This is a genomic window from Desulfitobacterium chlororespirans DSM 11544, assembly GCF_900143285.1.
GTDB classification, from domain to species: Bacteria; Bacillota; Desulfitobacteriia; order Desulfitobacteriales; family Desulfitobacteriaceae; genus Desulfitobacterium; species Desulfitobacterium chlororespirans.
Genome location: NZ_FRDN01000010.1, coordinates 230,687 through 272,765, shown reverse-complemented (window position 1 = coordinate 272,765; position 42,079 = coordinate 230,687). Strand labels below are relative to the sequence as shown.

Below are 42,079 nucleotides of genomic sequence, written 5' to 3'. Positions count from 1 at the left end.
TGCTGATTCATCCTGCTTTAACCACTCGCGGATAATTTCTTTATAGGGATCTAAAACGGGCGAGGGCTTTTCTTTAGTCAGTTGATAGTGAGGAATATGGGAATCATTGAGGGCTTTACGTATGGTCTGCCGGGCCACTTTCAAGTTACGGCTAATCTTTCGGATGGACCACCCTTCAACGAAATGCTTCTTTCTGATATACTCTTTATCGACCATCTCTAGCATGTCCTTCCCCCTGTACGATTGTTGTCTCAGCAACTCCAATCATACAGAATTAGGCTCTGGAGGTGGTCAACTTTTTGGTTAGCAAACCCTATTTTTGTGGTCAACATTTATGTTAGCACTACTAATCTGTCCCTTGATTACTTCCTCATTGAGTTGTACAGTTTTTGGTAACTTCATTCTAACAGGGGTCCGCAAACCATGACCTTTTTTTGCGCAATTTATCTTACCTTATCGCTTTAGAGATAACATGTTTTTGTTATAGACAGGATTCAAATCACGGGTATGATAGTCACGGACCACCATATCTTTTTTATATTGTCACAGGGAACATATGTTTGATATAATTGTATAAGAAAAAAGATATATACTAATCGATAATTTTGATCAACTACTTTCTTTGATACTGTAGTTTATTACTCTGAAGAAAAGGAAGGTGACCAAATGACCTTGGATAAAAAGTGGAAAGGTACAATTTATGCCGATGGTCAAGAAATAGCAGTCTTTTCTAGTGGAGATAATAATGATTACATTTCCCTTACGGATATTGCACGCTTTAAAAGCGATGAGCCGAACGATGTGATTCGGAACTGGATGCGTGGGAAAGATACTTTAGAATTTCTTGGACTTTGGGAACAACTAAACAATTCAGATTTTAAACCCGTCGAATTCGAAGGGTTTAAAATGCAGGCCGGTTCTAACGCTTTTACTATGTCTCCGCAAAAATGGATCAGCGGGACGAATGCCATTGGAATCATTTCACGTTCTGGTCGTTATGGCGGCACTTTTGCTCACAGAGACATCGCTTTTGAATTTGCTTCATGGATTTCAGCAGAGTTCAAGTTATATATTATTAAAGATTATCAACGACTTAAGTTAGATGAAAATAGTCGTCTTTCGTTGGGTTGGAATCTTAATCGCACCCTTGCGAAAATCAATTATCGTATTCATACGGATGCTATTAAGGAGAAGTTGATCCCGGCGGATATTTCACCTCAGCAGCAAAGTATCACCTATGCAAATGAAGCGGACGTATTGAATGTGGCTTTATTTGGTCAAACAGCGAAAGAATGGCGAACAGCCAATCCTGACACAAAAGGGAATATTCGGGATCAAGCTTCACTTCAACAGCTTATTATACTAGCGAATCTCGAAAGTCTAAATGCGGAATTCATTCGTCAAGATATACCGCAAAATGAGAGACTTTTACGTCTGAATATAAGTGCACAGCAGATGATGAGGTCACTTTTGCAAAGCGCAAGCATGAAAAAGTTGAATGCCTTAGGTACAGCTAAACTTCAGAAAGAGGATTGAGTTCTTACAATATTTGTAAAACTGGGGGTATCCTCGAAAAGTATGGAAGAGTTGAATTATAAGCTATTGCATCAGAACATAAAGAAAGCCTTGAGCGAAGAAGGAGCTGCCCTATTTATTGGTTTCGGTGTTTCCGCATGGAGGATTACCGAGTTGGAAGAAGCTTTTAGAGAGAAACAAGGGGCTCGTTATATAAGCCGGTAAAATAGCAACAAACAATTTAAAGGAGGGCTCGGCAATAGAACTTTCAAAGTGGCAAGCGCAAGCAATTGAACGGGGCATGAGGCGATCTCGAATGGAGGACAAAGCTGCGGAGAACTGTGCTAAGACCCCCCTAGTATCACCCGATGTACTCCAAACAAAAGATTTTGTCTTTTCACCTATCAGGCCCCTTGATCGTATTGGAGATAGCGGGGCACTATTTCTTGCTAAACTAAAAACCGATCGGAGGAAGCGATATCTTGTTAAACATGCCTTTTGCGATTGTGCTGCCAATGAATTTGTTTATACTAAACTTGCACAAGCAATGGATGTTAGAATGCCGGAAGCTAAACTATTCCAAATATCTGAGGGTGAAAAGCGAAATTATTTCAAGACCGAGTACGTATTAGCGACCAAGTATCTCGATTTGATTGATGAAAATCCGTCCTATCGAATCATACGTGAACAAGCACTCAACTGGCAGGATTATTTCCGATTTCGCGCAATGTATGATATGTTTCTAGAAGGAGACAGTTTTGAGGTGTTATTGGCTTCCGACAGATATATTTATCGGGTAGACACTACGGATGCTTTTCTCTATTCTGACCATATCCTTGCAAGGGCGGGAATAAACATAGTAATTGGTAATCATAACGTCAAAGACCAAATAAAAAACGAGATGCTTTTCCGATCGTATAATTCTTGCTGGGAGTACATGGATTTTGAAGAGACCTTGAAAACGCTGGTAACACGTTATGGCGACGAATGTATAAAGCCTTTTCTTGATTCATTTAAGCGTATACAAGACGTTCCAAAGGACTATATAGATAGTTTCCTCAATACACTCTGTTATTTTTATCCTGATTTTATCGGCGACTATTTCAAACTTTTTATTACTGCCTTGCAGCGGGAATCCTATAAATACCTGAGAACGAAAGAGTGATACTATCAACATACTTTAAAGGAGTTTTTTACTTTTCCTCCATTGGCGGGAAAGTAAAAAATCCTTTTGCGTATCTTTTTTTCTTGCTCACGAACAACAAGAAAGAGCGGGTAGTTCAATTTAGAGTATCATTCCATCGATGCTGTTGCTATCGTAGCTGATACCTAATCAAAGCCATCTTACATTTCTTCACATACTTTATGCAAGATTATGTGGTGTTTGTAATCCTGTTTTAATAGGCTAAACTGGTTATATCTAAGAATACAGTTCGACCGGATTGGAGTGACACAGAAGATGAAGTATGATTTTCACCGGCAACTGGAATGGATGGATTTTCAAAACCTGGCCCGTGATGCGATTCAAATCAGAGAAGGAATTCTATTTGAGTCATTCAAAGAGGGTAAGGATAGTGGAATTGACGGCCGCTTCTGTAGTGAGGAAGGAACTGTTATACTGCAGGCCAAGCGATATGGGGAATATAAGGCACTCAAGAAGAACCTTAAAGAAGAAGTGAAAAAAATAGAGAAACTGCAACCTAAACGATATATCTTAGTGGTGTCGATTACATTAAATAAAGAACAAAAAAGCGAATTAATTCAGCTCTTCCAAGGATACATCAAACAACCAGGCGATCTGGTTTCTAGTAATGACCTGAATAACTACCTGGGTCATCCACTGTATAAGGATGTCGTACGCAATTATCCCAAACTTTGGGCGGCTGGCGGCGCAGTTCTTCAGGAGTTAATACGTGGAGCAATTAACAGCAGTGTTGTGGAGGAATCAAGGCGGCAATTTGCCTTGGCCAAAGAAGCGCGAGAAACGTTTGTGGCTACTCGTATTTATCACGAGGCCATGAATATGGTGGAAAAACAAAACTGTGTGGTTATTTCCGGCCAGCCTGGAGCCGGAAAATCCACGTTGGCCCGGATAATGGCACTGTACTACATAGAGGTAATGCACTTTGATGAGTTTGTATGGACAACCTCATCAGTGGAAAAACTGATGAATCTGGATATACCGGAACGAAAACAAGTGTTTGTAGTAGATGACATCTGGGGTCAGGTATTCTATGCAGAAAAAAAGCATGACCAGGAAATGAGCTATCTGGAGCAATTGTTGTTACGTTTAAAAAGGGACAAGAACAAAATTCTCATCATTACTACGAGAGAATACATTTACCAGCAGGCAACAGTCAAATATTCTGTTATACGTTCCACAATAGAGCGCTATAAGTTGCTCTGCGATGTGGATATATATACAGATGCGGAAAAGGCAGGAATTCTGTTCAGCCATTTAAATAATGCTAATCTCGCCTCCAAGTATATTTGGCCTATTTACTTCCAAACAGAAAGAATTGTTAGGATACCAGACTATAACCCGCGGATTATTGATTTGTTTCTGCAGAACAATGATCCCTGGAACGATAGCCCGTATGAATTTGCACAGCGATTTATAGAAAATATAAGGAATCCTTTTGCTTTTTGGGAAGATATTTTCAATAGACTTACTGAGGAGGCAAGGTTGCTTGCGTTGATTGCCTTTATATCCCACGGAGAGATGGAGCCTATCGGAATGGAAGATTTGGAAAAGGCGTATTATCACTGTTTAGAACATATGAAACATCCCCCGAATAACATGAGGAACTATTTTGCCTGTATTTCGGAGTTAGAAAAAACTATTGTCCAGGTGGATACATATTACAGTAACAGTGATGAGAAGGTCGTGCGTTTCCGCACGCCTGCGGCGCAGGACTTTTTGCTGAAACACTTGAAAGAAAATATCGGTTACTATGGGCCGGTACTCTTGGATGGGCTTTGTTATTTAAATCAATTGATTTTCCTGATGGACGCCGACAAAATCTACCTTCCAGGCGAACTATATAAGAAAGCGCTTCATTTATTTATAGAACGCTTTGAGAAATGGGAATTTTCCTGGCCTTTTGAAGCAGATGAAAACTATAGTTTTGAAGGAGAAGAGGAGATAAAAGGCAGTGAGTTGTACCGGTGTGTACTTCTGCTGCAGCTGCACGAAAAGAGACCAAAACTTGAATCATTCGACTTTCTGGAGAGCACAATCAAGTGCTATCGTTCTATGCTCAAAAGTGATAAAGCGCTTGCCTATGCTGATATGATTGTGTACCCTGCCCTGGTGGGAGATTGTAAAACTATTGGCGTAGTTTTTGAAAACGAGGAGACTGTTGTTGAGGAGTATTTTCAGAGGTGTTTTCTGGCAACTCATTATTACTTTATGTGCAATTTTGGGGAAGAATTTACGGATGCAGTAAATTGTCTGCTGCAACAGAACATAAAATGGCTTCGGGCCAATCTTGAGAAAATCGTTTGGGAAACAATTGATTATTTTGAAGACTACGACATGTACACGCAACTAGATATTATGTTGGAAGTTCAAATAGCTTTTATATTTAAGTTTTTAGGGGTACGGTATACCCAAAGGTTTTACAAAGAGTTGGCAGATGGGCTAGAGCATCATATTGTTATGCCGGACTCATTACAGGAAAAATATAATAAAGAGTTGCAAACTTCATACTGGAACGAGAAGTGGGAGGAACGCGAAAAACAAGAGAGGGAAGAAGAAATACTGCTGCGCGAGGTGATAGACCAAGAGCGGGAGATGATTTTGGAAAAAGGCGGAGATTGGCTTGAAGAGAAACAACAGATTCAGACAGTCGTTAGGGGAGCTTTTTCTCCCGCTATAAAAAATCAACTACTGATAGTAATTGAAAACAGGGAACCTAGTTCCATCGCCTGTTTTTTAGAGAGTAAAAGTGGCATTGATCTTTTGGAAACCATATTGCGAACAGAAGACGAATTACCGCTGCCGGAAAGATATTTCTTGAACAGGCTGACAAAATTCTTTTTTGAAGAATGCTCTTATAAGCCCCGCGCAGTCTATGATGCTCTGTGGCGAATTGCTGAATGGGATAGTGGCAGCTCGCAGGAGCGGGATTTGTTTGAGAAAGAAATAGTGGAAATATTAAAAGAGGAAAACCACCTAAATATTCTGGAACATTTACAGCAGCATGGCATTATTAGAATGAGTGAGCACCGTGTTCATTTTGAAGAAGTGTTTCCGGCACATCTGCTACTTATCCATCAGATAATAAGCGCAACTGAGATAGGGGAAAAGGCTGCGTTATACAAAAACTTGCGTAAGGAAGAAGTATGGAACAATTTGGCTTTTATGTCGCTCGCTATACCGCTGTTAGCAGAGTTACATACAGAGAGTTTTCACCATTATTATCTTTGCCCTATTCTACAGGACTTCGAAAAAGAGACTATGGAAGAGCAAAAACAGCCTTTCCTTTTTTTCAGCGACTTGAGGTGGAATTTGATTTTTCTGAAGAAGATAGAACATCCCTTGGTTCATGCATAAACGCTCATGAATTGTTGACGGTGTTGGAGTGTATGGATTTGTTCTTTTATGATGAATTAATTCCAGAGGATTTCACTGAAAAGTTGGGCATACTCCCCGTTGTGAGAGGATTTGAGCGTAAAGAGGACAAATATTTACTTGAAATTGGTTTGTTAGAGGATCAATTTATAAAAGAATGGGGATTTGCAGATACATCTGTGTCTTTCTTTACACTTTTGGAGCAGATAAAAGAATATTTGGCATCTACTTCTTATAAAAGGAAGATTTCATTAGAAGCGCTTAATCTTTGATACACTAGGAATAATGTAAAGCATTATCGAAATCGGAGATTGGTACAGAGAGCCATTTAATATATGCAGCAATGGAGTTAAATACAAAGTTTAATAGTTTTTTAGAATCATGACAGTTAAGGGGATTTAGAAATATTTTAAACGGTTATGATAGTTTAGGTTGTAATCGAGTCAAAGGAGTTTACTTTCGGGGGGTATAATGAACCAGATACCGAAACAAATAGCTCGAGACATTAGTATTAACTTCACAGTTTGTAAGTCAATAAATGATGAAAGCCTTGAGATACATAAGTTGTATATCTCAAGGCTTTTTTGATTTGATGACTAACTGGCAATCTTAGCTTGTTTAGCCGATGACTATTTAAAGGTTATTTAAATTTTAAATTTCGCGACTTGGGTGAGAAGTTCTTGAGCCGCATTTTCTAATTGGCCGGAGGATTGAGCAATCGTTTCGATTGAAGCTAATTGCTCTTCTGAAGAGGCTGAGATTTCCTGCATACCAGCCGAGGCTTGTTCAACCACTGCGGAAATATTTGTGGATTGATGTGCAACTTCTTGTGTCTGACTATTAATTTCCCCTAAGGCTGCGGAAACTTCATAGGAGTTTTGCGCAAGCTCGGTAATTGAAGCAAAGATCTTCGCAAAGCTTTCTTTGGTATCTTCTGCCGAAGATTCCATAACAACAACGCTTTCTTTAGCCTGATTCATATTATTAACGGCTTCATTAACCTTGCCATTAATGCTATTGACAATATCTTCAATTCTCTTAGTGGAATTACTGGACTGCTCAGCAAGTTTGCGGATTTCTTCGGCTACGACGGCAAATCCTCGCCCGGCATCACCAGCGCGGGCTGCTTCAATCGAAGCATTTAAAGCAAGTAGATTGGTTTGTTCGGCGATACTGTTAATGGCGCCGATCATGTTGCGAATCTCATCGGCCATTGTAGCCAGTTGAAGTATCGATTGACCGACAGTGTCCGAATACTTGTTGTTTTCTTCTATTTTTTGACTTTGGCGTTCAAGAGCCTTTTGACCTTCTTTAGCAAGCTCTAAGGATTCTTTGGCCTTGTCTGCACCAACCTCTGTTTTTTGCGTAGCTTCGCCGACGATATGATTAACCGTAGCAATCGCATCTGTTGAACCCTGAATCATTAAAGCCTGATTGCTATTGCCCTGAGCTATTTCGTTTATCGTTGTAACGACTTGGGTTAAGCTCTCCGTGGTTTCCTCAGTTGTTGACGATAATTGCACGGAATGAGATGCTAAAGCCGAGGCAACCTCTTGAATGTTGACTACCAGTCCCCTTAAGTTGTGGGTCATTGTCTTAAGACTATGATAAAGTCGGCCTATTTCATCTTTTGACTTGATTTCAACCTCAAAGTCTGTCAAATCTCCGCTTGCAATTGTTTCGACAACAGAGGATAACTTGACGAGGGGCTCCGTAAATCGTTTGGCAAAGATAAAGCCGAATAAGCCGACAATAATGCTCACAGTAAAAAGCAAGCCGATTGAGATGTACAGGAGTTTATTAGCGGAAGCCATCGCCACCGAAACAGGGGTTTCCACAGCGATTAGCCAGCCCGCCTGTTCGTGCAAAGCATGGCTGACAATAACCTCTTCACCTTGAATATTTGCCCCTTGCATGGTCATGTCCTGTCCGGTAAAACCTGTTTGCACAAATTCTAAAGAGCTGAAATCTTCTTGGTTTTGAACATATTCGATATGGGGATGGGCTAATACTGTCCCTTGCCTGGAAAGCACATAGACGTTTGAACCGCCTTCTGAAAGCTCTGTGACAAAGTCACTGAGCTGAGCGAGTTGTATGTTCGCTTGAAGAACTCCGATAATGTTATTATTCATATCACGAACAGGTGTAGCGATAACGACAATCAATGCACCGGTAGCCTTCGCGACGATAATATCGGATACATACTCTTCAGTCCCGTTCATGGCCTGCTTAAAAAAATCTCGCTCAATGATGTTGGTTAAGGCATCATCATTACTTTTAACGACTTGTTGTCCTTCAGTATTATCAAGAGCAATAATAAGTTCGGGGTTGACTTTAACGGCATCCAGCAGAATATTTTTCGCATTAGGTAAATCAAAATTGCGGATGGCCGGTTGATTAGCGACCATATGTAGGGTATTGAAATTTTTATCTAGCATCCCGTTTATTTCAGCTTTAGCAATTGCTATTTTATCCTCACTTAGCTGATAGGTACTCTGTTGGGAATCTGAGATAAAAGAAGGTATGGATACGGCGGAAAAGATTAACAGTGGAATTAAACTAGTAGCTAAGAACATTAAAAATAATCGTGTCTTGAGTTTCAAACTAATTCCTCCCTATAATATCTTATGATTTTATTTAAATAGCTTACTTTTTTATAGATTTTCTAAGTATGCTAAACTAGCTCACCAAGGATAAAGTTTAGGCTGAAAAAACCAATAAAAAAAGCCGCATTCATTTAGCGACAGCAAAAAGAGGCGTTCGGTAGCTTGGCAGCCATCAGCTTGATCAGGAAGGCCCATAGCTTTGCGTCCTTAGTTTTCACTAAGTTTGCCTTTGTCGCAATATAATTAAAGATTATATTGGTATGTTGTATGAGGTATTACCTCAATCAATTCTACTACAAAGTATTACAATTTGAAAGGTAATTTAAAAATAAATCTATATTCGCAAATAGTAATAAAATTTTTGTGATTTTTTACCTATCAGAATGCCAGTGGGTGGCATCTTTTTTTATCTTTTAATTTTAGAGATGACACCGGCAGTTTTTGTTATGCTGTAGGGGCCGAAATTGAAGATGTTATGAGAAATATGAACTAGAGGTCTTTTGATGAATAATAAAAGCCTTAAGATACGCTCATCTGACGTAACTCAAGGCTTATTACTTATCTGCTCCTGAACATATCTGTGTGCTACTCCGCCCTAGCGGCAGGATCAAGCTCTATCTTAATTCGGCGTGAAAGTATGAAATTGAGAAAAGCGATAACGGCTGCGCCCATAAAGACGGCCTGATATCCAAAAGCTGCCCACAAAAGCCCGCCGAAAACGGGAATGACCATGGAGGCGACATGCTGCAGACTGACCCCCGTCGATAGCGTTGGGGTCACATCATCAAGATCGACGGCAATCTTCCGTAAATATGTCGACCGCGCCATTTCCACCGCAGACATGGAATTATCGATGACATAGCAGGCGGCGATAATCACCGCAGCGATGCCGACAGGGAAAATGTCGGCTGAGAACGCATAGCCAAGACAGATGGCGAACAACAAAGCGGCCTCCACCGTCAGAACGAATCGCTCCCCCCGGACGTCGATCAGGCGGCCAATTATTTTACGTGTGCCAATACTCACAAAGGCGACAATCATACCCAGGATAGCAAACATCTGAGGTTGCACATTAAACACCTTGATCAGGACCCATGGGGCAAACGTCAAAAAAATCTGCGCCCGCGCTCCGCTGACGCCGGCCAGGACATAATAGAGGGTGTAGCGTTTGCGAAAAACAAATTTGACTTTCCTGGCTTTCGGTTCGCCCTTCTTCATCAGCCCCACCGCCAAAGCAGCGAACACATAGAAAACAGCACCGATAATAAAGGCGATCTGATAGGTCATATTCAGAAAATGAAAGCTCAGGAAGACAAAAACGTAGGCGATAATACTGCCGAACAGACCGAAGGCGCTGATCGTTCCAAGCCTGGCGCCGAAAGACTCCAGTTTGGACAGGGACATGCCGATGGATGGCGTGACAGGCATGACCATATGTGTGCCGAGGCTGTACATCATCATCCAAATGATCATAACCGCGAAGGTGGGAGACAAAAGGCCCAGCCCCAGCATCCCCAATCCTGCCGCGGCCATGCCGAGCATGGCAATCCGCACATCCCCGGCAAAACTTAAAACCGCCAGAACCAGCATGATAAAGAAACCCGGCGCTTCCCGGGGCACCTCGAGGAAACCTCTGACACTCTCGGAAAGCATGAATATATCGTTTAAATAGTTGTTGAATATGGATGTATTAATACCTGCGCCGATCCCGGCGAACAATCCTGCCAGCAAAAACAGCTTAAAGTCCCGGTCACCATCACTATGTTTTTCTTCCATAATAAGCCGAACCTTTCAAAATCCTCTGACGCATTTCTCAAGCGCTTTAGCAAATAAACCGCAAAAGCATTATAGCATGGGAAAATAATGCTTTCAATGTGCAACCTAGGAAAGGAAGTGAAGGAATGTTCGACATAATGATTCTCCCAGGATGATTTTCACTTTGCTGTTATGAATCCCGATGTGGAAGGGCTCGTACAACGAATCGAAGAAAACGTTGGGCGGAGAATCAGTAAAAAGTGGACAATATTCCCGGAACAGTATCTTTATGAACTATTCTATGTTCAAGAACCTTGGAGAAATGTTATAGAGATTTTTTTCTCACAGCAGTGACAGCATAATGGTTGGAAACAGTTTTTGTCTTCTAAATAAAAGAATCAATAGTAAACAGAGTTATTAGTAGACTGCGGAAGTTTATTGTAATGGGGTAAATGTAATGGTAAAATATTGGTTATAAATTATACTATAAGAATATGTAAGGCTAAAACAAATGATTATGAAGTTTGGCTTTATCAATGATATTAATTAATGGAGGAACCGATGAATAACAAGCAGATTTTGGAATCATATATACCCTTAGTTCAGTTTTTTGGTAAAGTATGCGGAGGTAATTATGAAATCGTTCTCCATGATGCATCAAACCCTGATGAGTCTATTATTGCAATTGCCAACGAGCATATTAGTGGAAGAAAATTAGGCGGACCTATGACCGACCTTGCTCTGAAGCTTATTAAGGGAGAATATTATAAAGAACAAGATTACATTGTAAATCACGGCCGTACCAAGGATAATAAGATTCTAGTCTCTTCCACTTTTTTTATAAAAGGAAAAAATCGTGATTTAATTGGGCTACTGTGCATCAACAACAATGTTACCGAGTTAATGGCTTTTAAAAATTATCTGTCAACGGTTTTGAGCTGTTTTAATACTGATGAACCAGATGATCATCACAAAAAAAATCATGAAAATATCGATATTTCAATGGAGGATCTAATAAAAAATACAATTGACAGTGTTCTTGCCGATATAAACATCTCCCCGGAGAGAATGTCTCCGGAAGAAAAAATTCAAATTGTGCAAAATTTGAGCGAACAAGGGTTGTTTTTATTAAAAGGAGCCGTATCAGAGGTTGCGAAGCGGCTGAAAACATCAGAGCCTACGATATATAGGTATCTCAACAAAAAAGGATAATCCTAAAATCATGTATCCCCGCCTGTTAAGGTGGGGATTATTTTATTCTTATTTGTAAAGTCTGAATTACAGCATTCAAAAATTAATGTAATTTAGACTGATTCTTGGTATGAGGCTTGTTAATCCATGACTGAATAGGGGTGGAAATCTGATGTATGAAAAATAATAAAAAATTATTATCATAATACTAAATTATTATTGACAAAGTTTGTGATGAAATTTATTATATAAATAGTGAAAATATACTAAAAAGTAAATCATGGAAAGAGGTTTAAAATGAAGCAAGCCATTCAAACATCCAATGCACCCAAAGCAATCGGTCCCTATTCTCAAGCTGTTCATGCAGGCGATTTTCTCTATGTGTCCGGACAGATCCCTCTGGACAGCATGAGCGGTACTATTGTCGAGGGCGGCATTGAGGCACAGACCAGACAGGTGTTCGCTAATCTAAAAGCCATATTAAATGAGGCTGGCTGCGATTTTACAAATGTTGTAAAAGCAACAGTTTTACTGAGCAATATGGGAGATTTTGCGAAAGTCAACGAAATATACGCAGAATATTTCGTTGGCGATGTATTACCGGCACGGGCAGCGTATCAGGTAAGCGCCTTACCGAAGGATGCCTTGCTGGAAATTGAACTCATTGCGTATACTGCGGACAAGTAGTATAGAATTAAATGATTAAAGGAGGAAACAAAGTGGACATCAAGACCAAAATGGCAGATGGATTCAAAGATTTGCAGGGTGGCCTGTTTGCCACGGTATCCAAGGCGGATGTGGGTACGGCACTTAACGCACTCATTGAGCGGGGTGCTGCGCTGATGTGCTGGGCGGATCCTTTCTTTCCCGATCCCGTCATACCGGAGCACGTTAAAAAGGCAACACTGAAGGCAATTGACGTCGGCATGGGCAGCCATTACACAATGCCCATCGGTAACGGTGAACTTAAGAAAGAGATAGCCAAAAAACTTAAAGAATACAATAAAATGGAAGTCGATCCCGATAGGAATATCATTATAACCCCCGGTTCCGATTCTGGACTGCTTTTTGCCATGATGCCGTTTATTTGCCCGGGTGACGAGGTTATGGTTCACGACCCCAGCTATCCGAGCAACTTCCTGAATCCCAAGCTTTTAGGCGGAATCACCGTTCCTGTTCCGCTAAGGGCTGAAAATAATTATCAGATTGATATTGAAGAATTTGAGAAGCGGCTGACACCCAGAACCAAAATGGTGCTTTTGACCAACCCAAACAATCCTACTACCACTGTCTTTAGGCGTGAGTGCCTCGAAAAGTTGGCTAAGTTCGTTATCGACAATGACTTGATTTTAGTTGTCGATCAAGCTTTTGAGGACTCAGTTTTCGACGATATCGAATTTGTTTCAGCTGCTACACTTCCAGGCATGTGGGAGCGTACGGTCAGTGTGTTCTCCATCTCCAAAGGTATGTCACTCAGCGGATACCGAGTTGGCTATGTAGTAGCCGATGATAAAATTATGGACGTGATGTATGGCTGCGCTGTCAATATACTCGGCGCCACCAACACAGCTTCACAGATGGGTGCAATTGCAGCAATCAGTGATCGTAGTTTTGTTAAGGAGTATAATAAGATTTTTGATAAAAGAAGAAAAGTGGCTTATGAAGTGTTCAATTCGATTCCTGGCGTGTCTATGGCAATGCCGGAAAGTTCATTTTTATCCTGGGTAAACATTTCGAAGCTTGGTACTTCCGCAGAAATCAGCAAGTACATAATTGAGCACGCCAATGTCGTTGTCAATGAGGGTACCCCTTATGGTGCCAGCGGCGAGGGATATCTCAGAGTTGTTCATGGCTGCTACAAGGACGACAATGTACTGTATGATGCACTTGCCCGTATCAAAAAAGCCTTAACAAAGCTTGCTGAAGAAAAGGGTGTCCAATAATCCCATAAGATAGTTGATAAAGGAGGGATACAGGCATGGATAGTAAAGAACTGGAGTTCAGGGGCGGCCAAGCCATGGCTACCATTCCGATTGCGATATTTCTTGTGTTTTGTGCGCTGTTTTTTATGGTTTTCAGAGTATTCGATATGACCGCCCTTGCGATGTGTGCTTTCATCGCCATCATCATCGGTGGGGTTTTCGCCAAGAATTATCAACACTATTGGAATGCGGTAATCCTGGAGGGCATAGGGAGCCCGATGGCGGTGACTATTGCTGCTATTTTGCTGGTTATCAGTATGTTTGCCAAGTTGATGGCTAAGAGCGGCGTAGCGGAGGGGTTTGCCTGGCTGGCCAATACATTCGGTCTTCATGGCGGACTATTTACAGTATTTGCATTTGTGTCCTGTTGTGTTATAGCAGCCTCAACCGGAACGTCGATCGGTACGCTCTTTACTGGTTTTCCCGTATTTTTCTCCGCGGGCATATTATTGGGAGCTAACCCGGTTGTGCTCGCCAGTGCCATATTATCGGGTGCGATTTTTGGTGACAATATTGCCCCGATCTCCGATACTACAGTTGCCTCGGCTTCGACACAGAATTACTCCAGGCGTGAGGGGTCTGCAGAAATTTCGGGAGTTGTTTCGACAAGGTTTAGGTTTGCCTTGGCTGCGGCTATCCTGGCGGCTATACTCTTCTTTATTTTTGGCGGCGGCGGGCAAGTCCAAACCGGTGCTGAAGCTGCTTTGACCAGTATGAACCCCAAAGGGCTGATTATGCTGATTGCGGTTGTGATTTTGCTTGTTGTAGCGTTCAAAACCAGAGACATATTTAAGGCTATCCCGATCGGTATTGTGGTCGGTACAGTCGTAGGTTTGGTTTCCGGCGTGTTTACCTGGGACAGTGTCTTCAGTATCCAGGATGGGGCTATCGGCGGTTTCCTCTTTGAAGGATTTAGCGGCATGGTTAGCACGGTGTTGTTTGTTTTATCGCTCTTTGGTATCATGGGCATTCTGAAAGCCAGCAATACAATGGACAGGATTGCAGCATTTATCTGCGATAGTAAAATGGCGCAAAGCGTAAAGGGAGCCGAGTTTTCCATAGCGGCTGGGACTATTGTTGCCACAGCGCTGGTGGGTGGGGTGACAAGTGCCTCTATCTTGACCTTTGGCCCGGTTGCCAATGAAATTGGCAAGAGAAAACATCTCCACCCATTTCGCCGGGCAGTTCTGGTTGATTGTTTTTCAATGACCATTGGAGCTATTATCCCATTTCTTAGCGCATTCATCTTCATTTCGTCTTCCGTAATAAACTCGCTGCGAAGCGAATATCAATTCATTCCAACTATCAGTCCGGTAGATATAGCATTAACATCTTTTTATCCTTTATGTTTATTCGTTGTACTCATCTATGCGGTAATAACCGGTTGGGGTCGCAAATTTGAGGGACCTAACGGCAGCGAGGTCAAAACCCTTGAGAATTAGTTAAGGAAATTTGCAGCACAGTAAAGGAATATTTTGATGCAGAGGATGTAGATGCTCTAAGGAAAATCTGAGCGTCTGCATCCTTGTTTAAAACAGAAGTAATGCAGCATCAGTAGAAGTGTAGCCCTGATATCAAAAATGAATGATGGGGGAATAGGCAATGGCAATTGTATATACTTTAGGCCGTGGACTCTATGTGAACATGACAAACCGGTGTACCTGCAATTGCACCTTCTGTCTCCGCAACAAGACGGATCATATAGGCAGCGCCGGACGTCTATTATGGGATGCTTGACTTTGCAAGAGAGGTTAAAAAATATGTACCCCATGTTGTCCTGTCAATTGTGGACGTATTACCGGAGAGCGAGATCGAAGCCTGCCGGAAGATTGCGGACCAAATGGGGACGGAATTTAGGATCAGGCATTATCAATAAATTTATAGTGCCATAAAAAGATATCGTGGTTGTGACCCTGCAAATGGAATCGACATTCTTTCTTATAGTGGAGGATGTTTCTGAAACTAGTAAACTTTATTTTTCTATTGGTGTTAAAAATATTTATCTGAACAGGTTGTCTACATAAAAAACAATTTGATCTTTCCCGCTGGCAGGTTGGGCGCGGACTGATTGAATCTGATTTTGCCGCTAAAGCCATCGTCACCAAGAAACCTGTATTTTCTGAGATCGGTGCAGATCAATATGGTATTCCTGTTTATACATCAGTGTTTCCTCTTTTCGACAGCGAAAAGACTACCGAAGTGGTTGTTGCCTTCGGTGTAGACATCCCGAAAGGAATTGCCGGTCGTCTCCGAGGCATGTCCGTTAATCTTGGAGATGAGTTGGCCGAAATAACGGCGGCAATTCAGGAATTGGCAGCTTCGGCAGCGCAAATATCTATCAACGAGCAGGGATCCTACATTAAGCGAATGAGATGCCCGGATAATAATCTTCGGGCTCTTTCTATGCCCGAAACCCGCAGGGGGTGACGGGGAGTAGGGCGTTGTGCAGTAACCACTGTAATAGTTTGTCCATAACATATAGAGTATAGGGGTGCATGCATCATCAGGTGATCGATTACGCTACTCTCTCGCATCCCACCACCCACTGCCCCCCAAATATAATGTCCCAAAACCGCGAGATTTTCTCGGCCCAGTTATGCTACAATCAACCTTTAGAAGACGTGATAAACAGATAAAGAAGGAGGGCCAAAATGTATTATTCAACAACCTATCTATCACCCATATGCACAATTACCCTTGCCTGTGACGGGGACAACCTTATCGGCTTATGGATGGAGGGTCAAAGATTTCATGGCGGTACCATACCTGAAAGCATGATCGAAAAGAATGATATGCCGATCTTTGACGCTGCCAAAGCATGGCTGGACAGATATTTTGCAGGTGAGAGGCCTGCCATATCCGAATTGTCCCTGGCCCCCATAGGCGGCGAATTTCGTCAAGGGGTATGGGATATTTTATGCGCAATACCCTATGGCCAGGTGATCACCTATGGCGATATTGCCAAAAAGATGGCTGAGAAAATGAACAAAAAGTGTATGTCCAGCCAAGCAGTAGGCGGAGCCGTGGGTCATAACCCCATATCTATTATCATCCCCTGTCATCGGGTAGTCGGTGCTAAGGGTAACTTGACAGGTTTTGGCGGAGGCATCAGCAGGAAAATCCAGCTGCTTGAACACGAAGGGGTGGATATGTCCCGGATGTTTGTGCCTAAAAAAGGTAACGCACTCTAAATAGCAAGGAGTAAGCCGGCAATGATATTGGTTTTATTTGAAGTGACAATAAAAAACGAATATAGGGATGATTATCTTGCCTTAGCCGCCCATCTTAAAAACGAACTTGTCAAAAGTGAAGGATTTATACGCGCAGAGCGTTTTTCCAGTCTTGTCAATGAAGGAAAGCTGCTTAGCTTATCTGTTTGGGAAAACGAAGAATCAGTGAATAAATGGCGCAATCTAACAGAGCACCGCATGAGCCAACGACAGGGTCATGATGCCATGTTTGCCAGATATACCATCACCGTTGCCTCCCAACTGCGCAGTTACAGTAATATAGAGCGGTCGGCAGCACCGGAAGATTCCAACAGTTTCTTTGGTCATTCAAATTGAAACTTGAGGTGAAAAAATGATGAAGCAATATAAATTATTGGACGAAAACGGAAATCTATATTTAAGTTCGGAACCGGGTCAATTGGGAGGTTATCGCAGAAAGAAAATTTATGGTCGCTTGGATTGCCAAAGCGCCAATAGAGCAATAGCGAAAGGTGGATATGTCCGACATCGCGTGTTTTTCAAAGAAGAAGCAACCGCTATTAAGGCCGGTTACAGGCCATGCGCTAAATGTATGCCGGAAAAATATGCAGAATGGAAAGTGAGTCAAGGGTAGTAGCCTATCTTTGCACAAGGGCATAAAATGTTCTTGTTATATTTAGAATATTCAGATAGTTGATTGACACTAACGCTATTCAGCATTATGATGATAATGTCATGGCTTTACTAATGCTAATCTGAATATCGCCAACTAAAATTCAAGTAATACTGGGAAAGGAGGAAGAGCAGACTTGAACCGAAAGGGTGGAACCACATGGATTCATCAGCCGGAGGGGGAGTAAGCGGTTGAAAAGACCCCACTTAAAATTAGGCACTAAAATCGCCATGCTCTCATTTCTGCTGGTTCTTTTATCCGTTTTTCTGGCGGGCGTGATCATCGTCAATCGAATTTCCGATAAGATGGAGCAGGAAATCGGCTATAGAGCCATGGCCATTGCCCGAACGGTTGCCCAGTTAAGTGAGGTGCAGGAAAATCTCAGCCAGTTTGAGGGCTCGAAAGTGATTCAACCCCTTGCCGAGCGGATTCGTCTGGCCACAGGAGTTGAATATATCGTTATTTTTGATATGGAAAAAATAAGATATTCTCATCCTTACTTAGATCGCCTCGGCACCGTCTTTAACGATGGCGACGAGGAACTCGCTTTACAAAGAAAGGAATATCTCTCCCAGGCCGTGGGTGTTGTCGGTCCGTCAATCCGTGCTTTCGTCCCTGTCCTGGCTGATGAGGGAACCCGTCAGGTAGGCGTCGTTGCCGTCGGCATTCTTGTCCCTACCATCCGGGAAATTGTCAGTGCCATCAGGGTTGAACTCTATTCTTCGATTTTAATCGGATTAGCGCTGGGAGGACTGGGGTCCTTTTATTTAGCCAGCAACATCAAGAAGAATATGTTTTCCCTTGAGCCCAGCGAGATCGCACGGATGCTGGAAGAAAGAGTGGCAATTTTCCAGGCTATGGATGATGGGGTCGTAGCCCTGGATATGGAGAACCGCATTACAGTCATCAATGAAAAAGCCTGCCGGATTGCCGGAACTTCTGAAAAAGCGGTGGGGTGCCCTTTACAAGAGTTTCCCGCTTTTACTCCCTTAAGCGATTTCTTAGAGACCCATGATCCTGCGGAGAGCACAGAGCTTATCCTCAATAACACCTGGGTGCTCGTGGATTTTTTACCGATCAGGGTCAAGGAGCGGGTGGTTGGACGGGTCATCACCCTCAAAGAGAAGACAGAAGTGCGGAAAATGGCGGAGGAGTTAACCGGAGTAAAAACCTTTATTGAAGCCTTGCGGGTGCAGAATCATGAATCCCTGAATACCTTGCATACCATCGCCGGCTTGATTCAGTTAGACAAAGCCGATCAAGCCATGGAGTATATCTATAGAGTGACCGAGGAGCAGCAGGAGGTGACGAGATTCTTAAGCAGCAAGATCATGTACCCCAATGTAGCGGGGTTGCTCTTGGGAAAATATAATCGGGGCAAAGAGCTGAAAGTCGATGTTTTATTTGATGCGGATTCCCGTTTAAGTGAGTTGCCGGAGGGCTTTGACAGCAATACCCTGACGATTATTCTGGGAAATCTGCTGGAGAATGCCATGGAAGCGGCGGTGGGCAGTAAAATAAGTGAAGTGCACTGTCGGATTAAGCATGAACACCATCAACTCATCTTGAGTGTGGAAGATACCGGGCCGGGGATTTCCTTGGCCAATCAAGCCCAAATGTATCAGTGGGGATTTTCAACCAAAGGGAATGGCAATAGGGGAATTGGCTTATCGCTGGTTAAGCAGACTGTCGATCTGCTGGGGGGAACTATAGAGATAGAGACGGGGAAATGGGGTACGCGTTTCGGGGTTCGGATTCCCTTGTCCGGGATTCGCTCCTGAGTGCGCCGAAGTCTTTAGGGGAGGCTCAATAGGAGGCGATCATTGATGAAGCTGATTGACTTGATCCTGGTTGAAGACGATCCGATGGTCATGGAAGTAAATGAAGGGTTTATTAAAAAAGTTGGCGGGTTCCGGGTTTGCGGTAAAGCCAGAACCGGCAAAAAAGCCATCGAAATCATTCAGGATGTGCGACCGTGCTTAGTGATTCTGGATATCTATCTGCCGGACCTCAACGGCATCGAACTCCTCAAAGAGATTCGCCAGCTGGGCATCCCTACCGATATCATCCTGATTACGGCGGCTCAGGACGTGGCAACGGTCCAGGCCGGGCTGCGCTTCGGGGTGGTGGATTACATTATCAAACCTTTCAAGTATGAACGAATTCAGACGGCGCTCAACAATTACTACTCCTATGCCGAGCAGCTGCAAAACCGCTGGGAAATCAATCAGGAGGATTTGGATCGTTTGATCAAAATTCATCCTCATCAGGAGACCCTTGTCAACAGAAGCCGGGAAGAGCTGCCCAAAGGATTGCGGGAAATCACCCTGCAACAAGTTTATAATTTCCTTAAAGAAACCCCCATCGGCTTATCGGCGGAGGAAGTGGCGGAAGGGGTTGGGCTGGCGCGGGTTACGGCCCGCCGGTATCTGGAATACCTTGAAAAAATAAACCATGTCTTATTGGAAACTCAATATGGGACGGTGGGCAGGCCCATCAACAAATATAGAATTGTACTTTAGGGTGCAATTTTTCTCATTTTACAGACCAAAAAGACCATAAATATCAAAAGGACCAAAAGGTTGAGAATTTTCAGAAAATATAATAAATTTACACTATTAAAAATACAAATAAATCAATTGAGGTACAGGGCATGGCTAGAAATAACTGGCTCTTCATACTGGGCATGAGCATGATCGTGCTTTTATTATCCGGATGTGGGACCCGGGTCATTGACGGTCAGCAGGTGGACAAAAAAGATAAAATCATCATCAAATTCTCTCACGTCGTTGAAGAAAATACCCCCAAAGGGCTGGCCGCCATACGTTTTGCCAACCTGGTCAGGGAACGTTCCAAAGGCATCATCGAAGTACAGGTCTTTCCCAATTCTCAATTATTCAAAGACGGTGAAGAATTTGAGGCCTTAAGCAGGGGAGATGTGCAGATGATCGCTCCCACCACCTCAAAAATCGCCCAGCTACTGCCCCAATGGCAAATCTGGGATCTTCCCTATCTGTTTGATGATCTGGACAGCGTCCATCAAATCATGGATGGACCCTTGGGCAAAACCCTGCTGGCTCAATTGCAGCAGAAAAATATGAAAGGTCTGGCCATGTGGGATAACGGCTTCAAACACTTGACCAATAACGATCATCCTATCACTAAACCCGGTGATTTACAAGGATTAACCTTTCGCATCATGTCCCAGGGCATCCTGGAAGAACAATTTCATTCCTTTGGCGCCGACACCCTCTACCTGCCCTTCAATGATGTCTATCAATCTCTGGAGGAAGGACGGGCTCAAGGGCAGGAAAACACCATCTCCAATATTTACACCAAGAACTTCGATCAGGTACAGAGTTATTTAACCCTCAGCCAACACGGGTTTATGGGATATACAGTCATCGTCAATGAAGAATTCTGGAGTCAGCTGCCGGACCAGGCCCGGGAACTCCTGGAGGAGACCATGACGGAAGTGACGCTGTGGGAAAGGGATATCGCCCAAAAGCTCAATGAGGAACAATTAAGGGAACTGCAAAAGCGCAATCAAATCAAGATCTACACCCTGGACAGTGAAGAGAAAAGGATTTGGCAAGAGGACTTTGCTTTGGTTTATGCAAAATTTGCCCAAAAAAGCGGCACCGGCTTTCTTAATGACGTAAAAGAATTTATGGAGAAATAGCCCGCGGAATTGGCGGGGATGCCGGGATTTAAAGAAGTGGGAACTGGGCTGAAATGCATACCATCCCAGAGCTTAAGGAAAGGGGGTGAACCTTCTGGCGTTGAGGGGTTGAGGTTTGTAAATAAGCTGAGATGAGGAGAGGGTTAAATGAAAAAAATAAGTTGGCGACCACTAACCGTTTTTGTCTTAATGATGGGACTTCTGGTTACCCTGGTTGGCTGTGGCGGTCAAAGCACCGCAGCATCGGCAGATGTGATTAAAGTAGGAATCATTCTGCCCTTAACCGGAAGTGAGGCTACTTTCGGCAATATGGAAAAGAACGCTTTTGAAATGGCCTATGAAGAACTCAAAGCCGCCGGCAAAACAACCATCGGCGGTAAATCCATTCAGCTTCTCTTTGAAGATGATCAAGGCAAACAGGATGTGGCCAAGTCGGCAACAGAAAAACTGGTCAACCAGGATAAAGTCGCCATGCTGAGCGGCGCCTACAGCAGTGCCTCCACCAACGTGATTGCCGGTGCTGCCCAATCCATGAACATCCCCATATTAGTCACCACGGGATCGGCGGATGACATTACCAAAAAGGGCTGGGAATGGGTTTTCCGGGGAACTGCCGCTCCAGCCAGCAAATACACCGTTGCTCTTTGGGAGATGCTTGATCAGGTCATCAAGCCCAAGACAGCTGCGATTGTTTACGAAAGCACGGATTTTGGTAAATCCTCAGCCACCGGCTTCCGGGCCGAAGCTGAAAAAAGAGGGATAGAAATCGTTTATGATCAACCTTATGAAGCCGGAGCCATCGATTTTAAGCCCATGCTTGCCAAGGTTAAGAACACGAATCCCGATATGGTGTTTGCAGTCTCCTATCTGATGGACGCCTCCATGATCGTCAAACAATCCAAAGAACTGGATTTCAATACGAAATTACTGGTGGGGGGCGGGGCCGGCTATACCCTGCCCGAATTCAAGGAAAATGCCGGTGAAGCCTCGGAATACATTGCCTCCAGTACCCTGTGGGTACCCAGTGTCACTTGGCCGGGAGCAAAGGAATTCTTTGATAACTATGTCAAGAAATTTGGCAAAGAGCCTGATTACCATGGCGCCCAGGCCTATGCAACCATGCACATCATTGTGGATGCCTTGAACAGAGCCCAGGAGCTCAACAATACAGGCATTCAAAAAGCTCTTAAAGAGACAGAGCTAACCACTATCATGGGCCCCATCAAGTTTGAAGACTGGGAAGGCTATACCAATCAGAGCAAACCCTACACTTATGTGGTGCAATGGCAGCAGGGCAAATTAGAAGTTATCTGGCCGGAAGCGGTTAAATCAGCTCCCCATGTCTATCCGGTTCCTAACTGGGGAGAGCGGTAATATTCCCTGACTCCAGACAGTAGCGGCACCAAGAGAAGAAGTCCGTCTTCTTCTCTTGGCACCCTTGGTCCAACCTAGTACTTTGTGACACTTAAAGCTTGCCTTGCCCGGCGAGGAAAATTTTCGGAGGACAAGGCGGAGGAATGAGCCATACCAGTCGTATGGCGATTGACGACAACGCAGTCATATGGAAATTTAACCGCCGGAAAGGTAAGGATTTAGGTGTTACAGAGTACTAGAGTATCGCGCATTGAATTGGGGGAAGTAATCATGGTTTTATTCGGCCAATCCGTGGTCTCCGGTATCCTGCTTGGGTCTATGTACGCTTTGATTGCCCTGGGCATGACGTTGATTATGGGAGTTATGAAGATCATTAACCTTGCTCATGGCGCCATCGTCATGGTAGGAATGTATGTTACCTATGTCTGTTTTCATCAATTCGGCCTTGATCCTTATCTGGGGATGTTCGCAGCCATGATCGTGGCCTTTCTGCTGGGCTGTGTCATCCAGAAATATATGATCAACGTTCTGGTGAAGGTTGAATCCATCCTTCCTCAGAATCAGGTGTTGCTGACCATCGGCATCATGCTGGTCCTGACTGAAATCGCCCGGCTTATCTTTAAATCCGACTATCGGTCCATCGCCACCGGTTACTCATCCCAAACCGTTTTTATCGCCGATATGTCCATCAGTGTCCCCATGCTCATCGGCTTCTTTATCGCCATAGCGTTTACCACACTTCTCCATCTGTTTTTGACCAAAACAGACTTGGGCAAGTCCATCAGAGCCACGGCTCAGGACCGGGACGCAGCCGTCTACATGGGGGTCAACTCTTCCCAGATCACAGTCATCACCTTTGGCATCGGTTCGGCCCTGGCCGCCGCAGGAGGGTCCTTGCTGCTGCCGATCTTTTATCTCTATCCGGATGTGGGGCAGCTGTTTAATGCCAAATCCTTTATCATCACCATTCTGGGGGGCATGGGCAGTACCATGGGCGCCATCGTCGGAGCCATCATTCTCGGTACTGCGGAATCACTGGGAGCGACTTATATTTCCATGGGATACAAAGACTTAGTGGGTTTGATCATGTTTATTCTGGTGCTGTTATTTTTGCCGGGCGGCCTAAAAAGCTTTATCAGGAGGTGAGCGGGATATGAAAAACAAAAACCTGTTATTTACAATGATCGCACTGATCGCAGCGCTGGCTGTTCCCCTGCTTATTAAAGCCCCTTACCAATTGCATATGGTGATTCTCATCCTGATTTGGGCGACGATTGGCACAGCCTGGAACCTGCTCGGCGGCTACGGCGGCCAGGTCTCCTTCGGCCACGCGGCATTTTTCGGGATAGGTGCCTATTCAGCAGGCATGCTGAACCTCTATCTGGAGATTTCCCCTTGGTGGGGGCTTTTGCTGGGTCCTATCGCAGCGACCCTCATCGCTTATCCCATCGGCCTGATTTGTTTCCGGCTGAGAGGGCCCTACTTTGCTCTGGCCATGCTGGCCCTGGGTGAAATCTTCAGGATCCTGTTTACCAACCTGTCGGTAACTCAAGGTGCCCAAGGGATTTTGATTATGCCGGAAATCACTTCCAAGGTCTTCTATTATTATATCGGGTTAGGAATTCTGGCCCTGACCCTGCTCACCACGTACAAGATTGTCAACTCAAAAATAGGCTATTATCTGGTTTCCATACGGGAAGATCAGGATGCGGCAACCTCTCTGGGCATTCCCACCACCACCTATAAAATCATTGCCTTGCTGCCCAGCGCCTTCTATACAGGGCTGGCTGGGGCCTTTTATATGAATTATGTGGCCTTTGTCGATCCGAAAATTGCCTTTAATTTGGTCAATGTCTCAATTATGATCATTCTGGTTGTGATGCTGGGGGGGCCTGCAACAACCTGGGGCCCCACGATCGGCGCAGCAATTTATATAATTTTGGGGGAAGTATTCCGCGCAACCCTTGGTGCGGCTAATGTTCTGGTCTTTGGACTGCTGGTGTGCGTCATCATTATGTTCATGCCCAATGGGATCATCGGCACGCTCACCAACCTGGGGCGACTGCTGAAGCAAAAGAAAGGCTGGCCGGGAGGGACAAAGCATGAGTCTGTTTGAAGCCAAAAATATTGTCAAGCGCTTTGGCGGCGTAGCTGCCGTTAATGATCTGAGTTTCACGGTGGAAAAGGGCGAGATCTTAGGAATTATTGGCCCCAATGGTTCAGGAAAGACAACCGTTTTTAATCTGATCAGCTGTTTTTTCCCCCTTACTTCAGGGGAAATACACTTCAAAGGAAAACGCATTGATCAGGTACCGGCTCATGATATATGCAACCTGGGCATCGGGAGAACCTTTCAAGTGGTAAAACCTTTAAAACGGATGACCGTGCTGGAAAACGTTACGGTAGGGGCGTTTCTGCGCACCAACAGCATGGCCAAAGCCAAGCATAAAGCTGAGGAGATCGTGGATTTCTGTGGACTGAGCCAGTTTAAAGACTATGAAGCGAAAAGTTTGCCCCTGGCTCTGCGCAAAAGGCTGGAAATCGCCAGGGCACTGGCCACGGAACCGGAATTGCTCATGCTTGATGAAACCTGCGCCGGGCTGAATCCCAGAGAGTCGGAAGAAGCCATCGCCATCATCAAAAGGATCCGTGATTCGGGAATGACCATTATCATTGTCGAGCACATCATGAAAGTCATGATGGGTATCTCCGACCGCATCTTGGCCATCAATTTCGGCAGCCAAATCACGATCGGCAAACCCCAGGAGGTAGCGGGACATCCTGAGGTAATTAAAGCATATTTAGGTGATGATCATGCTTAAAGTGAAAAACCTTAATGCATCCTACAAAGATCTGCAGGTTTTATGGGATATTTCCTTTGAAGTCAGGCAAGGAGAGCTGGTGGTCCTGCTGGGCGCCAACGGAGCCGGCAAAACAACCATTTTAAACACCATCTCAGGAATTGTCACCAATAGGAGCGGAGTCGTGGAGTTTCTCGGCACCGACATTGCCAAATTGCCTGGCTATAAGATCGCCTCCCAGGGAATTATCCATGTCCCCGAAGGGCGGCGCCTTTTCCCGGAAATGACGGTCAAAGAGAACTTGGAAATGGGTTCCCTGCTGCCCAAGGCCAAAGCCAAACGCAAAGAGACTATCAAAAAGGTCTTTGACTTATTCCCCATTTTGCTGGAGAAGCAGCATCAGGAAGCGGGCAATCTCAGTGGCGGTCAGCAGCAGATGCTGGCCATCGGCAGAGGGCTGATGGCCTTGCCCAATCTGCTTATTCTCGATGAACCCTCCCTGGGGCTCTCACCGGTACTGGTCGGCCAGATTTTCGATATCATCAAAGATATCAATCAGCAGGGGGTCACGGTACTGCTGGTAGAGCAGAACGTGGCCAAAACCCTGAGCATGTGCGACCGGGCCTATGTTTTGGAAAACGGCAGAGTGATTATGGAAGGACAGGGCCAGGAACTGTTGAACAATGAGCATATCAAAGAAGCCTACTTAGGAATATAGCAGGGCTGGTTAAAAGGCTTGATATTTAGGCGGGAACCCGATTTGCCATACAAATCGGGTTCCCGCCTCTTTTTTACACCAAGATCAGGGACACATAGGATACTGTATTTTTGCCGTTGTTATAGGGGATTCCGGCGGCCTTGACCAGGGCCATGACATCAATTCCGTTTGACTCAATCGAGGCCACGGCTTTGGCGGGGAACCGGCATTTTTCCCCGTCGAGGATGGAACATTGCGGGCAATAGGTACAGGCGCCGGCGTTAAAGGGCAGGATCTCTTTCAGGGCAGGGTTCTTTTCCATACCTTCAACCATCTGTCGGAATATCCTGGTATGTTCTGCCTTGCCCTCCTGCATTCCTTCCCAGTCAAAAGAATCTTCCAATTGATGAACAGTCTGGAACAAGAGGCCCCGCTTATAGCCTGCGAACCGTTTCTGCAATTCGGCAACCGGCCCCACTGTGGGCGGACACATCCAGTTCCGGTTATAGCAGCCGCAGGAGTTTTGCTCGCATAATTTCCTGACATTTTCGCTGAAGCTGATCATGTCAGTGTCAATGATGGTTGCCCTGGTTGCCCCTAAGGCCAGAACTTCTTCGATCAGATTATCGAAAACCTTCTCCATAGCCTGGACTCCTCCTTTCCCAAAGAACCAGTGAATTTGGCGTTAAAACCGAGGAAGCGGCTGCTTCACTCGGTTTTAATATGACTCAACCTATTCTTAATATAATAAAAAACGCAGGGAGATATCAATACTTACAATGATCCTGGAAGGTTTCCCACATGGCGATAAAGTTTTCGATGGGAACATCATCCTGCACATTGTGGACCGTTGAAAACACAAATCCACCGTCTCTGGCAAAGCTATCGATGTTTCTTTTGGTCTCTTCCCTGACCTGCTCCGGTGTCCCGTTGGGAAGAGTCGCCTGTGTATTGATGCCTCCACCCCAGAAGGTAATATCCTGACCGTATGTTTTCTTCAGATGTTCCGGACTCATATTGGCGGCAGAGATCTGTACCGGGTTCAGGCAATCAAAACCGGCCTCGATAATATCCGGGATGGACGCCTCCACCGAGCCGCAGGAATGCAAGGTCATATAACCGGCCCCCTTAGCCTTAAGGTAGTCGTTTAATTTCTTATGATAAGGGAGGATCATATTCTTGATGAGTTTTGGGGAAATAAATGTTCCCCGCTGAGTGCCGAAATCATCCGCTTCACTGCAGACATCAACCAGTCCGCCATAAACTTCGAAGATGTTATCATAGTACTCCATTTTTTTCTCCAGCAGTTTATCCATAAACAGTGTGCAGCGTTCCGGCTCAGTAAGCAGCATAGCAAACCAATTTTCAAAGCCCCACATTAACGGCCCTTGCTGGAGGAAGCCATTGCCGAACTGTTCCGAGATCGTAGTCGCAAACCCTGCCCTGCGATAGTCTTCCAGCTGCCGGCGATCGGCGGTCGGAAATTTTTCTGGTACCGGCCAGATGAATTTTTGATCATCTTCCTCATCCTCGGAGTCCTGCAGAACACCTCCGACCAGGTCATAATAGAGACCCTGATGCTTAGGCATCCTGTAGCGGGTACCCCAATTATTGGTGTAATAGTAGCTGTCGGCGTCTTCCCATTTCCTGGCGTAAGGATTTTCAACCTGGGGGATAGGATGAAGTATGGCGGAACGCACATCGCATTTCAAAAGATCCAATACCTGATCCGATGCTGAGACAAGTTGGTAGGGGATATGATTCATAACAAGCTCTTCTTTGATACCAAAATAATCCAAAAGCTTGACGTAGAAATATTTTGTAAATTTGCATGAACATCCGGCCCCGAGATCAAGAGGAATCCGGTCCGGCTCCTTATGGCTCAAAGCGGTTAATAATCGTTCACGACTGTTCATCTTTCCTGCCTCCTTAATGATTCACATTATGCTCCAGCAGCCAGCTCTTTGGCGATGGACGCGGCAGTTGCTGCATCGGCAGCAAAAGCGTCGGCGCCAACCTCATCGGCAATCTCCTGAGATATAGGGGCACCGCCCACCATGATCTTAACTTGGTTTCTCAAGCCGGATTCATTAATCGCGTTGATGGTTTTTTCCAGAGAGGGCATCGTTGTTGTCAGGAGAGCAGAGAGACCAACCAGGTGGCAATCAGGATTCACCTTAATTGCTTCGACAAACCTTTCCGGAGCGACGTCAACGCCCAGATCAATGACCTTGAATCCCGCACTTTCGATCATCATCGCAACAAGGTTTTTACCGATATCGTGCAAGTCCCCTTCAACTGTGCCAATGATGAATGTACCGGATGAAGAAGCCTGGCCGCTGGTCAGAAACGGTTTTAAAAGCTCCACACCTTCTTTCATAGCTCGGGCGGCAACCAACATTTCCGGGACAAATAACTCACCGTTTTTAAATTTATCCCCGACAATGCTCATGGCATCAATCATACCTTTGTTCAAAATGTCAACGGCTTGATGACCTTCCTGTAATGCCTCTTCGATGAGGCCCCGGATAAGTTTTTTCTTTCCGGTTTCAACTGCACTTTGGATTGCGGCGATCTTAGACATTGCATGAACCTCCTCATTGCTGTTTTTTAAACTTTAATTTTTTAAGGGACCAATAAGACCTTCCTTGAAAGCTGAGATATAATCCAGACAGTATTCGTCCTTTTCCAATAAGGCGTTTGCGGCATAGATCAGGCCTAACAAATCCCTGTTGGTAGGGTCGATGATGGCGCTGTCCATACCCGCCCCCATAGCTAAGACCAGAAAGGCCTGGTTGATCAGCCTGCGTGCAGGCAAGCCGAAGGAAATATTGCTCAGACCGCTTGTGACATGAACGGCCGGATACTGTTTCTTTATTTCCCTGGCACATTCCCCAAATACAGTCAGCGTGGTTTCCTGGGTGGATAGAGTTTCTACTAAGGGATCTATATAGAGGCGGGAAGGATCGATCTTAAATTCTTGGGCCTTCTTCATAATTTTGGCGAAGACTTCCAAACGTTTTTCCACGGAATGAGGAATTCCTTTGTCGTCACAAAGAAGTGCGATGCATTGCCACTCTGTCCCGGCAATGAGAGGAAACAGCACATCGATTTTCTCTCCTTCCATAGATACGGAGTTGACGATACCGGGCCTTTGACAGAAGGGCAATACAGCAGCAATGGAATGAGGGCTCGGACTATCCACACAGATAGGAAGATCGGTAGCCCTCTGTACCCGATCGATTAACCATTTCAATACGTCAACCTCGATTTTTTCCGGAACCGATGCGCACACATCAAGATAATTCGCACCGGCCTCCGCCTGTTTCACGGCGCAGTCGGCAATGGCGGCTTCATTCCTTGCTTGAATGGCCTTGGCCATTGCTGGAATGGATCCATTAATTTTTTCGCCAATAATAATCATAAATGTTCAGTACCCCCTATTTAGCTCATTGAAGGTTTTGCTTCTTAAAGCCACCTAAATGTGTTGCAATTATCATGCCAATAAAAAATGTAGGGATTTGCTATTAATTTTCCGGCAGATGATGACAAAAGGAATCAGAGTTGACGGCATAATTTCGACAGATGCTAACAGCAACTGTTTTCAGAAGGCCTTGTGCCGATTCTAACCGTGGTCAGAAGATTCAATATTTCATCACCTGAAGCAGGGGCATTGCAGGGGGACGTTTGGAATTATAGACATATAGACAATCACTAAGCTATAATCTTAATATTGGGACAATTAAGAATGTAAGCAACCGCAATTCGTCCGACATAGAAAACACTTATTGTCTAGTTGTTTTTTGGCAGGAGGGATCACTATGGACGGTAATGATATCGCCATCGGATTTGGAGTTGAAGTTTTTGACTCCATATACAACGGTGTAGTGGCGATTGATCGGAAAGGTGTCATAAAGCTGTTCAATGAAGCGGCAGCCAAGATCATGGGCGTCTCAAAGGAAGAAACCATCGGGCGGAGAGTGGAAGAAGTAATTCCCAATACCAGTCTTCTGGAGATATTAAAAACAGGCAAAGCCGAAAATAACCAGAAGATGCATTTAGGAAACAGCGAAGTCATCTCCAATCGCGGCCCTATCTTTAAAGAGGGGATCATCGTGGGAGCTATCGGGGTTTTTCAGGATATATCCGATTTCGAAGCCTTGTCCCTGGAGTTGGATAATGTTAAAGAAATTAACAATGATCTGGATGCCATCATTGAATCCGTGGCCGACGGAATCGTCGTAGGAAGCTCCGATGGAGTTATCTTAAGGGCGAATAGCGCTTATCTGCAGATCACCGGTATCCAGGAAAAAGAATTTGTGGGCAAAAACGTACGGGAACTCATCAACCAAGGATATATGAATAAATCCGTAACAGAGATGGTTTTCAGAACCAAATCGCGGGTCAATGTCGTGGACATCCGCAGTGGCAAAGAGCTTCTGATGACAGGAGCGCCGGTATTTAATGAGGAGAAAGAAGTCACCAGGGTCGTGACGATTGTCAGAGATATCTCTGAACTTACCGAACTTAAGGGCAAGCTGGAACAGGCTGAAGATGCTAAAAACCGTTATTTAAAAGAGTTGGAGCATTTCCGCTCCCAGAATTCCTTTAAGAAAATAATCACCAAAAATAACCATATGCAAAAAAAGCTTGATACCGCCTATCATGTGGCTCGTGTGGATTCCACTGTCCTGATTCTCGGGGAATCCGGGGTAGGGAAAGAACTGATTGCCCAATTGATTCACAGGGCGAGTCACCGCTCTGAGAAACCTTTTATTAAAATCAACTGCGGGGCTATACCTGCAAATCTTCTGGAGTCGGAGTTTTTTGGTTATGAAGCCGGTTCCTTCACAGGAGCGCTCAAGGAAGGCAAAAAAGGGCTGTTCGAGCTTGCGGATGGCGGAACCTTGTTCCTTGATGAGGTAGGAGAGCTGCCTCAGGAGCACCAGGTTAAAGTCCTGCGCGCAATTCAGGAAAAAGAAATCCTCCGGATCGGAGGGAAAAAAACGATTAAACTGGATATCCGAATTATTGCAGCAACCAACCGTGACCTGGAAGAGATGGTCCAGAAGAAGACCTTCAGAGAAGATCTTTATTACAGGTTAAATGTTGTCCCGATGACGATACCTCCGCTGCGAAAACGCAAAGAGGACGTGATCCCGATAGCCCTGGAGCTGTTGGCGAGATATAATACGGCATACGGTTATCAGAAATGGGTTCATCCCGAAGTGATGGATTGCCTGCTGAATTACGATTGGCCGGGAAACATCAGAGAGCTTGAAAATACCATAGAGAGACTGGTGGTTACCAGCATGGATGACTGCATTACCAAGGACTCCCTTGCGGAAATCAAGTCGATAGATCTTAACCCCGCAAAAAATCAATTGACATCCCTCAAAGCCTTTCTGGAAAAAGAAGAAAGCCGCATGCTGGAAGAGGCATACCGCATGATGGGAAGCACGAGGAAGGCTGCCGCAATGCTGGGGATCAGCCAATCCAACATGGTCAAAAAGATGAAAAAATATGGCATTGAAGTACAAAACTAATCATATTTTCTTAACCAAAAGATACCTCTGAGCTAAGCTTGGGGGTATTGTTATTATTGGCTGGCGCCGATTGTTTTTGAATCACGTGAGTATAATTGGAATCACAAATGAAACTGTGCTCATAGCTTATTTTTTATAAAAATTGTCCGCGGCTGAAGGGAAATCAAAGATTCAAAAAAGAATCAAACTGCCTGAGAAAACCCCGAATATTCAAACATTTCCTAATTGGCACAAAAGTTGCTATAGCTATACCGTGTTGTTTCGATTCAATGATGTGCTCGCAACTGTTATGAAGATGGAGAGAAAGGCAGGGTCGAAGGGTATTATGGCACTCATAAACTCAACGTAAGACGTGGAAGTCTTAATCTCGGCTGGAAAGACATAAAGGCACAAAGACACAAACTTCTTGCATAGCAATGGGAAGGGAGCGGAATTATATGTCCATATCAAGTCAATACAGCATCCCCCAGAGGATGGAAAGATTACCGCTGACATCGTATCAGAGAAAAATATTCTACATTATTGCCACTGCCTGGTTCTTTGATTCAATGGACCTTGGCATGCTGACCTTTGTTCTGGGATCCATTAAGACGGATTTAGGGCTGACAACGGTTCAGGCCGGACTTCTTTCCAGTTTCAGCTTCCTCGGCATGTTCTTTGGCGCTATGAGCGCCGGGATGGCTGCCGACAAGTTCGGCAGAAAGATCGTCTTCCAGACCAGTATGATCATTTGGGGAGCGGCAAGTATCGCCTGTGCTTTTACCCATACCGTCGAACAGCTGGCGCTGGCCCGCTTTTTCCTCGGTCTGGGTATGGGAATGGAATTTCCCATCGGCCAGTCTCTGGTATCAGAATTTATACCTGCCAAGAACCGCGGACGTTATATTGCGCTCTTAGAAGGGTTCTGGCCCATAGGCTTCATTTTTGCCGGGATTTTATCCTATTTCCTCCTTCCCATAGGCGGCTGGCGTCTGGTCTTCCTCTGTGAAGGGATACCCGCGATCTTTGTTTTAGTAATCCGCCGAATTGTTCCGGAATCCCCCCGCTGGTTAGCCGATACCAATCAGGATGATCAAGCCGATAAAGTGATGACAGAGTTTGAGAAAAATGTTGAGAAAGCTTACGGAAAAGAGCTTCCGCCGCCTGTTAAAGATGATAACCTGGTCATCAGCAAGCATGAAAAGAAGTTTTCCTTCTTCCAGCTTTGGGCGCCCGGTTATAAAAAACGCACCATCATGGTCTGGCTGCTGTGGTTCTTTGCGCTGCTCGGATATTATGGTCTGACAACCTGGTTAAGCGCATTTCTGCAGGACGCGGGATATTCGGTTACCAAATCCGTATTCTACACGATTCTCATCTCCCTCGCAGGGATACCCGGGTTCTTCAGTGCGGCTTACTTTATTGAGAAAAATGGCCGTAAGCCAACCCTGATTGCCGTATTGATCGGGTGTGCGGTTTTTGCCTATCTCTATGGCACCGCCTCAAACCTTCAGACCTTGATCGGTTTCGGACTCGGCATGCAGTTTTTCCTCTTTGCCATGTGGTCCTCCTTGTATGCTTATACACCTGAACTCTATCCCACCCGGGCCAGAGCTACCGGTACCGGTTTCGCTTCCTCCGTCGGACGCTTTGGTTCCTTGCTGGGGCCCTACATCGTGGCGGTTGTATTGCCGACCTTAGGCAATTCCGGGGTCTTCGCCCTCGGAGCGGCATGCTTTGTTGCCGCCGCGCTGTCAGTGGCCATCCTTGGTGAAGAAACAAAGGGCAGAGTGCTTGAAGAAATTTCGGCCTGAAATTGCGGTAAAATTCATTTGCATAATAGACCCTCCGGTTTTGCCGGTGGGTCTATTATTTCACTACCAGAAAGTATAAAAGCCTCTATCGGTAGATAGTATAAGTGCAACCAGCGACTTCGCCTTTTGTGAAGTGTGAATATATGGAGCTCGGCGAAGCCGGGTTTTCTTTAATCCGGCAGGAAAAGGGATAGGACTGGAGAAGGGAAAAAGGCGGGTGGTCCTCTAAAAACGGGTATTGACGTTGTTGGGATTGGTTTCCTTGTCTTTATATGGTAAAATTCCAGGTATGTATAATAGTGATTAAGGGAGGAGATAAAAATTGGCTAATCGTCAGGTTCAGACCTCATCGCGATGGGTGGTATTAGCACTTTCTTTTTTTATGATGATCGGGTTCGCCTTGTCTTTGCAAGCCCTGCCGCCCCTCTTCGAGCAAATTATGAAAGAGGTATCCTTTTCTAACTCCCAGGCAGGGATTTTAATGGGCGCTTATGCCATTCCCGGAATTTTTCTTCCTTTTATCGTGGCTTATTTAGCCAGCCGTTTTGACATGAAAAAGTTGATCATAGCCGCGCTAGCGATTATGATGGCAGGATTGATAGCCTTTTCTACAGCAGGCTCTTTTCCGCTCCTGGTCGTGTATAGATTGGTGGCGGGAATAGGGGCGACGGTGCTGGTCGTCCTGGCGCCTCTCTTAATCACCATGTTTTTTGACCAAAAGAATATTGGCATTGCCATGGGTATTTTTAATATCGCTGTTCCCTTAGGGACGGTCATAGCGGCCAATCTTTTTGGCTCTTTGGGACAGCTCCTTAGCTGGAGAATGGTCTTGTTTGGTGTTGCCGCTTTTTTGGGAGTCGTTCTCCTTTTGGTGATCTTTGCCCTCTCCTTACCTCAAAAAGACGGCGGCGCAGCTGCCAAGGGCTTAAGCAAAGAACCGGCGCCCAAATTCAGAGGCAGCCGGAGTCTTTGGCTGCTTGCCGGAATTTGGGTTTTAGCTAATTTTCAACTTTTGGCTTATGTTACCTTTGGTCCCCAATTCTACCAGTCCTTCGGTTTAGCGAACCAAAAGGCCGGATTTTTGACAAGCTTGATCATGCTGGCCTCCATTTTTCTGGCCCCGGTGATCGGGGTGGCTTTCGATAAAACCGGCCGGAAAAAGCCTTATTTGCTTATCGGGAGCGCCATGATCCTCCTTGCTTTTGTTTTACTGGCCTTTCGTTTCCCTGGTTTGCCCCTATGGGCAGTTGCTTTGGGCATAGGCTTTGCCCCCCTGCCTGTTTTCGTATTTGCTCATCTCCCGGAGACTGTTAAACCCCACGAAGTGGGCATGGGGATGGGGATGCTGACCATTGCTTCCAACTTAGGCACCACCATGGGACCCTCCGCCCTGGGCTCAATCCTCGATCGGACAGGCGGCAATTTCACCGTTTCCTTGATGGTTTTGGCTGCGGTGTCGATCGTAATTATCGCTTTTTCCCTGGGATTAAAACCCGGGAGCTCAAGAAGTGAAAGTTAGCATCCCTCAGAATCAGTTTAGGAGCGGAGAAAAACATAGAAATTCGAAGGATTTTCCATGATAAAAGAGAATACTAAATAGTCAGATTCTTTGTCCGGTTATCTATCTGTTTACGGGGTGTGATCTTAAAACATTGAAGAAAGATTATTGGGAGGTATTCACTTCATGGAATCCATTTTTTTCGTAGCTCTAACCCCCGGTATGGCCCAGATTGCTGAGGAAGCAAGGCAAGCATTAAATTTATCTTTTCCCATAGAAGTTGTCAGCTTTGATCAGGGCAAAGAGGTTATCAAAGCCAACCCTCAAATTGATGTGATGATCAGCCGGGGGCTGATGGTCGATTTGCTGCGCGAAAATACCGATAAACCAATCGTTGGGCTGACCATGACCATCGATGAGATGCTGGAAGCGGTTCAGCGGCTCGTTGCCGAAGGGGCGACGAAAATAGGCGTGGTAGCCCATCGGGGATTTTTGGCTATGGGAAGTTCAGACTTCAGGTTGGGCGATTTAACGATTCATATCAGACCATGGAACACTCTGGGGGATATACCGATGATCCTGGAGAGGCTGCAGCAAATCGGTGTTCAAGCCATAGCCGGAGATAAAGGAGGATACACTGCCGCCGAGGAGCGGGGGTTCGTAGTGGGGTTGTTGGAATCGGGGCCCCTTGCGGTGAGAAGATCTATAGACGAGGCTTTGAAAATAGCCCAGGCCCAGGAACGGGAGCGGGAAAAAGAACGGGAAAAAGCACACCGCTTTGAGCAGGTGTTAGCTGAGCTGTATTCCGGTTTAGAACAGTCCGCCTCCTTCGTTGAGGAGCTGGCCGCCTCTTCAGAGGAGCTTGCCGCCTCAAGTCAGGAATCATCCGCCATTGCCCAAACAACCACCCAGGAGATGGAGGGCATCACAGAAATATTGGATGTCCTGCGCAGGGTTGCCCAGCAGACCAACCTCTTGGGACTGAATGCCGCCATTGAAGCAGCCCGTGCCGGGGAACACGGCCGGGGATTCTCAGTGGTTGCCGAAGAAGTGCGCAAGCTGGCTGATGAAAGCAACCGCTCGGCAAAGAATATTGAACAGATGCTGACCAGATTCCATGAGTCCGTGGTTCAGGTCCAGAATAATGTGGAAGCCAGCAGTGAGATTACCCAGGAACAAGCCAAGTCTACCCAAGTCTTGTCTCAGAATTTAGAAATGCTCAAAGGCATAGGAGATAAACTAAGAGTTATGGCCTGAAAACTTCAGTTATCCGGCCCAGCTTCCAACCGACGGCCGCTGACCGCATGCCGATAAAGTCGGCATACAGCCCGCCCTCGGCCATCAGCTGTTCATGGTTGCCCCGCTGGACGATCCTGCCCTGATCCAGCACCAGAATCTGTTGAGCATTGCGCACGGTTTTCAGCCGGTGAGCGATCATAATGATGGTCTTGTTTTTGGTCATTTCGGCGATAGCCTCCTGCAACCCGCTTTCATTTTCCGGATCCACATTGGCGGTGGCTTCATCGAGAATGACGATGGGGGCATCCTTTAAAATGGCCCGGGCGATGGAAATCCGTTGACGCTCCCCTCCCGAAAGAGTGGCGCCCCCCTCACCGACCATAGTGTCATATCCTTCCGGCAGCATCATGATAAAGCCGTCGCAGCGGGCCCTTTTGGCCGCTTCCCGCACCTCCTCCAGAGTCACGTCAGGCTTTCCGAAACGGATATTGTTAAGAATGGTGTCGTTGAACAAATAGACCTTTTGAAAGACCATACTGAAATTGGCCAGCAGACTATCCAGGGTATAATCCCGCACATCCCTGCCCCCCAAAGTGATGGAACCGCTGTCCACATCCCAGAAGCGGGTGATGAGATGGCATAAGGTGGTTTTTCCTCCTCCTGAAGGACCGATGATCGCCGTGGTGGTTCCGGCAGGAATGCGGAAAGAAACATCATCCAGGATCTTCTTCTTGTCATAAGAAAAGCTTACCTTGCTGCCCTCAATAGCATAATGCTGAGGACGGATATCCTTGCCCAGCTCATCCATCACCGGGGTATGATGAATTTCCTCCACCCGGTCGATGGATATGTCGATAGCGCGCAGCAAAGCGGACATGCTGCCGGCTGTTTCCAGCTGACTGTAAATAATAAAGGCGGAGATCAGCATCAGCAGGCAGGTGGTGAGGGTCATGCTGCCGGTCAGGTAAAAAGCGAGGGCGGCGATCACCACCAGGACACTGAATAATTTAAGGATCAGGCTTTGCAGGAACATATAAGGAATGAAGGCAATCTCCAGGCCCACATTATTTTTTTCGCATTCAGCGATGGCCTGATCAAGGGTATGGCCGGCTGCTTGGGCCAGATTAAAGGCCCGCACCACACTGATGCCCTGCACATATTCCAGCACTGCACCGACCAGGGCAGACTGGGCCGCAACCCGGGCCGGGGAGATAGCCCGGGATTTTTTCTGCATCAGTCCATTGGCCCCCATGAACACCAGGATGCCGGCCAGGATGATCAGACCGATGCGCCAATCGAAAAAGAGCAGCATCAGAGTGATGATGGCGGCATGGACATAGCCGTGAATGATCTTATCCATGACCCGGGGGGCGATATCCTGTACGTCCTCCATGGTGTTGGTAACGGCGGCGGTGATGGCCCCCAGACTGTGGTCATTGAAATAGCCCATGGGCATGTATTTCAGGCGATCGCCGATTTCCGTCCGTTTGTCGGCGCACATCATGAAGCTGCCCTCAGCTTGGGCCATGGTGGCTCGCTGCCGGGTAAGAATAGCCCCCAGCATACTGAGGAACATGATCGCGAAGGAGGTCCAGGCTGTTTCGGCGGTCATAGTTCCTTCCACGATCCCTTGTAAGACCACCGCCAGGGCCAGAATCTGCAGGGCCTGAAAGATGGAATTGATCAAGGCCAGAGCAATGCCTTTTTGCATCAGCTTCCCGCGCTTGCCGGCAAAAGCAAAAAATTTACGGATGGTACCAATCATCTTATTTCCTCCTTACGCAACGTCTTTGGCACTGATGTGGGCCCGCCATAGATCCTGATATAATGGGCTGCTTTCCAGCAGTTGATCATGGGTGCCCAGGACAGCTACCCGGCCCTTCTCAATCAGGGCAATCTGATCGGAATCCGTGATGGTGGAGAGCCGGTGGGCGATGACGATGAGGGTTCTGCCCACCACCAGCTTGGCCACGGCATCCTGGATGACAGATTCGTTCTCCGGGTCGGTATAGGCTGTGGCCTCATCCAGAATAACGATGGGGGCATTTTTGAGCATGGCCCGGGCAATGGTGATCCGCTGGCGTTCACCTCCGGAGAGATGTCCGCCGGCCCCTCCGGCCACAGTGTGGTACCCGTCGGCCAGATCCATAATAAAGTCATGGCAGCCGGCGGCTTTTGCCGCCTCCCGCACCTCCTCATCACTGGCGGATGGACGGCCAAGGCGGATATTTTCCAGGATGCTCTGATCAAAGAGGAAATTATCCTGGGCTACATAAGCGATCTTATCCATAAGTTGAGGGGCAGGAATGTTCCTGACATCCACGCCGCCGATGGAGATGGTTCCGTCCTTGACATCCCAGAAAGAGGCGATGAGCTTGGCTATGGTGGATTTGCCGCTGCCGGAGGGTCCCACCAGAGCGGTTACAGACCCGGCGGGAATGGCCAGATCAACTCCGTGCAGGATCTCCGTTTCCCCATAACCGAAAGTAACGCCTTTGAGCGCGATGTCCGTACCGTCCAGCCGGGCAAGAACCGTTGGCCGCATTTGCTCCGGTTCATCGAGGATGTCGCCGATTTCCCCGACAATAACCTTGATTTTGGCAAGATCATCGGTGTAATACATCGCGGAAAGCAGCGGCGCCATAATGCCCAGAGCCAGAATCATGATCGTGATGAAATCGGCCCCGGAAAGAGAGCCGTTCATGTAAAAAACACAGCCCAAAGGCAGGACCCCGATGAGCACGGCGGGCCAGATGCCGATGCCCATGGAAAAATACAGCTGGACGTCCCGCATCCAATCCAGTCCATAGGTAGCGTTCTTATGGACGGCATCGGCGAATTTCTTATAGGAAGTAGCCGATTGCCCAAAAGCTTTGATCACTTCAATGCCATTGATATATTCCACAGCTGTGGCGTTCATATGCCGGCCCACGCCAACATACTCCCCAAAGCGCTTTTCATAGTCTTTCATCATGCCCATGTAGCAGAACCCGCCAATGGGCAGAGTGATCAATGAGATCAGGGCCATGCGCCAGTCCAGGACGAACAGGTAACCCACAATAGCCAGGGGGACCAGCAGATTGGAGGTCATCTCCGGCAGCACATGGGCCAGAGTCGGTTCAATACTGTCCACTTTTTCCACCATGCTGTTTTTGAACTTTCCTGAGGGAGTATCCAGGACATAGCCCATGGGAACCCGGGTCAGCTTTTGAGCGATACGCCGCCGCACTTCAGAAATCACCGCAAAAGTAGCCTTGTGGGATAAACTCGTGGAGAGATTATGAAACACAGCCTTGCCCAGAAAACCGATGGCCGCCACGGCGCACCAGCCTAAATACCAATTAAAATCACTCCCTCCCTCAATCAGTCCCCAAATCATTTGGGATACCGCAAAATAGGGGACCATGCTGCAAGCGACCCCCAGTATGGCCAGCAGCACCGACAGGACGTACTCTTTCCTGTGGGGACCCGCGTACTCCTTGAGGCGGGCCACTGCTCCCGGTGTGTTAGTTTGATCCATGGTAATCTCCTCCTCTTTAAATTACAGTTAGCTTGTTTAAATTATAGTTAGCTTACGCTAACTTATAGGGAAAATTTTTTGGGGCTAGACAAGCCCCAAAAGGTTTTTCCAGCCGGCGCTGAAAAAATCAGTAAGCCTTCCGATATATTCCCGGGCCTCTTCTTTAGGCATATCGTGGGCGACAACTTCAAAGAAACCGGTCAGATAAGCGCTGGCCAGCATATGATTGAGATCATCCGGGATATGGGGGACCTGCCGCCCCATGTTCTCCATACGGGAAAGGAAGATATAGGAGCTCTGCACCTCCACTTCAGCCATACGATGGACATAATTTTCATAAGATGTTCCTTCAGCATGGCAAATAAGCAGTTTAAAGGCATCATAATGCTCATAAATGTAATCAAAGCACTCCCATACCCGCGGCTCGATCTGCTGAGTCATCTCCGCAAGCTGCTGCTCCGGCGGCAGCGCCTCGAACTCCTGATGAGCGCGCAGATAGATATCATAGAGGGTTTCCGCCGCTTCCCGAACCAGCGCGTCAAACAAAGCGTCTTTATCGGAGTAATATCCATATAAGGCGCCGGTGGTTACGCCGCAGGCTTTGGCGATGGAGCGCAGGGAAGAGTTCTGAAAGCCCAGGCGCAGAAATTCCTCTTGGGCGGCCTGCAGAATCCGCTGCTGAGTCGTCTGTTCCATGTCAACCATGTTCTAACCTCCAAATTAATATAACATCGTTATATAACGATGTTATATTAACATTTCCGAACCAGGAAGTCAACGGATTGGCTGACAAGTTTTGTGCTTATTTTTTAAGATTTACACTTACTTTTTAAGATGATAGGGCACCGTTGTCACCACCACATTTCTTCTATGGAGCAAAGCCGTGCGGATCAATAAACTGGATTGATTGTGAAGAATATGATGCCAGCCCTTTTTAGGGATGAATTCCGGGATGAGAACAGTAATCTGATAATTGGCTTCCGCCGTCCGCCGTTCAACAGAATCAATAAACTTAGTCAGTGGCTGAATAATGCTCCTGCGCAGGGAATACAGACTGACCAGACGAACACCGGTCTGCCAGTTTTCCCATTTCTCTTCCAGTTTAGTTTGGTCCTCTTTATTAAACGAGACATGGACGGCGATGATCTGTTGTGGGCATAAAGATTGAGCATAGCTGAGGGAGTTCTCCACAACCCGGGTGATCCCGGCAATGGGGATGATAATAATATTTCCCTGAATCGGCAGCGCCTTTTCTCCTGTCGAAATGCGCAGTTCTTCCGCTATTTCATCGTAATGCCTGCGGATTTTTCTGAACATAGAGATCATCAGAGGAATGAAGATGACAATGGGCCAAATCTGCGGGAATTTTGTTAAAAAGAAAATCAAAGTCACACTGAAACTGATGAGAGCGCCTGTGGCATTAATGATCAGCTTGGGCAGCCAACCTTTCGGCCTCTCTTTAAACCATTTCACGATCATGCCGGTCTGGGACAAAGTAAAAGGAATGAAGACACCGACTGCGTAAAGAGGGATGAGTTGCTCGGTGCGTCCTTTAAATGCAATGATCAAAAGAATGGATAAGAAACCGAGGCTTATGATGCCGTTGGAGTAACCAAGGCGGTCGCCGCGCATGGTGAATATTCTGGGTATAAACTTATCTTTGGCAAGATTAACCGCCAAAAGGGGAAAGGCTGAGTAACCGGTGTTGGCGGCCAGAATCAGGATAAGGGCGGTTGTTCCTTGAATAAAATAATAGAGGTAATTGCGCCCGAAGACATCTTCAGCGATCTGAGAGACCACGGTGACCTCTTCACTGGGAGCAATTCCATAGAAATACCCTAAGAGCACAATGCTGGAAAAGAGGATTCCCAGCAATCCCCCCATGGCCATCAGGGTTTTGGCGGCATTACTCGGGGCGGGTTCCTTAAAATTCGGTATGGCATTGGAGATGGCCTCCACTCCGGTTAAGGCCGAACTTCCTGAGGCGAAGGCTTTCATCAACAAAAAAAGGCTTAATCCTGCGACAGGTGTACCGATAGGTGCAGACAATTCAGGTGAGATCTGGCCCGTCAAAATCTTGTATCCCCCTGCTCCGATCAAGATCAATAAGGCAACAACAAATAAATAGACCGGATAAGCCAATATAGAAGCAGATTCTGTTACCCCTCTTAAATTAAGAATGGTCAGGAGAACAACAAAGAAAACCGCCATGGTCACATGATGGGCGTGCAGGGCAGGAAAGGCCGAAGTCAGGGCGTCCGTGCCTGCGGAGACACTGACAGCTACTGTTAAAATATAGTCGACCAATAAAGAGCCTCCGGCTATTAATCCCGGAGTGACCCCCAAATTATTTTTAGAAACCATATAAGCTCCGCCGCCGTGAGGATAGGCGAAAATAATTTGCCGGTAAGATAAGATCAAA

35 protein-coding genes, 1 pseudogene and 1 riboswitch (1 of these 37 only partly in view) are annotated in these 42,079 nt (G+C 46.0%); of the genes and pseudogenes, 25 read left to right on the top strand and 11 right to left on the bottom strand.

Going from position 1 to position 42,079, the window contains the following annotated elements; all coding sequences use genetic code 11:
- Positions 1-225 (bottom strand): annotated as a pseudogene (locus BUA14_RS17120) (IS21 family transposase); the annotation flags it as partial.
- 441 nt (positions 226-666) lie between these two features.
- Here BUA14_RS17120 and BUA14_RS17115 point away from each other — a divergent pair.
- The 5 genes from BUA14_RS17115 (at position 667) to BUA14_RS17100 (ending at position 6,363) form a co-directional block, all read left to right on the top strand.
- A complete protein-coding gene (locus BUA14_RS17115; RefSeq protein WP_072773726.1) occupies positions 667-1,536 on the top strand; it encodes a KilA-N domain-containing protein in 870 nt (289 codons plus the stop codon).
- 42 nt (positions 1,537-1,578) lie between these two features.
- Entirely contained in the window at positions 1,579-1,740 is a 162-nt protein-coding gene (locus BUA14_RS28020) for a hypothetical protein (protein ID WP_178371722.1), read from the top strand.
- Positions 1,741-1,831: 91 nt separating this feature from the next.
- Positions 1,832-2,680, top strand: a complete 849-nt coding sequence (locus tag BUA14_RS17110) for a hypothetical protein (RefSeq protein WP_072773725.1) — start codon at positions 1,832-1,834, stop codon at positions 2,678-2,680.
- 294 nt (positions 2,681-2,974) lie between these two features.
- Positions 2,975-6,073 (top strand): ATP-binding protein, encoded by a 3,099-nt coding sequence (locus BUA14_RS17105; RefSeq protein ID WP_072773724.1) that lies wholly within the window; start codon positions 2,975-2,977, stop codon positions 6,071-6,073.
- A 38-nt stretch (positions 6,074-6,111) separates the two neighbouring features.
- The gene (locus BUA14_RS17100) at positions 6,112-6,363 is read left to right on the top strand and encodes a hypothetical protein (RefSeq protein ID WP_072773723.1); all 252 of its coding nucleotides are present in this window, start codon (positions 6,112-6,114) and stop codon (positions 6,361-6,363) included.
- A gap of 372 nt (positions 6,364-6,735) precedes the next feature.
- On the opposite strand, the gene BUA14_RS17095 is transcribed toward BUA14_RS17100, so the two are convergent.
- On the bottom strand, positions 6,736-8,694 hold the full coding sequence (locus BUA14_RS17095; RefSeq protein WP_072773722.1) for a methyl-accepting chemotaxis protein: 1,959 nt from the start codon (positions 8,692-8,694) through the stop codon (positions 6,736-6,738).
- 156 nt (positions 8,695-8,850) lie between these two features.
- Positions 8,851-8,935: riboswitch (cyclic di-GMP riboswitch) on the bottom strand.
- A gap of 347 nt (positions 8,936-9,282) precedes the next feature.
- Complete coding sequence (locus tag BUA14_RS17090; RefSeq protein WP_072773721.1) at positions 9,283-10,473, bottom strand: MFS transporter; 1,191 nt, start codon at positions 10,471-10,473, stop codon at positions 9,283-9,285.
- A gap of 540 nt (positions 10,474-11,013) precedes the next feature.
- Here BUA14_RS17090 and BUA14_RS17085 point away from each other — a divergent pair.
- The 16 genes from BUA14_RS17085 to BUA14_RS17010 all read left to right on the top strand — a co-directional run bounded on the left by BUA14_RS17085 (position 11,014) and on the right by BUA14_RS17010 (position 26,082).
- Complete coding sequence (locus BUA14_RS17085) at positions 11,014-11,664, top strand: helix-turn-helix transcriptional regulator (protein ID WP_242954678.1); 651 nt, start codon at positions 11,014-11,016, stop codon at positions 11,662-11,664.
- Between the two features lie 276 nt (positions 11,665-11,940).
- Complete coding sequence (locus tag BUA14_RS17080) at positions 11,941-12,330, top strand: RidA family protein (protein WP_072773719.1); 390 nt, start codon at positions 11,941-11,943, stop codon at positions 12,328-12,330.
- A 32-nt stretch (positions 12,331-12,362) separates the two neighbouring features.
- Positions 12,363-13,586 carry a pyridoxal phosphate-dependent aminotransferase gene (locus BUA14_RS17075; RefSeq protein WP_072773718.1) on the top strand — a complete coding sequence of 408 codons (1,224 nt, stop codon included), beginning with the start codon at positions 12,363-12,365 and terminating at the stop codon, positions 13,584-13,586.
- A gap of 35 nt (positions 13,587-13,621) precedes the next feature.
- The gene (locus tag BUA14_RS17070) at positions 13,622-15,067 is read left to right on the top strand and encodes a Na+/H+ antiporter NhaC family protein (RefSeq protein WP_072773717.1); all 1,446 of its coding nucleotides are present in this window, start codon (positions 13,622-13,624) and stop codon (positions 15,065-15,067) included.
- A 160-nt stretch (positions 15,068-15,227) separates the two neighbouring features.
- Complete coding sequence (locus tag BUA14_RS28770; RefSeq protein ID WP_282433379.1) at positions 15,228-15,362, top strand: hypothetical protein; 135 nt, start codon at positions 15,228-15,230, stop codon at positions 15,360-15,362.
- Between the two features lie 914 nt (positions 15,363-16,276).
- Positions 16,277-16,816 (top strand): methylated-DNA--[protein]-cysteine S-methyltransferase, encoded by a 540-nt coding sequence (locus BUA14_RS17060; protein WP_072773715.1) that lies wholly within the window; start codon positions 16,277-16,279, stop codon positions 16,814-16,816.
- Between the two features lie 21 nt (positions 16,817-16,837).
- On the top strand, positions 16,838-17,191 hold the full coding sequence (locus BUA14_RS17055) for an antibiotic biosynthesis monooxygenase family protein (RefSeq protein ID WP_072773714.1): 354 nt from the start codon (positions 16,838-16,840) through the stop codon (positions 17,189-17,191).
- Between the two features lie 16 nt (positions 17,192-17,207).
- Positions 17,208-17,468 (top strand): Ada metal-binding domain-containing protein, encoded by a 261-nt coding sequence (locus tag BUA14_RS17050; protein ID WP_072773713.1) that lies wholly within the window; start codon positions 17,208-17,210, stop codon positions 17,466-17,468.
- A 230-nt stretch (positions 17,469-17,698) separates the two neighbouring features.
- A complete protein-coding gene (locus BUA14_RS17045) occupies positions 17,699-19,288 on the top strand; it encodes an ATP-binding protein (RefSeq protein WP_072773712.1) in 1,590 nt (529 codons plus the stop codon).
- Between the two features lie 45 nt (positions 19,289-19,333).
- On the top strand, positions 19,334-20,029 hold the full coding sequence (locus tag BUA14_RS17040) for a response regulator (RefSeq protein WP_072773711.1): 696 nt from the start codon (positions 19,334-19,336) through the stop codon (positions 20,027-20,029).
- Positions 20,030-20,160: 131 nt separating this feature from the next.
- Positions 20,161-21,189 (top strand): DctP family TRAP transporter solute-binding subunit, encoded by a 1,029-nt coding sequence (locus BUA14_RS17035; protein WP_072773710.1) that lies wholly within the window; start codon positions 20,161-20,163, stop codon positions 21,187-21,189.
- A gap of 147 nt (positions 21,190-21,336) precedes the next feature.
- The gene (locus BUA14_RS17030; protein ID WP_072773709.1) at positions 21,337-22,563 is read left to right on the top strand and encodes an ABC transporter substrate-binding protein; all 1,227 of its coding nucleotides are present in this window, start codon (positions 21,337-21,339) and stop codon (positions 22,561-22,563) included.
- 270 nt (positions 22,564-22,833) lie between these two features.
- Positions 22,834-23,709 (top strand): branched-chain amino acid ABC transporter permease, encoded by an 876-nt coding sequence (locus BUA14_RS17025; RefSeq protein ID WP_072773708.1) that lies wholly within the window; start codon positions 22,834-22,836, stop codon positions 23,707-23,709.
- A gap of 7 nt (positions 23,710-23,716) precedes the next feature.
- The gene (locus BUA14_RS17020) at positions 23,717-24,679 is read left to right on the top strand and encodes a branched-chain amino acid ABC transporter permease (RefSeq protein WP_072773707.1); all 963 of its coding nucleotides are present in this window, start codon (positions 23,717-23,719) and stop codon (positions 24,677-24,679) included.
- Positions 24,666-25,385 (top strand): ABC transporter ATP-binding protein, encoded by a 720-nt coding sequence (locus BUA14_RS17015; RefSeq protein WP_072773706.1) that lies wholly within the window; start codon positions 24,666-24,668, stop codon positions 25,383-25,385. The genes BUA14_RS17020 and BUA14_RS17015 overlap by 14 nt, the downstream gene beginning before the upstream one ends.
- The gene (locus tag BUA14_RS17010; protein WP_084078687.1) at positions 25,378-26,082 is read left to right on the top strand and encodes an ABC transporter ATP-binding protein; all 705 of its coding nucleotides are present in this window, start codon (positions 25,378-25,380) and stop codon (positions 26,080-26,082) included. Before BUA14_RS17015 ends, BUA14_RS17010 begins: the two co-directional genes overlap by 8 nt.
- A 73-nt stretch (positions 26,083-26,155) precedes the next feature.
- Here the strand turns inward: BUA14_RS17010 and BUA14_RS17005 are convergent, their stop codons facing one another.
- The 4 genes from BUA14_RS17005 to BUA14_RS16990 form a co-directional block, all read right to left on the bottom strand.
- A complete protein-coding gene (locus BUA14_RS17005) occupies positions 26,156-26,704 on the bottom strand; it encodes a DUF2284 domain-containing protein (RefSeq protein ID WP_072773704.1) in 549 nt (182 codons plus the stop codon).
- 124 nt (positions 26,705-26,828) lie between these two features.
- On the bottom strand, positions 26,829-27,977 hold the full coding sequence (locus BUA14_RS17000) for a uroporphyrinogen decarboxylase family protein (RefSeq protein WP_072773703.1): 1,149 nt from the start codon (positions 27,975-27,977) through the stop codon (positions 26,829-26,831).
- Between the two features lie 26 nt (positions 27,978-28,003).
- Positions 28,004-28,645 (bottom strand): corrinoid protein, encoded by a 642-nt coding sequence (locus BUA14_RS16995; protein WP_072773702.1) that lies wholly within the window; start codon positions 28,643-28,645, stop codon positions 28,004-28,006.
- Between the two features lie 33 nt (positions 28,646-28,678).
- Positions 28,679-29,485, bottom strand: coding sequence for a methyltetrahydrofolate cobalamin methyltransferase (locus BUA14_RS16990; protein WP_072773701.1), 807 nt, complete (start codon positions 29,483-29,485; stop codon positions 28,679-28,681).
- A 397-nt stretch (positions 29,486-29,882) separates the two neighbouring features.
- On the opposite strand from BUA14_RS16990, the gene BUA14_RS16985 reads away from it, so the two are divergent.
- The 4 genes from BUA14_RS16985 to BUA14_RS16970 all read left to right on the top strand — a co-directional run bounded on the left by BUA14_RS16985 (position 29,883) and on the right by BUA14_RS16970 (position 36,155).
- On the top strand, positions 29,883-31,607 hold the full coding sequence (locus BUA14_RS16985) for a sigma 54-interacting transcriptional regulator (protein ID WP_072773700.1): 1,725 nt from the start codon (positions 29,883-29,885) through the stop codon (positions 31,605-31,607).
- A 437-nt stretch (positions 31,608-32,044) separates the two neighbouring features.
- A complete protein-coding gene (locus BUA14_RS16980; RefSeq protein WP_072773699.1) occupies positions 32,045-33,400 on the top strand; it encodes an MFS transporter in 1,356 nt (451 codons plus the stop codon).
- A gap of 322 nt (positions 33,401-33,722) precedes the next feature.
- Positions 33,723-34,919 (top strand): MFS transporter, encoded by a 1,197-nt coding sequence (locus BUA14_RS16975; protein ID WP_072773698.1) that lies wholly within the window; start codon positions 33,723-33,725, stop codon positions 34,917-34,919.
- Positions 34,920-35,084: 165 nt separating this feature from the next.
- The gene (locus tag BUA14_RS16970) at positions 35,085-36,155 is read left to right on the top strand and encodes a PrpR N-terminal domain-containing protein (RefSeq protein WP_072773697.1); all 1,071 of its coding nucleotides are present in this window, start codon (positions 35,085-35,087) and stop codon (positions 36,153-36,155) included.
- Here the strand turns inward: BUA14_RS16970 and BUA14_RS16965 are convergent.
- The 4 genes from BUA14_RS16965 to BUA14_RS16950 all read right to left on the bottom strand — a co-directional run.
- Positions 36,145-37,902 carry an ABC transporter ATP-binding protein gene (locus BUA14_RS16965; protein WP_072773696.1) on the bottom strand — a complete coding sequence of 586 codons (1,758 nt, stop codon included), beginning with the start codon at positions 37,900-37,902 and terminating at the stop codon, positions 36,145-36,147. The genes BUA14_RS16970 and BUA14_RS16965 overlap by 11 nt on opposite strands.
- Positions 37,903-37,914: 12 nt before the next feature.
- Positions 37,915-39,657: an ABC transporter ATP-binding protein gene (locus BUA14_RS16960; RefSeq protein WP_072773695.1), complete on the bottom strand. Its 1,743-nt coding sequence runs from the start codon at positions 39,655-39,657 to the stop codon at positions 37,915-37,917.
- A gap of 84 nt (positions 39,658-39,741) precedes the next feature.
- Positions 39,742-40,362, bottom strand: a complete 621-nt coding sequence (locus BUA14_RS16955) for a TetR/AcrR family transcriptional regulator (RefSeq protein ID WP_072773694.1) — start codon at positions 40,360-40,362, stop codon at positions 39,742-39,744.
- A 117-nt stretch (positions 40,363-40,479) separates the two neighbouring features.
- On the bottom strand, positions 40,480-42,079 hold the 3' portion of the coding sequence (locus tag BUA14_RS16950) for an APC family permease (RefSeq protein ID WP_072773693.1). It continues 227 nt past the right edge of the window; 1,600 of the gene's 1,827 nt are visible here — the last part of the coding sequence; its start codon lies off the right edge, out of view; its stop codon occupies positions 40,480-40,482.

Bases quoted from the DNA above. Each gene is read 5' to 3' on its own strand.
- BUA14_RS17115 (WP_072773726.1), top strand. From the start codon at position 667: ATGACCTTGGATAAAAAGTGGAAAGGTACAATTTATGCCGATGGTCAA.
- BUA14_RS28020 (WP_178371722.1), top strand. From the start codon at position 1,579: ATGGAAGAGTTGAATTATAAGCTATTGCATCAGAACATAAAGAAAGCC.
- BUA14_RS17110 (WP_072773725.1), top strand. From the start codon at position 1,832: ATGGAGGACAAAGCTGCGGAGAACTGTGCTAAGACCCCCCTAGTATCA.
- BUA14_RS17105 (WP_072773724.1), top strand. From the start codon at position 2,975: ATGAAGTATGATTTTCACCGGCAACTGGAATGGATGGATTTTCAAAAC.
- BUA14_RS17090 (WP_072773721.1), bottom strand. From the start codon at position 10,473: ATGGAAGAAAAACATAGTGATGGTGACCGGGACTTTAAGCTGTTTTTG.
- BUA14_RS17085 (WP_242954678.1), top strand. From the start codon at position 11,014: ATGAATAACAAGCAGATTTTGGAATCATATATACCCTTAGTTCAGTTT.
- BUA14_RS17080 (WP_072773719.1), top strand. From the start codon at position 11,941: ATGAAGCAAGCCATTCAAACATCCAATGCACCCAAAGCAATCGGTCCC.
- BUA14_RS17070 (WP_072773717.1), top strand. From the start codon at position 13,622: ATGGATAGTAAAGAACTGGAGTTCAGGGGCGGCCAAGCCATGGCTACC.
- BUA14_RS28770 (WP_282433379.1), top strand. From the start codon at position 15,228: ATGGCAATTGTATATACTTTAGGCCGTGGACTCTATGTGAACATGACA.
- BUA14_RS17060 (WP_072773715.1), top strand. From the start codon at position 16,277: ATGTATTATTCAACAACCTATCTATCACCCATATGCACAATTACCCTT.
- BUA14_RS17055 (WP_072773714.1), top strand. From the start codon at position 16,838: ATGATATTGGTTTTATTTGAAGTGACAATAAAAAACGAATATAGGGAT.
- BUA14_RS17050 (WP_072773713.1), top strand. From the start codon at position 17,208: ATGATGAAGCAATATAAATTATTGGACGAAAACGGAAATCTATATTTA.
- BUA14_RS17040 (WP_072773711.1), top strand. From the start codon at position 19,334: ATGAAGCTGATTGACTTGATCCTGGTTGAAGACGATCCGATGGTCATG.
- BUA14_RS17035 (WP_072773710.1), top strand. From the start codon at position 20,161: ATGGCTAGAAATAACTGGCTCTTCATACTGGGCATGAGCATGATCGTG.
- BUA14_RS17030 (WP_072773709.1), top strand. From the start codon at position 21,337: ATGAAAAAAATAAGTTGGCGACCACTAACCGTTTTTGTCTTAATGATG.
- BUA14_RS17025 (WP_072773708.1), top strand. From the start codon at position 22,834: ATGGTTTTATTCGGCCAATCCGTGGTCTCCGGTATCCTGCTTGGGTCT.
- BUA14_RS17020 (WP_072773707.1), top strand. From the start codon at position 23,717: ATGAAAAACAAAAACCTGTTATTTACAATGATCGCACTGATCGCAGCG.
- BUA14_RS17015 (WP_072773706.1), top strand. From the start codon at position 24,666: ATGAGTCTGTTTGAAGCCAAAAATATTGTCAAGCGCTTTGGCGGCGTA.
- BUA14_RS17010 (WP_084078687.1), top strand. From the start codon at position 25,378: ATGCTTAAAGTGAAAAACCTTAATGCATCCTACAAAGATCTGCAGGTT.
- BUA14_RS17005 (WP_072773704.1), bottom strand. From the start codon at position 26,704: ATGGAGAAGGTTTTCGATAATCTGATCGAAGAAGTTCTGGCCTTAGGG.
- BUA14_RS17000 (WP_072773703.1), bottom strand. From the start codon at position 27,977: ATGAACAGTCGTGAACGATTATTAACCGCTTTGAGCCATAAGGAGCCG.
- BUA14_RS16995 (WP_072773702.1), bottom strand. From the start codon at position 28,645: ATGTCTAAGATCGCCGCAATCCAAAGTGCAGTTGAAACCGGAAAGAAA.
- BUA14_RS16990 (WP_072773701.1), bottom strand. From the start codon at position 29,485: ATGATTATTATTGGCGAAAAAATTAATGGATCCATTCCAGCAATGGCC.
- BUA14_RS16985 (WP_072773700.1), top strand. From the start codon at position 29,883: ATGGACGGTAATGATATCGCCATCGGATTTGGAGTTGAAGTTTTTGAC.
- BUA14_RS16980 (WP_072773699.1), top strand. From the start codon at position 32,045: ATGTCCATATCAAGTCAATACAGCATCCCCCAGAGGATGGAAAGATTA.
- BUA14_RS16970 (WP_072773697.1), top strand. From the start codon at position 35,085: ATGGAATCCATTTTTTTCGTAGCTCTAACCCCCGGTATGGCCCAGATT.
- BUA14_RS16965 (WP_072773696.1), bottom strand. From the start codon at position 37,902: ATGATTGGTACCATCCGTAAATTTTTTGCTTTTGCCGGCAAGCGCGGG.
- BUA14_RS16960 (WP_072773695.1), bottom strand. From the start codon at position 39,657: ATGGATCAAACTAACACACCGGGAGCAGTGGCCCGCCTCAAGGAGTAC.
- BUA14_RS16955 (WP_072773694.1), bottom strand. From the start codon at position 40,362: ATGGTTGACATGGAACAGACGACTCAGCAGCGGATTCTGCAGGCCGCC.